Origin of the sequence: Paenibacillus sp. Mc5Re-14 (assembly GCF_001049835.1) — a bacterium.
In the GTDB taxonomy this organism is placed as follows: domain Bacteria; phylum Bacillota; class Bacilli; order Paenibacillales; family Paenibacillaceae; genus Paenibacillus; species Paenibacillus polymyxa_C.
Window position 1 is genome coordinate 958,929 of the sequence record NZ_CVPD01000001.1, and the last position, 57,671, is coordinate 1,016,599.

Genomic DNA, 57,671 nt, shown 5'->3' on the forward strand with positions numbered 1-57,671 from the left:
CTTGGCGATTTTATCGAATAAAGCCGATATTTCCTCATCTGTTGCATTCGATTCTTCTGTGTTTCCCCATGCGTTTTTCAATGCAGAAATCAGATCTGTTTGCTCATCTGTTTCTGCAGATACGGAGCCGGATAGAAGCTCGGAACTCAGGACGTTTTGCAAATCACTCAGTAAGGATCTTTTTTCATCTACCGTAAGCTCTTTTTCAGATGTAGTGGTGTCATCCTCTTGATTGGTAGTCGCCTGAATATTCCATGCAAATGGGGGCATAATTCCACCCATCGCCTGCATCATTGGAGGCAGACCACTGCCATCAACTTCAGGTCGGAATGAGTCATCTCCAGGCGGCGCAGGGCGATTATTTTGGATGGATTCTGCTATCTTATCGAATAAATTGGATACTTCCTCATCTGTTGCTGTCGAAAGATCCATCCCGGATAACAAGTCGCTGACTGCAGCCAAAGGATTTTTCGTACTGTTGTTGATTTCATTCGTTTCAGATAAAGCACTTGAAGACGTTAAGTAATTTTGTAAATCTGACAACAACGCTTTCTGTTCATCCGTAGTCAGCGCCACAGTATCCTGGTCGTACTTGTAGTCATAACTGTAGTTTTCCGTAGGAAGTGGAGCCTGCATACCCCCGGCATATTCCATAAATTCCGCACTTAATTCGAGTGAATCGTTAGATTTCTTGTGTGTGGTATGCTCCGTGTTATTTAGTCCATTCTCATTTGACTTCAGCGTATTCGAATTATCGTAGGAAGTCGAAGTCTTGATGAGATGCCTGTTAATGGATAGTGACAAAGTAGATCCCCTCTCAATGTACATAGTGTTTTTAGCTGCCCACCTCTCTTTCATCGGTAGCAAAACTGAAGGCAGCCTGAGGGAATGCTGAATGATAACTGAATGAATACGGACTGACCCATACGTACTCTTTTTCTTTTTTCCTAGACCATAGTCAAGGAAAGACCCCTCCGCAGGACGGGGAACTGAACCCTACTCCAGACAGGAGCAAGTAAAGGGATAATTTGTTACTCTTAGCAGAGAATAAATGAACGTATATTGAAAATTGAAGGTAGGGAAAGGTGTATGATCCGTATTAGTCATTTGGTTCATGAAAGACTTATGTTCCTATTCAAATTTTTGTACTCACCTGCATATGTAGGTAGCGTAACACCCAGTTCCAGATTTTTAGCTAAAAATATGATAGAATCCATTCCATGGAGTGAAGTTCATGCCGTGGCTGAGCTCGGGGCTGGAACAGGCGCAATTACCCAATACATTCCGTCTACGACAAAAATTCATCCCAAAGTTCTGCTCTTTGAGAAGGACCCGACCATGCAGCAGAGTTTAAAAAGAAGATTCCCGAATTATCTGTGCTATTCCGACTCGCGTGAGCTTCAGCTTGCTATGAAAAATGCCCAAATTGAACAGCTCGACTGTATAATCAGCGGGCTGCCATTCTTCAACTTTCCACAAGCGATGCGAGATCAAATCGTAGAACAAATTCATCTATCACTTAGGGATGGAGGAATGTTTGTTGCCTTTCAATACTCTAAACAGATGAAGCAGCAGTTAGGTGAATGGTTTGATATTGAAGAAATCAAGTTTGTACCTATGAATGTTCCACCCGCATTCGTCTATGTATGCCGAAAGAAAGCTTAAGAAAGGAGTATGGGAATGGATGTTGAATATTTAATTTCCATTATCGAACAATATGGCTATGCAGCATTATTCTTCTCTCTATGGCTCGGAATTGTGGGACTGCCCATTCCAGACGAAGTTATAGTGATGACTGGCGGGGCCGTAACAAGCATGGGGATACTTCATCCGTTACCTGCTTTTTTAATTGTATATCTTGGGGTTGTATCAGGCCTATCCTTAGGTTATGTGTTGGGCAGAAGCTTGGGTACACCCATTTTGGATCGTTTGCGCCGAAAGAAAAAAATGGACAAGTATATTACTTTTTCAGAGAATTTAGTACATAAGTATGGAAACTTCACGATATGCATCAGCTACTTGCTGCCAATCGTTCGCCACATTGTCCCTTATATTGTGGGGATCAATAAAATGAGCTTCAAACGCTATGCCCTCTTCTCTTATTCAACGGGCTTGATTTGGACGCTAATCTTCTTCCTGCTCGGACGTCTCTTTGGTGACCATGTACAAGCAGCAGGAGAATTGATTCATCGTTATGGCTTGCAGGTGGCATTGCTTCTCATCATGCTGACAATTATATTTTTTATAATGAAATTTGTGTGGGGGAAGAAAACAACGGAGGAGTAAAGGTTGAGTCTATTCGGCATGTTCATAAATTTAAAAGTTACCTGTCGTGCCACTACGCAGACGGATGGTGCTTCCCATCGCCACCGCCCCCGGATTTCTGAAATCGACAAAATACATCTCGAACATACCAAATATATTTATAGGGATTCAAAGATGCTGTGCAATTTTTAAATGAGTTACGTAACACCTATACTGGTTAAGAACTCATAATGATTTTCAACTTTTAAAATATATCTTATGAAAAAACAAAAAAGCGCCTAGAACAGGCGTTTTCATTTTTGTCCTTTTTAGCAATAGTATCCATATGATATACTATAAACTAACAACAGAATGGCTTAGATGGGCGGTCGGCTAGTCTCCTACAAAGGAGGTGATGCCTGTGGAGGTTAAAGATACGCTGATGTTGATGATTCAATTTGCAACGTTGGTGATCTTGATTATTTCCTTCAACAAAAAGAAATAGACCGCCCTCTGGAAAAGGTTAGCGGTCTATTTTACTAATCCAACCCTACAGCCACCGCCCTTATAAGCGGCTGTTGTAAAAGAGTGAGGATGTTAGAGCATCCTTACTCTTTTTTAAGTATATACCTATTGGCTATAGTTTATCACAAGAAAAACCATATTGACAATATGGAAAACCTTTTATGGGCAGCTTTCACCCTGAGCTATTTTTTTAAGTGAAGTAGCTTAACCAGCTTGTCATGAATAGCCGTATTCGGGTAATTTCCACTAAATTGGGAGGAACCCGGACCCATTGCAGTTAGCGCTACATCAACGGATGTATGTCCTCCTGTGGTCCAGTCGATATAAAACTTCTCATCAGAACCTTTTACGGTAAAAGGGCCGTCCTCTTTGGAGACACCTTCACCGGATTCATCTTCCGCATCTTCGCCTTCAATGGCCAAACCGCCTGTTTCATGGTCTGCCGTCACTAACACCAAAGTATCTGGATGCGCTTTGGCATAGTCCTTAGCTACTTTGACAGCCTTATCCAGCTGCTGCCCAGCTTTAATGGTTAATTCACCTTCATTGTCATGCGCCATCTCATCAGTTCCTTCTTCCTCTACCATCAGGAAAAAGCCTTTTTTGTTTTTGGATAGAACATCAATCGCTTTCGCTGTCATATCCGGTAAAGAAACCGTTGGGTTGTAAGAATTGCCTAGTTTGTTGTGAGCTTGGAACATTTCTTCATTGGCGAATAGACCTAGCAGTTTAGAGCCTTTGGCTGCTTTCATTTCAGCCTGATTTGTCACATAGCTATAGCCCAACTTCTTCGCTTGTTCCACCAAATTTCCTTGAGTTCCCTTACTAGCTTCCTCAGGATCTTCTGCCGGTGCATCTGGATGTTTGCCTGGTGTTCCTGCAGGGTACCAGAAATCCTCACCCCCGCCCAGAATCACATCCAGCTTGCTTTTCTCAAGATACTGCTTGGCAATCTCGCTTTGCGCGGAGCGCTTCTCAACATGCGCACCAAAGGCAGCGCCCGTCGCATCTGTCACTTGGCTTGTCGTCACCACTCCTGTAGACATGCCTGCTTTTTTAGCCAGTTCCATAATGGTTGTCACTGGTTTTTTATTCAAATCCATTCCGATCGCGCCGTTATACGTTTTCACACCTGTTGCAATGGCAGTCGCAGCAGCGGCAGAGTCTGTAACTAGGTTGTCCCCTGAACTCGTGCTAACCAGACCCGTTATAGGCATCTTGTCCATTTCAAGCAATCCCGATTTTCCAACCGTTGCTAAGCGAATCGCGTTGCGACTGGCTTCCCCCATACCATCACCGATAAAAAGAATGACGTTTTTAGGAGTATCCGCTTTAGCTGATACAGCCTTCTGTGCCTTGGACTCTGCAACAGTGGACTTCGTAGAAGTCGCGGCTGCAAAAGCTGTAGGGATATCAGCAGATAATAAGGGTACAGTCAAAACGGTCACAGCACTTAACGCAAGGATACTCTTTTTCATGGAAGGCTTTTTCACAAGGTCACACTCCAATAAATTTAATATTCATATATGATAATTTCATCATATATTGGTTTTGTAAAAAATCGTAAAGCACTAGGTTTCCCGAATGTAAAAAATTGAAGTGGTCAGCTATGTTTTTATAATAAAAAAAGAAGACATCGACTCATGGTATACCAAGAGTTGATGCCTTCTGTTGTTTATACTACATCGCGGCGATATTTTTGCCGATGGGCATGGTGTAGTACAGCGGTTTTTGCTGTCCGTTTTGCTGATAGACTACAAGCAGCAATGTGCGGCCTTCGGCTGTTAATGGGCTACCACCACTCAGGATATGATCCAGACTGAACGGCAGCACATCCAGCACAGCGTGCTTTTGCAGTTCCTTTTCACCCAGGTTCAAAGAAGCAAAGGCTGGGATCATCTCGCGGTATGGCTGCGTCTGTTGACTAGCCACATCCGTCTCACCCGTATTCTCCTTGCTCACATCTGCCGCCGCAGGGGACAGCAGCGCATCCGGGTGCTGAAGAGCCATTTTCATATAGCTGGACCAATCGTCCTTCTCCAAAGTATGCTCCCACCAGATTTTGCGCGGCTTATATTTATGGTTGAGGAAATAATCAAGCTTCATCAGCCCAAGCACCATATCCATTCGCTTGGTTCCCCGCGATTCCAAAAAGGACTGGAGGCGCGTAAACAAGTCTTCGAGCTGATGTCCAATTTTTTGCCATCCCTGTCCTTCCCAGTAGTCTCCGAATTCCTGAAAGAAATCAAAGGCGGACGAGAATTCACGCTCAATCAGGTAGTTCACCGTATGGTCCATACGATGAGAGTTCCAGTATTTTTCCAATACATCTTCCAAGCGTTTGAGTCGTACGATGTCGGCAAAAGAAAGGACGTCATTGCTCAACATTTCATACGGCGCAACATCCATATACGTATAGTTATACTTATCGGCATCAATGCGCAAACCAGTACCACGCAGCATTTTGAGGAAGCCAAGCTGAAGCTCTTCCGGTCCAAGCGCAAAAACGTCATTAAACGTTTTACGGAATGTGTTGTAGTCCTCCAATGGCAATCCGGCGATCAGATCCAGATGCTGGTCGATTTTCCCGCTTTGCTTGACCTTTGTAACAGTGCGGGAAAGCTTGGTGAAGTTCTGGCGGCGCTTAACCAGTTCATTGGTGGGATCATTCGTTGACTGGACACCGATCTCAAAGCGAAATACCCCCGGTGGCGCGTTCTCCGCCAAATAATCCAATACCTCGGGACGCATAATATCTGCCGTAATCTCAAACTGGAAGACACAGCCACGGTGATTTTCAATCAAAAACTTGAACATTTCCAGCGCATAATCGCGTTTAATATTAAAGGTTCGGTCCACAAATTTAATCAATTTAGCCCCATTGTCAATCAGATACAGAATATCCGACTTGGTGCGCTCGATATCGTAATAACGCACCCCGACCTCAATGCTGGACAGACAAAATTGGCAACTGAACGGACAGCCCCGGCTCGTTTCAAAATAGACAACCCGTTTCCCGAGTTCTGGGATATCCTCTGCAAAACGATATGGCGACGGCAGCTCGTTCAAGTCCGCTTTTGGACGACCCGGCATGATAATGACCTCTTCTCCCTTACGGTAAGCCAGTCCATATACAAAATGGAACTTGCGATCCCCTTCCAGCTCTTGCAGCAGTTGATGGAAAGTTTCCTCTCCCTCACCAACAACGATAAAATCCACATTCGCCAAGCGCTTCATCCAGTGCTCTGTATCGTAAGATACCTCCGGGCCACCCAAAACAATCTTGACCTCGGGCATAATCTTTTTTAACACATCAATGACTTTAATCGTCTCTTCAATGTTCCAAATATAACAGGAAAAACCGATGACATCTGCCCCTCGTTGAAACAGATCGGATACGATGTTCATCACCGGGTCCTTAATCGTATACTCCGCCAGCTCGATATCAAAATCCTTTTCACTGTAGGCTTTGAGGCATCGGATGGCCAGCGAGGTATGAATATATTTTGCGTTTAACGTTGATAAAATGACTTTCATAGGTCACAACCTTCTATAAGTTTGCATGGACTCTTACATCCTTAGTATAGCTATTCAAAATCCTCGTACACATCATCTGCAAAAATCTCATCCTCGCTCACCATTCCGCCGGTATTCCCCTGATTTTGAAAGAAATCAAGAAACGGCTTGCCATACTTGCGGAACTTCACTTCACCAACACCCTTGATCCGCAGCATGTCTGCCTCGGATTGCGGACTCGCTACGCTCATCTCTCGCAGCGTGGCATCATTGAAGATGATATAAGACGGTACATGCTCCTGAGCGGCCAGATCACGGCGGATCAAGCGCAATTGCTCGAACACAGTTTCGTTGACTGCGGCAGGATAGGCATCGCGTCCCTTTCGTCCACGTGATCCCGCTCCACCTGCAAAAGCAGTGGCATGCCGCACCACACGCTGCATAACTTCGCGCTGGCCTCTCAGCACTTCAGCAGCAAGCTGCTGCAAGCGTACGACCGGATATTGCCCCTCGGATAGCATCAGATAGCCTTCCGAAACAAGAACATTGATAATTTCAGCAATTTCTTTTTCCGTTCGGTTGCCCATCACACCATAGGTTGGCAGGCTGTCAAAACCATACTGCAGCACCTTTTTGTTGCGCGAGCCTTTCAACACCGAGGCTACCATTGAAACCCCATACCGTTCCCGCATACGATGAATGCACGAAAAAATCTTTTGCGCATCTATGGTCATATCCACCAGTTCCCGCTCATCTGTACATGAACTGCATATGCCGCAGGCTTCATGCTCCTGCGCTTCTCCGAAATACTCCAGCTGTGCTGAACGTAGGCAGCGAGTCGTGTAACAATAGTCAACCATCTGTTGGAGCTTACGGTAGTCGTTGCGCTTGCGGTCTTCATCCTGTGGATTTTGCTCAATCAGGAACTTCTGGGTCACAATATCTTGCGGTCCGAACAGCAAAATACATTGACTTGGGTCGCCATCACGTCCTGCGCGTCCTGCTTCTTGTACATACGCCTCCATATTTTTAGGCATATTGTAATGAATGACATAACGTACGTTTGATTTATCTATCCCCATACCGAAGGCATTGGTTGCGACAATAACACGGATATCGTCGTAAAGAAACCCTTCCTGGCTGTCTGCACGTTCCTGATCAGTCATTCCTGCATGATAACGTCCTGCTGCCATGCCAGCATCGCGCAGGCGTTGATATAAATCATCCACGTCCTTACGTGTCGCCGCATAAATTATGCCCGATTCACCCTCATGTTCACGGGCATAATTTAGCAAAAAGCTACGTTTGTCCTCCCCACGCAGCACACTGAATGCCAAATTCGGCCTTCCAAGACCGGTAACGAACGTTTCCGGTGAACGCAGACGAAGCAGGCGTACGATATCATCCATAACCTGCGGTGTAGCCGTTGCCGTAAACGCAGCTACGATTGGACGTTCATACAGCCCGTCCACGAATGGAGCCACAGCCAGATAGCTGGTACGAAAATCATGACCCCACTGGGATACACAGTGAGCCTCATCTACCGCAACGCAGGAAATCGGTAACTGAGCCATCTCATCACGGAACCAATCCAGTTCCAGTCGTTCAGGGGCGACATACAGCAACTTCAAATCTCCGTTCCGTGCGGCGCGGATACGGTCGTTGACTTCTCGACCGCTCAACGTGCTATTAATGTAGGCAGCTGCAATCCCCATCGTGGTCAGCGCATCCACCTGGTCTTTCATTAACGAAATCAGTGGTGACACAACAATGGTCAGTCCCTCATGCAACAACGCGGGAATCTGGTAGCATATCGATTTTCCGCCACCTGTTGGCATGATGCCCAACGTGTCGTTGCCTTCCAGCATACTGGCCACAATTTTCTTTTGTCCCTCCCGGAAATCGGGATAGCCATAAAATTTTTGCAGCAAGTCCTGCGCCCGTTCCAATGTTGGTGCTTGTACACTCATAGTTTCAAAACTCCTCATATTTCTAGCGTCCTCGACGCATATCGGCTTTTCTTTCGTTACCTTTAGTTTACCGGGGTTAAGGGTAATGTTCAACCGCTGGAAGTCTGTCAATCGGCTTTTAGTCTCTTATGGCATTCGCCGTTTTCTCATGATATAGTGGACACGGTGCCGCAAATGGTCCATAACTATGAAGAGATACGGCTCCAAGAAGGAGAAAGAACCCATGAATAATCGGAAACCTCAAAGGAAAAATCATACAAAATCAACCTCAAACTCAAGCCATTCCAGGCGCAACCACAAACCCGCCGGAAAATCTGGCTCCTATAGACCGGAAGCTCAACGGAAAACCCATACTTTGGATAAAGCACCTGCCAAAACATACATCGTTCAGGAGCCTGCCGAGCTATTGAGCTTTTTAGTTGAGCATGTGACTGGCATGGGCCGTAATTCCATTAAATCAGCATTGGCGCGTGGACAAGTTTCCGTCAATGGTATTCCTCGTACTGTGCATAATTTTCCGCTGGAGCAAGGACAGACTGTCGCGCTCTCCAAGGAAAAGGTAGCTCCTGTGGTGCCGCTAACCGGGCTGCGTATTTTGCATGAGGACGAAGCTATTATCGTTATCCATAAAGATGCCGGGTTGCTTTCTGTCGCTTCTGCGCAGGAGCAGGAAGTCACAGCATATCGCCAGCTTACAGCCCACGTACGACGCGAGCATCCGTACAACCGTATTTTTGTACTGCATCGTTTGGATCGTGATACATCAGGAGTGATGATGTTTGCGAAAAGCGAAGCCATACAGCAGGAAATGCAACAAGCGTGGAAGGAAGTTGTGTATGAACGAACATACATTGCTCTCGTAGAAGGACAGGTTAAAAAAGAAACGGGCACAATCACCTCATGGCTGAAAGAAAGCAAGACGCTAAAAATGTACTCCAGTCCTTATCCGAATGACGGACAGCACGCAGTCACTCATTACAAGCGGCTTCAGGCCAATCGGCATTTTTCTTTGCTGGAAGTACGTTTGGAGACCGGACGCAAAAATCAAATTCGCGTGCATATGGAGGATATCGGTCATCCGATTGTTGGGGATAAAAAATACGGCTCTAAGTCCAAGTCGATTGGCCGCCTTGGTCTGCATGCAAAGGTATTGTCGTTTATACATCCCGTCACCGGAGTATTGCTGCGTTTTGAATCCGACATTCCTAAAACCTTTTTGAATCCGTTTAGAGAGTAGACTGCAGTAAAGCACACGAAGAAGAGTGTAATAATACAAAAGGAAATTAGGGGGTTGTAAAAAACAGCCCCCTTTTTTTGTTGGTTAAGCGGTATACCTCCGAACACCATCAGCCATTTTCATCAATTCATCCCATATATATATGGGTGAATTACACACTGGACATTCTACCCAACCGTTTAAGTAGGGTAGCTGGGCAAGAAGTAATTTCTCATCTATTTTTTGAGCATATTCGTGTAGCCACTGTATATTTACACCTCTATGGTCCAATGAACGGGGGCGAATCGGATAGGGGATTAGATCGCCTGAACTGACAGGGTCTTTATCATAGACAACCAGAGTGTCACCCTGTTCATCAGGCCAAATATAGAGCGGGGTACCGCAATGGGGACAATCCAGCATATATTCGTCACCTGTATCAAAGGTTTGTAGCATATAGGCTACGCAATGATACCCCTCAAAGGCGGCAGCCGCAGCAAGAACATAGCGCTTGCCGACATCTTCTTCATGTTCTTTCGCATAGAGCACCATTTCTTCCGTCAATTCTGCAAGGCGAACGATGGCACTTCGATATTGCGCGTAGATATATTCTGCCAGGCTAGAATCCACTTCCACCTGATCCCTTGCAAATTCCAATGGGATTTTGGTATGTAAGGGATTATTATTCTTCGCTTCAAATATTCCGCAAATGTTATATATATCTGCCCGAATTCCTATATCAGAACTCTTTAGCGCAATGTCTACTAGGTAAGGTACAGCCGCAAATGTACAAGTATACAACGTATTTTGGTGATACAATTCCTCCCAATACAAGGTGTCAGCTATTTCGCCATCATATCCGGCTTGGAGCTGTTTTAACATTTCTGGGACGTATTGAGAAGAACCGTAGGGGCCTTGGAGCAGAGTCCAGACCGGATCGGACAAAGCCAGCATCTTGATACTCCTTTCACCGTTTTCTTACAGTAACATGAGATAGATTTATAAAATGAGTTTGCTATCAAAAATTCATTTAACATCATAATTCTTAGCTTGTTACGTTTATTTCATTATACGCATATCAGTAGCTGAAGTTGCTTTTCTCATTTTATGCAATGTACAAAGTCACTATTTTTGAGGGTCTATAATCATATTCGGTTAAGATTTGGGCATTATGAAGATAAGATACATTAAATTCAGGAATTACGAACCTAAAATTTTCTATTACATTACGAATCCACTGTCAATTTCGTTCCTTTCCTGTATACATAGTCCACATTATAAGCCCTGTTACTTAAAAATTGCTGAGTAAGAAATAAAGTATATTAACGTTAAATTCCCATACATGTAAAATGGAGAGTGTCTTAAGTGACGCTGCCTGTTTTTAATGATGCCAAACGGGTAAGACATACATATTCAAGTCTTTATTTTGGTCCGTTACAGAACGGATTGTATGAATCGGTATATGAAGAGGCATGTTGGGAATATTACGTATGAATACTGCGACTATAAGGGGAAATAGCCTATGACCATAACACCGGAACAGCGGATTACCCTGCACGGATTTAACAATTTGACCAAATCATTGAGCTTTAATATGTACGATATTTGTTACACCAAAACGAAAGAGGAACGCGAGGCGTATATTGAATATATTGATGAACAATATAACTCGGATCGACTGACAGCTATTTTAAAAAATGTATCCGATATTATCGGCGCCCATGTACTCAATGTTGCTCAGCAGGATTATGTCCCTCAAGGAGCAAGCGTGACAGTGCTTATATCAGAAGGGCCGATTGTGGAGGTACCGAATGAATCATATGCAGAGTCACCAGGCCCCCTACCTGAGTCTGTCGTGATACAACTGGATAAAAGCCATATTACGGTTCACACCTACCCTGAATATCATCCAGACGAGGGGATTAGCACGTTTCGTGCAGATATTGATGTTTCTACCTGTGGGGAAATCTCTCCGCTCAAGGCACTTCACTATCTGACTCATTCTTTTGACACTGACATTATGACGATTGATTACCGGGTACGCGGCTTTACACGTGATACGAATGGTCATAAGCTTTTTATCGACCATGACATTGCTTCGATTCAAAACTATATTCCCGACGAAGTGCGCAATCAGTATGACATGATCGACGTGAATGTGTATCAGGAAAATATTTTCCATACCAAATGCAAGCTAAAACAATTTGATTTGGACAACTATCTGTTCGGCTACACAAAGGAAAGTTTGAGTGAAAAAGAACAACAGAATATATCAACAAGACTCAAAATCGAAATGGATGAAATTTACTACGGCAAAAATATAACGTAAACAAAAAATGGATCATTTCGTTGTACAAAGGACGATTGCTTGGACTGGAATTCAGCCGGGCTTTCGTCCTTTTTGGATACAAAATCATGGATTTTACTCAGCTTGATCTGTACAAGTGGAAGAATGTTCACTATGATAGGGGATGAAACCACTAATTTAAACTATCAGCTCAGATGTTAGACTTGCTCCCGAATGTAAGCGCAATCAATTGATCTCACCATTTTGTTATGAAAGACAAAGGAGGAATTTGTATGCAAGGCGGTATTGGCGGTAAAAATATTATTTTACGACTGGAAATTTCCACCGAGCACATCCAGTTTGGTCAATTGATTACGTTGGTAAACGAACATGGCGGAGATGTCATTGCCATTGACGTCATCCGCACCTCTGAGAAGGCCACTGTGAGAGATATTACAGTCACCATTGCTGATCCAGCAGAAATTGACCGAATGATCGCCCGGATTAAAAAAGCACAAGGTGTAAAGGTACTGTCCATCTCTGATCGCACCTTCCTCTTACATCTCGGGGGCAAGATTGAAATGCAGCCCAAGGTCCCGATTCAAAACCGTGACGACTTATCCCGGGTATACACTCCTGATGTGGCGCGCGTATGTATGGCCATTCATGAGGAGCAGGACAAAGCTTTCCGGTTAACGATCAAGCGCAATACTGTCGCTGTCGTCTCTGACGGAAGCGCTGTCCTCGGACTCGGCAACATCGGTCCATATGCAGCCATGCCGGTAATGGAAGGCAAAGCCATGCTGTTCAAGCAGCTTGGGTCCGTCGATGCCTTCCCGATCTGCCTGGATACGCAGGACACGGAAGAAATCATTAAAGCCATTAAGCAACTGGCCCCAGCCTTTGGCGGTATTAATCTAGAGGATATTTCATCGCCACGATGCTTTGAAATTGAACAGCGGTTACGTGACGAGCTGGACATACCTGTTTTTCATGATGATCAGCATGGCACAGCTGTCGTGTTGTACGCAGGGCTGATTAATGCGCTCAAGGTGGTCGGTAAAGCTCTGTCTGACGTCAAAATTGTCGTCTGCGGTATCGGGGCTGCAGGTGTGGCCTGTACCAAAATTTTGCTATCTGCAGGGGCAGTGAACATTATTGGTGTAGACCGGAACGGTGCGCTTACAGCTGATGAAACCTATGAGCATCCGATGTGGAACTGGTATGCGCAGCATACCAACCCCGAACGGCTGTCCGGCACGCTATCTGAGGTTCTGAAGGACGCGGACGTGTTTATCGGTCTGTCGGCAGGCGGAATATTGCAACGAGAAGACGTGAAGCGCATGAAAGAAGCTCCTGTCCTGTTCACCATGGCAAACCCGGTCCCCGAAATTAACCCAGAGGATGTCGAGGACATTGCAGGGGTCATCGCTACCGGACGTTCAGACTATCCTAACCAGATTAACAATGTACTTTGCTTCCCCGGCATATTCCGAGCAGCACTGGACTGTCGCGCACGCGAAATTAACGAAGAGATGAAGCTGGCAGCCGCAGAAGCTATCGCAAGCACAATCCGTCCCGATGAATTAAACAAACTGTATATTATCCCGGGTGTATTTAACGAGGGCGCCGTACAACAGGTGCGTAAAAAGGTGATTCAAGCCGCGATTGCGAGCGGTACGGCCAGAAGAGTGCCTAGAGATTTCAGATAAAAGAAAAGGATTGCTCCCGTAAAGCGGGTGCAATCCTTTGGTATAGAAGGATAGGGCTGTATTTCGGTATCCTTCACAGTGGTTATGATTTCCATTTAGAAAACAATTGACTGGCACGCTGGGCAAACTCCTCCAGGTTGATGCTGGAGTTGTCCAGCTTGTAATACCATTTTTTGATCGTCTCCAAAATCCATGAAGGAACCTTAACCTCGGAGAAACCGGAATAGAACGTATGATACGCCCACACCAAATGCTCCCAACGCTTGTCATCGCCTTCTTTTACATATTCAGATACATCTAGCACCTTGGCGCGTCCATCTTGCATGAGTACATTTTTGAGATGAATATCACGAGGATTCAGCCCCCTGGACCGAACAAATTCCCTCGCCTTTTCCACGTCCTCAATGACCTGCTCCGGCACCGGAATTCCTTGCAGCAGGCAATCCAGCAGCGTAATACCAGATTCGTAACTAATGACAATATACTTATCGCCTTTTCCGTAATAATGAGGAAAATAATCAGAACCTTGCAAACGCTCATATACATCGGCCTCTGCATCTTTTTTTTCGATCGCCATGTCTGAATACACCTTAAACGCGTAGCCTGGCAACGTATCGAGCGTAAATACGGCCGCATCTGTCCCAATGCCGATACAGCGAACGCCTTGGGTGGCTGTTTTAATGCTAACTGGGTCATTATCCTCCGTACTATATACGGTCACTTGACTTATGATGTCGTCTGCCTGCCTCCATTGTTCTACCATGCGCGATCCCTCCTTCTCTGTTCTACCCATTTCAAATGAAGTTAGATCTATAACAGATAAATAGTATTACGGACCAGCTTTTGAAATAGCTTCAAAATAGGTTGGATTCTTTTGGGTGACACGAATATGTACCGCGTCTAACGTGCGTCGGGCAGGAGCAGCTTTCTTAGCCCTGCATAGCTTGCCGCAGTTTCATAGGCTCCCGACACATCAGATTCCGGAATAGCATTCCTGTGATTGAACCAAATTACCCGCCAATTTGCAGCTATAGCTCCCGCCACATCATTACGCCAGGAATCCCCAATGTAGCAGCAATGCTCTGCTAAAGTGCCTGTCCGTTCGTTGACTATTTCGAAAATGCGCGGATCAGGCTTGGCATAACCAACAGTCCCAGACACAAAAATATGCTCTGCCGCAACATGATTTTCCAGTGTCATAGCTTTAATTTTGCTCATCTGATGTTCTTCAAGACCATTCGTAATCAAACCGACCAAATAGCCAGCCGAGCTCAATTCATCGATTAATGAGGTAGCCCCTCAAAAGACTCAATTCGGTACTGTCGATCCAAGTATTCTTGTTGGACATGCACTGCCTGCTCAGGGGTAATAGCTACCCCGAATTCTTGTAGAGCCAGAATAAAACGACCTTCCCTCATATCATCCAGTTCATCCTGCCCTGCTTTCCCCTCCAATAGTCCTCCTTTAGCCGATAGTAAATCGCTGTAATAGCGAATACGGTGGTAGACTTCCTCATATGGAAAACGCTCACTTAGTCCTAATACTGTACGCAATGCATCACGTGTAGGGTGCAAATGATCGTACATCGTATCATCTACATCAAAAAAAACAGCCTTCTTTTGCAAGTTCATATGCCCACTTCTTTCTGTTAAATCTTTGGATGACACTCTCTATACCTTGTCCTGATATTATACCCGTTGACCTATTACGTTGCACCCTGACCTTCCCAACCCGTATCTCTCATTCACCCTTCTCAGGTGATAACATACACTGAAAAGACTGCATTTTCGCAAACTCACTTTACTTCACTACTGCGCTAACATAGGTATCTTGTCCTGGTTTGAACGAAAGCGTTTTATTTTGACAGCACACGGGTAAAAGGTCACATTTTTGAAAAAATTCGTCATACAGGTTTACATTTCGTGTAAAATCACGTACCTTTTAGGGATGAACGCTTTACAGATGTACTTGGATAAGGGAGGTATACACAATGGATTCCGGTTCTAACTTAGCCTACGGATCAGCCACACCTTTGATTGAGGCACTTATAGAGTTTGAACAGGAGCTTGAAGCGAACCGGCATTCTCTGAGTTTTGATTTGGGATTGATTATGGAACAGGGCCGCGCTCCACGATATATGGCTACACCGCCTGATGTTATTCCTTTTGCCCACGCTGGAGTGGACGGGATACATTATGGCTTTTTAACCGATTTTGGCCTTGAAAAGGACCTTTCACAGGCTCCGATCGTATGCGTTTCTCCCGTCGATTGGACGGGGGTATGGGTGGTTGCCCGCCATTTGCAGGATTTTCTAAGCGTTGTTTATACAGAAAACAGTTCATTAAAACGATACTATGCCAGTGGAGCTGACTATTCTGGACATGCCGGTCAGCGTCCTCCGCAAGCTGTGGATGAACGTACTGCATTTGTACGCGAATACTTTCGGGAGCGCTTTGGCATTCTGCCGATTCAAGATATGGCCGCCTACATCGACAGCTTGCGAACAGAGCGTAAGCAAAATGAAGTTGCTTCTACACTGAATGGCTTGGGTATTCAGGCATCTTCTTCTATGAAGCGTAGCTCTTCTATTGAGAGCGACTTCTTGAACGTAACGGAGCCGTTCCTCTGGGAACAACAAGGTGAAGCTGTACGTGAGTTGTTCCGCAGCGGTTCGCATGAAGCCAGACTGGCCTTTATTCGAGATGCTCAGACACGGCATCTGTTCACCCATTCAGCCCTTCGTGCTTTTGTAACAGGGCAGCTTAAGTTGATGGGCTTGTCTGAGGCCGCAACATACCTAGAAGAGTCCTACTATACCGTTATTCCGGATACGATGGAATCTCGATAAACTCCATAGATTCCCCCAATTTAACCGCCTCTGAAAAGGCGGCTTTTTGTGCTACAATAAATGAAAACAACAGGGTCGAACGACCTGAGGCGCATGAAAGAGAGCGAGCATGAATAATCATTCCTATCCTACTCCTGAAATCATTGAGGTTTGTCTGCTAGCAGGCAAACTGATGATGCAAAATGGAGCCGAGACCTATCGTGTTGAAGACACGATGTCCCGCATTGCTTCGGCCTATGGCATATCCCAGTCCCATAGCTATGTAACACCCACTGGAATTTTTTTTGCCATTAATGATTCGGAACCTGCCAAGCTTATCCGGATCGTAGAGCGGACTACAGATTTGCACAAGGTGACCGAGGTGAACTCCATTTCACGTAAAATCAGCGCAGGCACTTTGTCACCCAGCGCAGCCGTAAAAGAGCTTTCGGAAATTGAACGTGGTCCCCTCCGCTATTCCAATCGTGTACAGCTGATCGCTGCAGCGTTGGCCAGCGGTTGCTTTATGATCATGTTTGGTGGAGTGTGGCGAGATTTCCCCGGAGCTGTGTTGTGCGGCGGTATCGGATTTGCAGCCTTACAATATTTTCACAGGCTCGTTAAGGTTAAGTTTTTCTCAGAATTTTCTGCATCTTTTCTAATCGGCTTGCTGGCGGCTCTGTTAGTGATCGTCGGCGGGGGCAGATGATGGATAAAATTATCATTGGCTCCGTCATGCCATTGGTGCCGGGCTTGTTAATTACAAATGCCCTTCGAGATTTAATGTCCGGGCACCTTGTCTCAGGGCTTTCCAAAGGTGCAGATGCTTGCTTGACGTCTTTTGCCATTGGAGCTGGTGTTGCAGTTATCATTTCTTATATGTAATTTGGAGGAGATTCAAGCTTATGCTTGCACAATTATTCACAAGCTTTATTGCCACCGCTGCTTTCGGCATACTGTTCCATGCCCCCCGACGCTCGCTGCTGCAATGTGGTTTTGTCGGTATGCTGGGCTGGCTTGTCTATTATTCAACCACGGATAGCATGGGACCTGTGAGCGCCAGCCTTTTAGCCACGATCCTTATCGGCATCGTCAGTCAAGGTTTTGCTAGACTGTACAAAATGCCTGTGATTATTTTCAGCGTGGCAGGCATGATTCCCCTGGTGCCAGGAGGAATGGCTTATAATGCCATGCGCCAGTTCGTACAACAACATTATCCTCAGGCACTGGAGCTGGCCATGAGCACACTGATGATCGCAGGAGCGATAGCAGTCGGTTTGGTAATCTCTGAGGTGCTTAACCAAATCTTTCACAACATACGTTTTAAACCTCAGCGTTAAAAACGGAGAAATAACAAAGTAAAAAAAGGCTGCCTCTAAAATCGCTACACTGACAGTGTATGAGACGATGTTGGAGGCAGCCTTTTTCTGTAGCTCAATATTAATCTAATCTACTCGCTTACCCAATATAGCCAGATCGCGCTCTATGCTGTCCAGCACGGCAACACGTGGATAATACCCCCACTGCTCAAAGCCAAACTTCCGCAGCAGCGCAATACTCGGTTCATTATGACCAAACACAAACCCCAACAATGTTGTAATTCCTAGTCTAGGACATTCATTTAGCAAGTGCTGTACCAGACGGCTTCCAGTGCCGGTTCCACGAGAATCCTCATGGACATAAATGCTAATTTCTGCTGTACCGTTATAAGCTGGTCGGCCATAAAAGGACTGAAGACTGGCCCATCCAGCAATTGTCCCCTTTTGTCTTAGTACCCACAAAGGGCGGTGGTTTTCCTGATGAGCTTCAAACCATGGAATGCGGCTCTCCACTGTCACCGGCTCCAGATCTGCTGTGACCATTCGTCCTGCAATCGTAGAATTATAAATATCCACAATATCGGGAAGATCCTCCCTGCATGCAATTTCAATGGAAAAAGATTGGTCGTTATTCATTATCGTAGCTGCCCCCCCTATTGTGGTGATTTATTTATTGTACAGGACAAGCGCCCGAACAGCCATATCGAGTTGTTTTGCGGATTAGTCCCAAAGGGTCTTATAATAGAGCTTGAAGATAAGCCAACACTACGTTAACCGATTTAACGACATGAGACGGGAGGTATGCTTCGGAGTTAAAAGAATCTGAAGCAGCTTAATATGAATATCGGAACTCAAATTTTGATTTTGGAAGTGTCTATGGGACCTTTTTTTGGTAATTCGATCATTCATCCTGTACTGCTCAAGGACGAGGATGGACTTACATTGATAGACTCGGGCATGCTCGGCCAATTGGAGCCTCTGCGCAAGGCTATTTCAGATGTGGGTGAGGATATAAGCCGTCTGAAAAGAATTATTATAACGCATCAGGATATTGACCATATCGGAAATGTTCAAGCACTGCTGGACTTGCTACCGAACACTGCCCTGCTGGCCCATAAGGATGACATTCCATATATGACAGGAGAACGACCATTTATAAAGCTGACGCCGGAACGCATCAATCTGATGGAGCCTGCGCTCAAGCAACAAGCAGAGGATATGATTCGCCGCCTGCCAGATTTGCGCTTTGCTCATATTCTTGAGGACGGTGAGCATCTGCCTTATGGTGGAGGCATACAGATTATTCATACACCCGGTCACACGCCCGGACACATCAGCTTGTATGTGCCTGCACAGAAGCTACTGTTGGCAGCAGATGAACTGCTAGTAATCGAAGGTGAGCTGGTCGGTCCCGCTGAGTCGGCTACGCCGGATATGCCGTTGGCTCTGAAGAGTCTCGATAAACTGACTGTATTGGATGTGGATAAGGTACTCTGTTACCATGGTGGTTACTATGATCAGAATGTACAGGCACGTCTGCAAGCATTAAGTCAGTCAAGAGAATAAGCTATATAAAGATATAAATTATGATGTAATAAGAGCTATAATGAATAAATGGACAGAAAGGAATGAGACTCAATGAATGATAAAATTACCAGATTGTATGATGAACTGAAGTCACAAGCTTGGGATGGCCTGCTTGTGACCGATCCCAAACATATTTACTACCTGACGGGCTTTGCCAGTGATCCACATGAGCGGTTTCTAGGGCTCGTGCTGCTTCGTGACCAAGAACCTGAACTGATTGTACCAGCCCTGGATGCAGAAGCCGCTCAAGCTGCTTCTTCGGTGACGCGTATATCCACCCACACTGATACGGACAATCCATATGATCTGTTACGCCAACGCACAGGAACCGGAGTGAAAGCATTCGCACTAGAAAAGGAACACGTCTCCGTCCTCCGTTACGAACAACTACATACTGCCATTAGCGCTGCTCAATATGTGGACCTGGGTCCGGTGCTTCAAGAAATGCGTGTGAGAAAAACTCCTGAGGAAGTACAACGTTTGAAACATGCAGCTCGTTTGGTGGAAGATGCTCTTCGTCACGGCCTAACCCATGTTCGCGAAGGGGTGACAGAAGTCGAGCTGGTAGCCGAAATCGAATACCAGATGAAAAAACTCGGTGCAGATGGCCCATCCTTTGACACGACAGTGTTGTCTGGACCCAAAACGGCCTTGCCTCATGGTGTTCCGGGGACCCGCAAGCTGCAACACGGCGATCTACTCATGTTTGATATGGGTGTATATTCCGATGGTTATGCTTCGGATATTACACGTACTTTTGCCTTTGGCAAGCTATCGACTGAGCTGGAAACGATATATAATACGGTTCTCCGCTCAAACGAAGCCGGAATTGCCGCCATTCGCCCGGGAGTTTCCTGCGCATCCGTAGACCAGGCAGCTCGAGCCGTTGTTGAAGCCGCTGGATATGGCCCTGCTTTTAACCATCGGGTTGGACATGGTCTTGGTATGAGTGTTCATGAATATCCATCTGTACACGGAGGCAATAACGATCTGCTTCATGAAGGCTTCGTGTTCACGATCGAACCCGGCATCTACGTTCCAGGTCTTGGGGGCGTGCGGATTGAAGATGACGTTCTGGTTACCTCTGAGGGTGTAGAAGTACTGACCTCATTTCCAAAGGAACTGACCGTACTGGGGTAATCTATCGTTATTCTTTGTAATTTATATGTTAAAAGTATGAAAAAAAGAGGGGCAACCCCAAGCCAATCATGGCTTGAGGTTTTGCCCCTCCTCTTCTATCAAGCGGAAATTACGTGCGATGTATAAAATCGGTGTACCGGCCGCAGTCAGTACAAATTTTAAGATGTAAGTGGTGAACAGCAGCTCGATCCATATCCCCCACGCATAGCCGTAAAAGGCAATACTACAGAAAATGAGGGTGTCTATAAACGAGCTAATCATCGTGCTGCCATTGCCGCGAATCCAGAGCTGATGACGCTCCGGGAAAAACTTACGAATCCAGGCATATAGACGCACGTCCAGCAATTGACTGACCGCATAGGCTGTCAAGCTGGCAAGCGCAAGCCTTGGCAACAATCCGAAGAGCTGTTGCATCGGTGTCTGGGCAAAATCCGTTGCAGTAGGCTCAAATAACAGCACCATCTGCATCGTGATCGTCGTCATAATCAGAGTGAAAAAGCCGAACCACACAGCTTTTCGCGCCTCTTTAGGCCCATATTTTTCATTTAGTAAGTCGCTGGCCATATACATAGAAACATACATTGTATTTCCCAATGTCGTGGTAATGCCGAGCAGATCAATGGTTTTGGTTACCTGAATGTTGGCTAATACAGTAGCAACGCCAATCCAGGCGTACAGCCCCTTTTTACCAAACAACCGATAACATAACAAAAAGAACATAAAATTGACGAGGACAAATGCTGCCCCCCATAACAGATTAAACATGAAATCCTCCTAGTTTTGATAGCGCGGGATGGTTGCGAACCGCGGTTCATCCGAATAAGCCGGAAAAACATTATTTTAATGTATCATAGATTAGGATTTGTGAACAGCTATAATTTACACTGCCATCAGCCCAAAATAAAGAGCCGACCTTAGGGTCGGCTCTGAGTATGGAGATACACACTGTACGTGTTGCATATGCAATAGGTGCGATATGAGACTGCAGTGTACACCATTCGTCTATCTTTTACTTAAGAGTGTGCCGCTACATCCAGATCCGTGCCATGGTTGTTGAACACGTCTTGATCGTTCTCCTTGAGTACTTTGCCAGAGATAAGGCCTGCGGTAATAGAATCATTAACATTCAACGCGGTACGGCCCATATCAATTAACGGTTCAACCGAAATGAGCAATCCTGCCAAGGCCACGGGAAGGTTCAGGGTAGAGAGCACGATCAGGGAAGCGAAAGTAGCACCCCCGCCTACACCTGCCACGCCGAACGAGCTGACCGTAACAACCAGAATAAGAGTGAGGATAAAATCCCAGCTTGTAGGATCTATGCCCACCGTTGGAGCAATCATGACCGCCAGCATGGCCGGATAAATACCCGCACAGCCGTTTTGCCCAATGGTTGCTCCCAAGGTCGCGGACAGATTCGCGATGCCGTCGGAAACACCAAGCTTTTTCGTTTGTGTTTCAACATTTAATGGAATAGTCGCTGCACTGGAACGAGACGTAAAAGCAAAAACCAGTGTAGGCAATACCTTTTTCACATATGTCACTGGATTATAGCCGAACAAGGCCAGCAAAATAAGATGAATAACGAACATGACCAATAAAGCCACATAAGAAGCGAGTACAAACTTGATCAGCTTCAAGATTTCATCCGGATTTGTCGTAGCTACAACTTTCGTGATCAGTGCTAAAATACCGTAAGGCGTCAATCTCAGCACCAGCGTTACAATCCGCATCACTACAGCGTACACTGCGTCGATCACTTTGCGGAAAGTTTGCGCCTGCTCTGGTTTTTTACGATCCAATCCGAGTACTGCCACCCCGATAAAGGCTGAGAAAATAACCACCGCCAACGTCGATGTACGGCGTGCCCCTGTCATATCTTCAAAAGGATTCGAAGGAATAAATTCCAGCACCTGCTGCGGAATAGTCATATCCTGGACTGTTCCCAGTCGTTCTTCCATCTTCAGGCCTTGCGCTTGCTCCTTTTCACCACTTTGAATCTCGATTGCTTTTAGATCAAAAGACAGGCTGGTTACAATACTTACAGAAGCAGCAATCGCCGTTGTAATCAGTAGTACTGCAATAATGGACACGCTTATTTTGCCAAGGTTCTGTCTTCCCTTCAAATTCATAATAGCCGAAATAATCGACACCATGATCAGTGGAATCACGACCATTTGCAGCAAACGGACATAACCATTACCTGCAAGGTTGAACCAATCGACCGATTTGGTAATGACCTCTGAGCCGGCCCCATAAGCGTACTGAAGAATAGCCCCGTAGATCAGTCCGAAGCCGAGTCCGGTAAATACTCTTTTTGTAAAAGAGATGCGCTTTTTCTGCATCCAGACCAATACGCCGAGCAGTGCAAGCAGCACGATGACATTCAAAATAATAAAGAAGGTATCCATATATCATTTCCTCCAAACTTAAACGTAAGATGTTTTCTAAAGTGACCCTTCAATTCGAAGATTACTATATCACAAAGCCAACTATTTTTGTAGGTTTTATTGAAATAAAAATAATAAAGATGCTTCAGCTTTAGACTTTATGTAAACGCCAAACAGCAAGCCTTCTTAAAATGAAGGCTTGCTGTTTGTTATTCTGAACACAACGATTTGTATTCAGCTTATGCATAGATTTTTTCAACGGTTAGACAATCACTGTGTATAGCAGTTCTTGTTCCTTAACCACTTTATGCTGATTTCCAGCGGGCTCCAACTCGCTAAACTGGTCTACATTCGTAACAATAACAGGCGTAATCGTTTCGTAACCAGCCTTGCGGATTTCCACCAGGTCAAACTCCAGTATAAGATCGCCTACCTTCACGCGATCTCCTGCTTTAAGATGAGGCGAAAAATGAAGTCCTTTTAGTTTAACAGTGTCCATCCCTACGTGAATGAGCATTTCAAGTCCTGAATCACTCACCAAGCCTACAGCATGTCCGCTTTTGGAAATAGAGAACACTGTGCCGTCAACTGGGGAAACAACCCGACCTTCGGAGGGTTCAATAGCCCATCCTCTACCCATAATTTCTTGGGAAAATGCAGGATCATTAACTTCACTGAGCGATTTAACTTCACCCATAATTGGGCTGAATACCGGGATTGTCTCACCTTTCGGAAGTGAGCTCACCGCAGATTGTGCTACTCCCTTAGTAGAAATGCCACCGGCAGCATCTGCTACTTGTGGTGCCTCTTCGTTCTTTTCATCTGTAAAACCGATCACATAGGTAACAATCGTAGCAACCACAAATGCAATAATGAGACCAAGAATTGCATACAAGAAAGTCGGTCCAATAAACATAGCCAGACCAGGCAAACCAACGAGTCCCCCAACGACGTACGCTTTTGTGCCAAACAAACTCATGAAGCCCCCGCCGACAGCTCCGCCAATCAACGCTGCCGTAAACGGTTTTTTAAACCGCATATTAACACCATACATTGCAGGCTCGGTTACACCCATAATAGCTGTCAAGCTCGTGGAGAAGGCCACTGTTTTGACTTTGGCATTTTTGGATTTCAAGAATACGCCGAGTGTAGCACCAGCCTGAGCCAAGTTAGCTGCTCCCATAATTGGAATCATGTAGTCATAACCCAGCGTTGCAATCGATCCGATCATAATCGGAACCAACGCATAGTGCATACCAGTCATAATGATCAGGGAGAAGGTACCGCCGAGCAGCAGACCTGCAAGTGCACCTGTATTTTCAAACAACCAAGAGATACCACCAGACAGGCCGTTACCAATAATAGAGCCGAGCGGCCCTACAGCAACCAAAGTCAAAGGTACAATAATCAATAAAGTCAGTGTTGGGACAACAAGCAACTTCAGTGATGCATGAGTATACTTATCAATGAATTTTTCAACATAGGACGCCAGCCAGATCGCGATAACAATTGGAATAACGGTCGAGGAATACGTGGCCGCTGTCACCGGAAGGCCAATAAAGCTAACCTTCACATTCGAAGCCAGTAATGCTGTAATGTCTGGATGTAAAATAGAAGCACCAATCGCCGCACCAATAAACATATTACTGCCGAGTTTTCTAGCAGCACTGACAGCCAGAATAATAGGCAGGAAGTAGAACGCACCATCACCTATTGCCGCTAAAATTGTATAGGTTTGACTCTTGTCAGACATCCAGTGCATAGCTACCAATAGGGCAATAATCCCTTTGATCATACCCGCACCGGTGATCGCCGGCAAAATAGGTGTAAACATACCCGCAATAAAGTCGAACAGTTGGCTGATCGGGTTTTGTTTTTTCTTGGATGCAGTGCTTGCGCCTGTTTCACTTTGCGGTGCCTTGGACATGTTGTTCACCAACGATTTATATACATTAGCTACATCATTACCGATAATAACCTGAAACTGGCCGCCACTTTCCATGACTCCCATGACACCATCCGTTTTTTGCAACTGCTCTTTTTGAGCTTTCTTATCATCATGAAGATTGAAACGCAAGCGCGTCATACAGTGAATGACCTGCTCTACATTTTCTTCTCCACCGACCAATGATAGTATCTCTTTGGATAATTGATTTCGATCCATGAGGTGTTCCTCTTTTCTTTTTAAGGTATAAAGTGTGAAAATTAGGAATAAAAAAAACCTGAATACAGAAAGCAGACAGCTTTATAAAAGCCAATCTTCTTTCAGCATTCAGGTTTTGCCTTCTGGTTTAGAAGTAGCAATCCTAAATCCCTGATCATCCATAAAATCATTGATTTTTAATGATGCGTTCGATATGAATGGTGAGATACAGCATCTCATCCTGGGACAAGCTTCGACCATAGATCTTAGTCGTATAATCTCTTATTTTTTCCGCACAAGCATAAGCGTTCTTATATTGTACCTTAACCATATCATGAAGGGAATTATCTGTATTTTGTACAGGAGTCCCATTCATAACCCGTTGGGCAAAAAATTTGAGATGTGTAATAAAGCGGTAATAGCTTAACGACTCTTCATCCAGCTCCATTACAAAAAAGCGGCTTACAATGTTTATGATATCCTTGACGATATTAGTCAGGGTTATCGTTTCACGCATTTCACTGTTAAGCTGTGCATTCACCAAATGTAAGGCAATAAACGCCCCTTCATCATCTGGAAGTGTAACCCCCAGCTTGTCCTGAATCATGTATAATGCTTTGGTTCCAATCGCGAATTCCTTGCGGTACATTCGTTTGATTTCCCAGTAAAGTGCATTCTTGATGTCCATACCCAAACGATAACGCTCTATGGCAAAATGGATATGATCTGTCAGCGAAATATAGATGCTGTCATGCAACTCTACACCAAGTATCGTTTTGGCATATTGGATGATTTCATCAGAAATTTCAACATACTCAATAGGGATATCAGACATCAGGGTCATCAATTTACGGGAAACCTCGGTACTTTCAAGCTTGAAAATTTTCTCGATTTTCCCCTCTTCAATCTCATCGCCTGTGTTTTTTTTAAAAGCAATTCCTCTTCCCATAATGACTAATTCTTTCTGCTGTTCATCAATGACCGTTACGACGTTATTATTCAGCACCTTTGCTATCTTCATTCCATCACCTTAAGCCGCTTGGAGTAGTAAAAAAAGGCAACACCAAAACTGACACAAAGTGCCTGTTTATGGTTTTGCCCGATATGCTCAGTAACAATCCATGATTGTGCAGTTTTGAATAACTGTCATCATAGTATCATATAAACACTGAGCTGACAAGATTTTTTGTAAACACTTTCATGATGTAATTAAGTGCTGTCGCTGCACCTTAACTGTTAGAGCTCTTTTCCACATTCAAATCCGAAGAAGCACTGATGCGGGATCGGATGCAATTTTTGATCGCTCCTCTTTTTCGTCCACAAAGCCCATAAAATACGTAATTACGCCAGCCGTAACGAACGAAATCAGCATGCTCAAAATGGCGTAAACAAATGTAGCGTCGGAAAACAGTGGTAAGCTAAGCAAGCCAGATAAGGCTGTAAAAGCAGTCAATTTCACTTCAAACAGACACATACACGCCCCGCCAACAGCCCCGCCGACCAGTCCCGCGATAAGCGGTTTTTTGAAGCGCACATTAACGCCGTATAATGCCGGTTCAATGATTCCAAACATAGCCAATATGCCTGTGGAAGCAGCTAGTGTTTTGACTTTGGCATTTTTGGATTTAACACATACACCAAAGGCCGCGCCTGCCTGAGCCATAACTGCTGCCCCAACAACAGGAGTAATAGAATCATAGCCATTCGTAGCTATGGATTCTATTATGTTCATCGACATCATATATTGCATGCCCGTAAAATGGAGCACAGGTATCGTCCCGCCAAACAGCAGACCCGCAAATACTTCCGCATCGTCAAACAGTGAAGCAAGACCATCTGACAAGTTATGAGCCAGGGTCGTCCACAGCGGACCAAAAACAAACAGTAATAAAGGCACAATAATGATAAGCGTCAATGTCGGAACGACCAATAGTTGAATAGAATAGCGGTCGAACCTACTCAATCCCTTTTCAATCTTTGATGCAAGCCAGACAACAATAAGGATCAGTATAAAAGAAGCAACATACTGTGGCTCCACCACGGGTAAATCGTCTGAGTTCATTTTTAGGCTGGATTGCAGCAGTTCTATAATGCCAGGATGAAATGAGCAGGCCGCAATTGCCGCCGCAATAAATAAATTGCTACCAAGCTTTCTTGCCGCATTTACCGCTATCATAACGGGCAAAAAATAATATACGACCCCACCAATGTACCCTAAAACAGTGGAAACTTGAGTATCAGAAAAAAAATCTAAGAACAATAAAACAGGCGCAATCACCTGAATGATTCCTCCACCAATTAGCAATGGCAAGCACGGAGTGAATACACCTGAGATAAAATCAAACAGGCGGCTGAACGGATTCCCTCCTCTATTCGCTTTATCTTTGTCTCTAGTCGGTTCCTGTTTATCTTCTCCTTCTACCTCCGAGTTTATTTTCTTAGAAAGTAATTCACGATCCATAACTGCCTTTACCCCTTTTATATGTATATTGAAGACCACATCGAACGTACTAAAGCTAGCTTAGAAGAAGCTTGTAAAAAGTAGCATTCCTTATACTACTTATATTCCTTCTTTTTTACAATAGTTATAAAAACACGGGTAAAGCCTTTTAATTTCTTACTCCTGATAATTTACATCAAACTTACATCTAAACACCTAAGACCATAGTTATATATTTTTTGTTTGTTTTTGGGCAAATATGACTATTCAACCGTCTGTTAATTATGTAAAATAGGTCTAACCTACTTTTTAGTAAATCATGGATTACTTCCCTTTCTCATTCTTGTCCCTTGAATACAGCTGAAATATACATAGAATCCGAACATTTTCAGTCTTTTCTTCAAGCAAAGAAAGGAAACAAGTAGATCATGGCTGTCTAGTATCTCATTGGACAAGCGGCCTACATCAAGCAGGGCAATCCGTCTGTTTTATTACCATCATGTGAGAGGAGAATTTTCATGAAGCTTTTTAATCGTTCCCTAGGCGCAAAATTGCGGATTATGTTTTTGCTGATTCAACTCTTTGCGTCCCTTTTGTTCAGCATCAGTTTTTATGCAGTTTCTATGAGTATCATTAATAGCAGTGTCATGCCTCAAGTAGACCAATTGCTAGAAACTGGAGCTAAAAATGTGTATCAGGATCTCAATATTTCCTTAGCCGTTCAAGCTCAGCAAGGAAGCGGTTCTGGCTCCAGCTCTGCTATACAGATGGAATCTTATCTTCAGGACAAGGTCGACACCCTCAAATTAGAATCAGCATATATTGCGGTGCTGAAGGATGATGGTAAGGCCGAAGTTGTCGCACGAAACGTAAAATCAGCATATAAGGTCAAGGATACTCTCGTTCCTGTCGAGGATATTAAAGAAGCAAAACAAGGCGAGATGAATATCAGTGGCATTTACAGCGACTCGCACGGAGTACACAAAACCGCCTTCTTTGCCATATCAGGCAGTAATCTGATTCTTGGCGTGAACGAAGATGTTGGATTCGTACAGGAAAAATCCCAACAAATACTATGGATTTGCATAGGTATTACACTGACAACACTTATACTGGGCGGAGTTATTTCTACCCTTGTCATACGTAAAGTTGTACAGCCCATTGCCGAATTGGTTCGTCATAGCGAAAAAATTGCCCAAGGTGATCTTTCACAAGACACGAAGGTTCATGGAGTTAATGAAATCGCTCAACTTGCCCGCAGCTTCCAATCTATGTCTCATAACTTGAAAGAAATGATTGGCCATGTGCTTACTACATCAGGTGCAGTTGTTAAAGGGTCGGACGAGCTGCTTCGTCGGACTGAGGCTATGAGTGTAAAAGTGCAGGACTCTACAGCTGCCGCTGAAGAAGTAGCCAAGGGCAGCAACAGCATCGCTTCTGCTGCTGCTGAAAATGCGCAGGCTATGGAGGAGATTGCTCAAGGTGTTCAGCATATCGCTTCCTCTGCCAATGATGTATCTGATCAAATCAGTGAAGCGACGAAAGAAACGGTTAACGGTAATACGCTTGCTCAAAAAGCTGTAGCTCAAATGTCACAGGTAGGACATGCCGCTGATGAGTCGCTTCGATACATACATAGTATGAATGAACGCTCAGAAGCTATTGGTAGCATCGTTTCTGCAATTTTCGATATTACAAAGCAGATTCAAATGTTGTCCCTGAATGCCTCCATTGAGGCTGCCCGTGCGGGCGAGCATGGACGGGGCTTCGCTGTAGTTGCCGGGGAAGTTCGCAAGCTCGCAGAGCAATCCAAAGAAGCAACACAGGAAATTTCGGACTACTTGGTTACCATTCAGGAAGTATCGCAGCAATCTGTGGACTCTGTGACCCAGGTTAGCCGTGAGATTCACTCGGGAACAGAAATGGTTCAGCAGGCGAGTTTCGCTTTTAACCAGCTAAGTGAGCTCATGCAAAAGATCAACGCTACGATTCAAACCGTATCCGCAGCAACAGAGCAAGTATCCGCCAGCTCGGAGGAAGTATCTGCTTCCGTGGAAGAAACAGCTCTCATTGCTGCCAATGCACAGCATATGATTCAGGAGATCGGTTTAAATGCCGATGAGCAACTGAATGAAATGGAAAGCCACAGTGAGGTTGTTCGTCAATTAAGCCAACAAGCAACTGAGCTGCAAAAGGCGGTCCAAAAATTTAAAATTAAGTAAGCTGAGCTGCTAAAAAAGGTATCTCTCAGTCACAAAAATGACTGTAGAGATACCTCTTTATTTTTTAAAAGCGATTTAAAGGATCTTCCATGAAGAAGTTTATGAATCCATCCCCAGAATGCGATAAACTTGCTCCATATCTAAATGAGCGCGTACCACCTCTGCGACACGGTCAAACTCTTGTTCCTTGGCTTCACGTACAGTAAAAGTGCTATCTAAAGCTGCCAAGCCCTTGGCTTGTCGCAATCCATCCAACCAGGACCGGCGAAAACGGTCATTATCAAACACACCATGCAAGTAGGTTCCCCATACCTTACCGTCAATCGTGCCCCAACCTTCCTCAAAGGCGGCCCCTTCCCCACGCTGAATCTGGAATAATGTTTTCATATTCGTTGAGTCTGGAGTCCTGTCTATAGATACATGTGGTTCCGTGACATACTCCGTAACACCCATATGTATTTCATAACCTTCAATGATTGGCTTGGCGGCAGAACCTGAATCAGGTGCAGCGCTTAGCAAAAGCGGGCAATGATTAGACAGGGTTCCTTGAACACGCACGGTTTGCTTTTCCTTTAAGAAGGTCGTGGATAGAGCTAGCCATCCTAATCCATCTGCCTGCTGCGGCAACCCAGATTCGACGGCATCGGGGTCAAATAGCGCTGTGCCCAGCATCTGATAGCCCCCACAAATACCAACCAGTTGCGTGCGTCCCGTCTTCATGGCCTCTCGAATGTCTTCCTCCAGCCCTCTTTCACGCAATTCCAGCAGGTCTCCGATGGTGTCTTTGGTTCCCGGTAAGATAATAGCGTCCGGTACGCCCAATTGTCTGGCCTCTGTGACATAACGTACGCTCACGTCAGGCTCTGCAGCCAAAGCATCCGTGTCCGTAAAATTGGAAATACGCGGATATCGTATCACTGCAATATCCAATTCTTTATCTTTTGCTGACCGCTTAGGCATCTTGTCTAGTACGACCGAATCCTCTGCTTCAATACGAATGTCCGGTAAATAGGGCAATACACCGAGTACAGGAATACCTGTCCGTTCTTCCAGCCAGTCTAATCCCGGTTGAAGCAGGGACAAATCGCCTCTGAATTTGTTAATGATAAATCCACGGATACGCTGTACTTCATGGGGGTCCAGCAATTCGATAGTCCCTACCAGAGAGGCAAAGACACCGCCCCGGTCGATATCCGAAACCAGCAATACTGGAGCATCCGCCCAGCCTGCAAGGTTCATATTTACAATATCGCGGTCCTTTAAATTAATCTCTGCCGGGCTGCCCGCCCCTTCCATAAGCACAATATCATAGGTATCACGCAGCCGATTCAGCGCATCCATAACGGTATGCTTAGCTTGTGGCAAAAAATCCTTTCGGTAATCAGAGGCGCTCATATAGGCATAAGGTACACCGTGTACAACAATTTGTGAGTGCATGTCCTTGACCGGCTTAATCAGAATTGGATTCATATCGGTCGTCGCCTCAATACCACAAGCTTCGGCCTGCACACCCTGAGCACGTCCAATTTCCTTGCCGTCCTCAGTAACATAAGAGTTTAACGCCATATTTTGTGACTTAAACGGTGCGGGACGATAGCCATCCTGCAGAAAGATCCGGCACAGCGCAGTCGTTACTACGCTTTTGCCCACATCCGACGCTGTTCCTTGAAGCATCAATATAGCTGCCGGGTTCGTGCGGGACGGTTCGAAAGTTGACAATTGCCTCTTCCCCTTTAACGAATTCATTTCAAATTGGGTCACAACCCGTACAAAATGACAATAAACAGCATCAAAACCGTCTCCAGCAATTCGTTCAAAGCTCCGTATATATCCCCCGTAAGTCCCCCAAGGCGGCGGTTAATACGGTTTGCAACAAAGGTTCCAGCTCCGTAGGCCAAAAGCGGAAGCAATGCAAATCCTAGCCAGATTGGAAAAGACCCAGAATACGAAAGATGCATCTGTAAGTATGCCCCTGCTAACGATAGGCCCCCTGCTTCCTCTGTTACTGTAGCTAAACCTGCAAAGATATATTGCCCTGCAGCAGCGCATAGCGTCACTAATACTGCCCAGAATACGGCCAGTCCGACACGTTTACCGTTCATATCAGCAAAACGCGCCGCCAGCCCATCATCGTTACGGGCTTTAGGCCAGCGCCTCATCGCATGTACCATAAACCAACGGCTCCAAACCATCGGAAGTATCAGCAAGCCGGACGCATTTCGCTCAACCAGCACGGTATACAACAAAGAAGCCTTGAGCATGAGTAGCAGCACACAAGCAATAACACCCATTGCTCCTACACGGCTATCCTTCATAATTTCCAGCATCCGTTCACGGGACCTGTAGCTAAACAAGGCATCAGCCGCATCCATCCACCCGTCCAGATGCAGTCCGCCCGTCAACCACACCCAGACAGCAAGGGTAAGAATCGCACATGGCACTGGTGGCAGCACCATAGCCGTAAGCGCCGCAAAGCTCCAAACGATAACGGCAATAACCAATCCAACCAACGGATAATAGCTTGTACTGCGTTTCAGCAACTCCGGGGAAAAATCCAGCTCCGCCTTGACCGGTAGACGGGATAAAAATTGAAAAGCCGCAGCAACAGCCTGACGTTCACTGCTCATAGCTTATATTCCAACTGTTTAAGTTCTACGGGGATACCCGCCGTTACTAAAAAAACTTCATCACAAAGACGGGCAATCCGCTGATTCATAATCCCGCTCAAATCCCGGTACAGCCTTCCAAGCGGATATTCTGGTACAATACCGTCACCGACCTCATTGGTTACGATGACGAGCGATCCCGGATACTGCTCCACAGCTGTTGCCAGTTCATCCATGGCGGCTCTGGCGGCAGTTTCACCGTCCTCGCCTGCGGCCAGCAGTACGTTCGACAGCCACAGGGTCAGGCAGTCGACCAGCACCATAGACGCAGGCTGCGACGCTTGAGCGTTGCCAAGTTGTCGCAGCAGCTCCGGCAGCGCCTGCGCTTCCTCCAGCGTCTGCCAGTCATACCCGGCAGAATCGCGCTGGAGTCGATGAAGGGCGATGCGCTCCTTCATTTCCACATCATAGGCTTGCGCCGTTGCAATGTAGCAGGCACGCGGTGCGCGCGCCATGCATAATCGCTCGGCAAAGCCGCTTTTTCCGCTGCGTGCCCCGCCGGTCACGAGCGCCTTCATCGCTGCGCGGCTCCCTGACCGTCCGATACGCCTGCATCGGCAAAGGTCGCCATTTCGCGCATAATCCGGCACGCCGCATCAATCAGGTGCAAGCTCAGCGCACCGCCCGTGCCCTCACCGAGCCGCATGTCCAGATGGAGCATGGGCTCCAGCTTGAGCTGGCGGAGCACCGCCGCATGTCCGCGCTCGTCCGAGGCGTGCGAAGCAAGCATGTACGCCGCGCTTGCAGGCGCAAGCGCGCGTGCAGCGAGAGCAGCCGCGCCGGAAATAAAGCCGTCCAGCACCACTGGACAGCGATGTGCGGCTGCGCCGAGGATGACGCCTGCCAGGGCGGCAATCTCCAGACCGCCGACCTTGGTCAGCACGTCAAGCGCGTCATTGGCATCCGGCTGATTCACCTCCAATGCGCGGCAGACAACGGCTATTTTACGGGTAAGTCCCGCCGAATCTACACCTGTCCCCCGGCCTACGATAACTTCCGGCTCAAGCCCGGTGAGCGCACACACGACCGCAGCGCTGGCTGTCGTATTCCCGATGCCCAGCTCTCCGGTAACGAATAGCCGTGTGCCACCTTTAACCGCTTCTGCTACAGCTTCAGCTCCGGCCAAAACTGCTTGTTCCGCTTCCGTACGCAGCATGGCTGGCCCTTTAGCCATATTCGAAGTGCCCATGCGCACCTTACGATTCACCAAACTCGGGTGAGAGACATCCGCATTCACGCCAACATCTACTACCTGGACATCAGCGCCCGCATGACGTGCCAGCACATTAATTGCTGCGCCGCCTGACAGCATGTTATACAGCATTTGCTGCGTAACCTCAGCTGGAAAGGCGCTAACTCCCTCTTCACACACACCATGATCCGCAGCCATGACCATCACCGTTTTACGATCAAATTCAGGCTTATCCACGCCAGTAATTCCTGCTAACTGGATGGCCAAACTCTCCAGCTTTCCAAGACTTCCAGGTGGCTTCGTTAATTGGTCCAAATGTGCTGAAGCTGCCGAAGCCACCACTCCATCCGGCTGGGCAATGCTATCGATCAGCTGACGCAGCTTGTCGTTCATATCTTCCACTCCCTGCTCTTTTTTTAGTATGTTCCCAATCTCCTATTGGTCTGCTGTAGACGCAGCGCTTCTGCGCAGCAAGAGCTGCGGCACACCGCTATCGGGATGCGGAAGCATCACAGGCTCAACACCATATACACGACGAATCCGGTCCTCTGTTAGCAAATCCGATGAAGTACCCAATCCTTCAACCATTCCATCCTTAAGTACAAGCAAATTATCGCAAAACTGTGCCGCCAAATTAAGATCATGCAGGACAGCAATGATTGTCACGCCCGTTTCTTGGCGCCATTCTGCCAGCAACTCCATAAATTCAAGCTGATAGCGCAAATCCAGATAAGTCGTAGGTTCGTCCAGCAGCAATACCTGTGGCTCCTGTACCATCACCTTTGCTAATGCTACACGCTGTCGCTGTCCCCCACTCAAGCGGTCCAATGTTCTGTCGGCCAGTGAAGTTAGACTCAATCGCGCTAGGACCCGATTCGTAATCGCCTCCACATCAACTCCCTTTTCCCTGCCTAGCCAGTCCTGATGAGGAAACCGTCCCATTTCTATAACTTCCCTGACGGTGTATCCCACTGGAGGAATTCCCTCCTGCTGGAGTACGGCTACAAGTTGGGAAAGCTCTTTTCTGCTGTAGCTACCGACCTTTTTACCATAGATATGAACACTTCCAGAAGTCGGCTGATCTACGCCAGAAAGCAGATGCAGCAACGTCGATTTTCCACTCCCATTCGGACCAATGATCCCCCACCAAGCTCCTTCGTCTACGTTCCAGCTAATATTCTTCAACACATGGAACTCTCCATAAGCACGGGTCAGGCCTGCTACCTCTAGCGCCCGATCATACACCTTCTGTGATTCACTTTGTTTGGTCACAACAGATCCCCCCTGCGTAGCTTCTTGTTCCGGTACAGGAGATACGCGAAGAACGGTGCCCCAACAAAGGCCGTCATAACGCCCAGAGGAATTTCTGTTGGGGCCAACAACGTGCGAGCCGCCGTATCTGCCCAAGCCATAAAAATAGCTCCACCCAGTGCAGATAACGGAACAATCATCCGGTAATCGGGACCTGCCATCAGACGAATGATATGAGGCACAACAAGTCCAACAAAGCCAATGACTCCACATACCGAGACAGCGGCAGCTGTCAGCAAGGTAGATATGATCAGGACAGATAGCTTCGTCGCATCTACATGAACCCCCATATGAGCCGCTTGACGTTCTCCCAAAGCCAGAATATTCAGCACCCGTGCCCGGTTCCATAGAAACACCAGCCCAACGATCACGTAAGGTAAAAGAATTCCCGTATATGACCAACCGCGCAGACTGAGACTTCCCAGCGTCCAGTACAATATTTCATTGACTGTTTCCTTCGACATGGCTGCCAGAAAAGAAACAATGGCTCCCCCAAAAAATTGCATCACCACACCTGATAAAATGAGGCTTTGGGTCGGAATTTTCCCACCTTCACGCGCCAACGTCAACACCATCCACAGCGTCAGCATGCCGGTTATAAATGCAACTAGCGGAAGCGTCCATATACCCACAAATGAAAATTGAAGCCCCCAATAAATCAGTACTGCTGCTCCGACCGAAGCTCCCGAGGATACCCCAAGGGTATACGGATCAGCCAAGGGATTACGCAACACACCCTGAAATCCGGCTCCCGCCAGCGCCAGCGCTGCTCCAACCAACATTCCCAGTAACACCCGTGGCAATCTGACCTTCAAAATGATCTGCTCTGAGGATGTATTCCAATCCGGTGTAAACGTATCACCTAACCACGGTAGGTGGTTGATCAAAATACCTGTGATCTGGCTGACCGGAAGACTGACCGAGCCGATGCCAAGACAGAGTAGCAGCGTCAGCAGCAGCAAGACAAGACCTGTCCCCCCAAAACCGATCAGTCTACGGTTCATTTGAAAATTTCAGGGTACACGCCCTTAGCCACTTCCTTGAGCCCTTCCGTTACGCGTGGCCCCGGACGACTGATCAAATTATCATCCACGGCAAATACACGATGGTTACGAACAGCCGATATTTGATCCCATCCACTACGAGCTTTAATGATATCGCCGAGGGTCTGGCCTGTTTTGTCGTCCTTCACACTTTTGCTGTACAAAATCACGTCAGGGTTTGCAGCTATAATATTTTCCTCACTGATTTGGTACCACCCCTTCTGCGTAGCACCTACATTTTCACCACCTGCTAATGTTATCAGCTCGTCCATAAACTCGCCTTTACCCACTGTCCAGCCTGGTGAAAACTCGACGTATACCCGCAGCTTCTGCCCTTTGCCGATATTTTTAACTCCTTCTTTCACTTCTGCTACATCTGCTCTCATCTTGTCAGTCACCGCTCTCGCTTCTTTCTGATGATCGGTGATTTTCCCATACAATTCGATGTTAGCTATGACATCTTCAACTGTTTTCGGTTCTGTTTTAAAAATCATAATTCCCATGTCACGCAGCTTAGTCGTAGCCTGTTCACTAAGTGAAATCCCTGCAAAAACAACTTCCGGGTTCGCAGCAATGATCGCCTCTTCGTTCGGTTTCATAATACCGCCCATTTTAGGCTTTTTCGTAGCTGCCTCCGGGTAATCAGAGTAGTCGGATACACCAACAATTTCCTTATCCAGTCCGATAGCGAACAGCGCCTCGGTTTCTGCCGGGGAGACGGAAACGATCTTATCCGGTGCTTTTTTAAATGTAAATTCCTGTCCTGTTGCATCCTTAAGCGTTAGCGGGTAAACCGTTTTGCCCGGTGGTACTTGTGCGGTTACGGTCTGTCCCGGCTGCTGTGAAGAAGCTTGGCCCTCTTTGTTTTCTGCATTTTTTCCATTCGCGCCACATGCACTCAGCCCAACTGCCAATATCAGCGCCAATAGACCTGTAGTCCATACCTTTATTTTTTTTCCTGCCATGATTTGCACCCCTTCATACATAAATCGTTAAGAGCGTTACTTGAACTTCATCCGATATTTTCTCATTCCAGCCTTCTTTTCCTATCAAAAACCCCCGCATCCTCATATCAGGACACAGGGGTCACGTTAGCACAGATCGTGCGCAGGCGGGCAGCTTCTTTCCGCATGGACAGTCACTGCGAACACGTCATCCTTTCCTCGAAGGATTATGGTGACAGGCGGACGGGCAGGTATCCTGACTTATGGAAGATGCATGTCCTGATATTCTTTCATATGCCTGGCGGCACATAAAACAGGGCTAATAGGCATGTTTCCATTTACAGTGGCGGGACCGTGTCGGACTCACACCGACTTCCCTTTTAACAACGCAATAAAGGAAAGCAAGTTCCTCACATAGCGCCGACCTCGTCTGCTGGATATTTGATGTAGTGGTAGTCAAGCCGTTCTTTTACTTGATGATTATAGGTTAAAAAGAGTTAGCTTACAACCCAAACAGTCGCTTTATTCGCCTTGTTTAACCTAATGAGAAAGCAATCTTGCTATACAATTGTGCGGTCCTGTCAACCTTAACTGAATCCTAAATGCTTCTCCCGGCTTCGGATTCAGACTCCAAAAATCATGGCCAGGCATAAGCATACAAGCCAACTGACGAATTACACCACCATGCGTGACAATCAAAACAGAGGGCGGCGCAGCATTCGACTCCATTGGCTGAACCTCCAAAGCAATGCGCCACGCAAACAGAGAGTCTAGGAATTCACGCAGACGATTCACAAAATGAATCCAAGGCTCTCCTCCAGGTGGGGTGAATTGTTGCGGCTCATCAATCCAAGCGCGATACAACGCCACATCCTTAAGCATGTCATACGTTTTTCCATCCCACTCACCAAAGTGAAGTTCTCGCAGACGTGGTTCCATGATAGGAGGCATAGCAGAGAGGGAACATTCAGACGTCAATGCTGACTCCGGCAAAATGATCTGCAAGGTCTGGCGACATCGCATCAAGTCGCTGCAATAGATTCGAGCAAAGGAATGTCCCTGCAATTTTTTCTGTAAAGTCTTTAACTCCTGCTCTGCTCCGGGCAGCAAACCCAAGTCGGCATGTCCCAGATATCGACGTTCCTTATTCCATAAGGTCGTGCCATGACGAACTAGTACGAGCTCCATGTCCCACTGCAGATCTTCTTTAGCATCATTCGGCTTACTAACCTGTTGTGAGTTCGGACTTGGTGCACTTTCTCGCACTCTTTTTCCTTCTGTATCTTGTTTCAAAATCGTGTCACTCCTCACTGCATCCATCCCAAGGCAAAACACCCTGCAGCTCCCATCAAACATAACCCTACAAACATAGTGGATACGGCGAACATCAGCCGGACCGTATGCCGGATATCCTTCGACTCCAGCGGTCGTATCCCTTCGCCCATATATGCCCGAAAGGAGCGTATGCCGTGATACACATTATAGCCACCGAGACGAATCCCTAGGGCACCTGCCACCGCTGATTCGGGAAATCCGCTATTTGGGCTTGGATGCAGACGGGCATCCCGCTTGATTGTCCGCCAGCTTCTTGCAGCATCCAGCCGATATAACCACGACGCTATCACTAGCATAACTGCTGTCATGCGAGCCGGAATGTAGTTAGCTACATCATCCAGCCGTGCTGAGGCCCAGCCTAAATGCAGGTACTTTTCATTTTTGTAGCCAACCATTGAATCGAGCGTGTTTACGGCACGATATGCCAGTGCCAAGGGTGCTCCCCCGATCAGGGCATAAAAAAGCGGGGAAATAATGGCGTCCACGATATTTTCAGCGACCGTTTCGACGGTACCGCGCACAATTTCGGGCTCGTCAAGCTGCTGCGTATCCCTTCCGACAATCATGCCTAGCTCCCGACGTGCCCCAGTCAGGTCATTCGCCTGCAACGCTCGGTATACTGCCATCCCTGCGTCCTTTAGACCTTTGGAAGCAATCGTAGTTGCAATCAGAACAATTTCTACGACGACAGACAACCACGGGTGAATCCAGGCAAGCACACGCAACAGCCCCCAGGCAAGCACAAAGGAACCCCCAGCCACAATAAATGGAAGCAGTATGCCCGCACGTTTCAGTCCTCGGTCACTGCGGACCTTACGGCGAACCGCTTTTTCCAATGCTGAAATGGCATGTCCCATCCCGATGACTGGATGCGGCAACCATCTCGGATCACCGATTAACCTGTCCAGCAGATAGGCTGCCATGATAACCAAGCTAACGATCACGCCGCTCCTCCTCCAGCACTTCACTCAGTGCAGACAGCAGCATATTGTTGGCTTCGGCGTCCTTAACCGCAATTCGAAAATGGCTCGCTGACAGTCCAGGATACATGGCACAGCTACGTATAAGAATCCCACGTTGTCCAAGCGCCTGCTGAATAGCCGATGCACTCCACGTTCCCGGCGCCCTTGCTAGCACGTAATTGGCTTCGCCGGGAATGACACCACAGCCCCATTCCGCCAAGGCAGTCAGTAAGCGACTGCGCTCCGTAGCAATCAGTTCCTGTGTGCGGCGCTCATAAGCTTGCCCACTTCTCAGACACGCCTCTCCAGCCAGCAACGCCAGTCCATTAACGCTCCAGGTCACCTGTTTGGCCGTCATTTGCCGGATATAGTCCGGATGAGCAATCGCATAGCCCAATCGTAAGCCAGGAATGGCATAAAATTTGGTCATCGATCGGATCAAAATCACATGAGGATAGCGATCCAGCACAGGCAATAATGAGATTTGCCGTTCCAGTGGGATAAAATCAATAAAGGCTTCATCCACCACCAACACGGTACCCGTTCTGCCAGCCGTCTCTGCCAGTTCGTATAGCTCCTGCTCACCATATTGCACACCGTTTGGATTATTCGGCTGCCCAAGGAACAATACATCTACCTGCTCCATGAGCCGAAGGATGTCCTCCACGTCTGCCTTCCATTGAAGCGAAGCCTTCCCGTATACCCGATGGATCTCGGCTCCGAATTTGCCAGCCAGCTCGGCATATTCCGAAAAACACGGCTCCACTGTCCCCACACGCTTGGGAGCCAGGCCCAATAGCAAGAGCGCCATGCTTTCAGCCGCGCCGTTACCGATACTCAGCGACTCGGGTGGAACCTGCAGCCGCCGTGCCAGCATATTTTTAAAATGGCGGTGTCCAGGGTCTGGATAGCGAATCACTGTGTCAAATGAGCTTTGCAGTGCCTCAAGCACCTCCGGTGGCGGACCGAGCGGATTAATATTCGCACTAAAATCCACAAAATCCGCCGCAGCTCCACCAAATGTCGCGGCAGCCGTCTCCCTGTCCCCGCCATGACCGTAAACCTCTATCATTGCCTCTCATCCTTTCCGGCCGTTTCCAATCATTTAGATCCATTATGAGGCTGCTTTTTGCGTCCCGTCAATGCAAATGAGCTTTTGTACATGGCTCACTTGGGTTACAATAGAGGGAGGCACACATAAATTACACAGTTTATATACGGAGGAATGGACATGCTGTTCATCGACAACCAGGGCATACACGATCCAGCTATTAATCTTGCTATTGAGGAATACGCGCTAAAGCATCTACCGCTGGACGACAGCTATCTGCTGTTTTACATTAATCAGCCTTCTATTATTATAGGCAAGCATCAAAACACCGTTGAAGAAATCAACGCTGAGTTTGTGAGAGACAACAATATTCAAGTCGTTCGTCGCCTGTCCGGCGGCGGGGCTGTATATCATGATCTCGGTAATTTAAATTTCAGTTTCATTACCAAGGATAACGGGGAGTCCTTTCATAATTTCCTCAAATTTACGCAACCTGTGATTGACGCCCTCCGCCAAATGGGAGTAGAAGCCGAAATGACTGGACGCAACGATCTGCAAGTCGGAGAACGTAAAATTTCAGGAAACGCTCAATTTGCTACACGTGGACGTATGTTCAGCCATGGTACATTGATGTTCAATTTGAATCTGGACAATGTGGCTGCATCACTGCACGCCAATCCCGAAAAATTCAAATCCAAAAGCACAAAATCCGTCCGTAGTCGCGTGGCTAACATCAGCGAACTGATGGACCGTGAGATGACCATAGAACAATTTCGCGAGGAACTGCTGCGGTCCATCTTTAGCTCAGAATTGGATCAGGTGCCTCAATATAAGCTCACCGATGCGGATTGGGCTAAAATCCATGAAATTTCCAAAGAGCGCTATCAATCGTGGGATTGGAACTACGGTCTTTCCCCCGAGAGCAATATCAAGCACACACGTAAGTTCCCGGTCGGTATTATAGATATCCGCATGGATCTGAAGGAAGGCTACATCCGTGATATTAAAATTTACGGGGATTTCTTCGGTGTAGGTGATGTCGCTGATATTGAAAATATCCTGCGCGGCAAGCGTTATGATGAAGGGGAGGTCCGTCAAGCCTTATCCTCTCTCGATTTGAAGCATTACTTTGGTAATATTGAGCTGGACGACTTTGTTGGACTTGTATTTTTGGAAGACTAAACGTTACTTTTTTCCATGGTTTCAAGCCAATACTTGAGTGGTTATAAGGGGACAGGCTCTTATGGGCGTCGTCCCTTTTTCAATGCAATATTGTCATTTTGAATATTATAAGATACAATTTTAATATTGCCCCATGATAGAGATAAAGGAGAGAATACCGATATGTATAAATTAATTGCCATTGATATTGATGATACTCTCATTAATGACCAGAAAGAAGTTACTCCAGCGACACAACAAGCATTGGAAGCTGCTGTAGCTAAAGGTGTGGTGGTTACTCTCGCTACTGGACGAGCTTATGCCTCCGCGCACAAAATTGCACGCCAGACGGGGTTGAATGTACCGATCATTACGTACCAAGGAGCTTTGGTTAAAAACCTGCTCGACGAAAACGTGCTGTATGAGCGTTATGTTCCACTCGTGGCTGCACGTCGTCTGTACGAATTTTGCGTGGAACGCAATCTGCATCTGCAAACATATATAGATGACAAATTGTACACACGTGAAGATAATCAGAAAATTAAAGATTACACCGAGCTGAACAACACGGAATATTTTGTAGAGCCTGTGTTCAGTAAAGTTATAGAGCAATCGGCCCCTAAATTGCTGATCATTGACGAGCCGGAAGTATTGGATGAATTAATTCCCGAACTGCGCGAACTGCTTGGCAACGAGGTGCATATTACAAAATCCAAACCTCATTTCCTGGAAATTATGCATCATGAAGGCACTAAAGGCCACGCCCTTGCCTTCCTTGCAAACCATTTTGGCTGTGATCTGTCGGAGACCATTGCGATCGGCGACTCGTGGAATGACCATGAAATGCTGGAATGTGCTGGTCTCGGCATAGCGATGGAGAATGCGATTCCTGATTTGAAAAAGCTGGCTGATTACATTACTCGCAGCAATAATGAAGACGGTGTTAAGCACGCCATCGACAAATTCGTACTCAATGTTGAATAAGCAAAAAGTGACTATTTCCGTAATACTTATATAAAGTATTTCAACAACAAAGCCTCCAAACGTCGCATGTTCATTAACATACGGCAGTTTGGAGGCTCTTTTTGTCAGATCATATCATAACTGACCGCTTCAAAGTATCAGGCAGCAGAGCGAAATTTACGTCTGTTCACCAGACGGATAATTCCGTTATTCATGCACATCAACCCGGTCACAATGAGCAGCACTCCTGCCAGCATCCACCAGCTTACATGTTCTCCATACAAAAAAGCACCCAGGCCTACAGCAATCGGTGGTGAAATGTAGAGCCATGTGGTCGGAAACAATGGATTCGTACGCGCCATAAGCCAGTAAAATAGTGTCTGCGCAATCATGGAACCAAACACGATCAAATAAAATAGAGAGCCTATGGCAGGCAGCAGATTCCATCCCCCAGAATTCCAAGACTCTGTAAAAGCCGACAGTACTAGCAGCATCCAACCACCATGAAACATTTGTGCTGCATTCAAGGCAATCGGGTTCGTATCACGAAACGCGTCCATGACTCGCTTGGAATACAAAGCTCCTCCCGAATAGCACAGCTCACCCAGCAAAATGGCCATACAACCAGCCAGCCACAGACCGCTGATTTGAACCGCCAAGCCGGGCAATACCACCAGCACGACCCCGAGAAAGCTGATCATGCAACCCATGAGCGTAATTCTCGTCGTTTTTTGCCGCAATATTGCAGACTGCATTAGCACAATCATCATCGGTCCGGTGGCCGACAAAATAGCACCGATTCCCGAACTGACATATTGCTCCGCCCAATACAGTGTTGAGAATGTGCCGAAGGTCGTTCCCGTCCCAATTAGCAGCATTTCCTTTCGCCATAATAACGACCATCGAACCTTTCCTGACAGCCTCATCGCAATAAACAAGATCGCCCCTGCTGCCATAAAACGTGCGCCTGCCGATAAGAACGGCGGAAGTCCGGCTTCCACTCCCACTTTGATAGCCAAAAATGTGGTGCCAAAAATAAGACACATAACTGTAAAGGCGATACCAATCATGACACTTCTCTCTCCCTTCTGTTACTCACAAGCATACAAGGAGACAGACAGAACAGATGGGCAACCACAGAACAGTTGTATACGTTTTGGAAGTGCTGTATAGTACAATACACACAAAGGAGCGTGGACCGCATGGGCAAGGATAACAGCGAATTATTGTTTTCAACGGAACAGATCTCGACAGATCCGGGCTTAAAGCTGTATGAGCAGGTCGTCCATTACATAAATGTGCGGATGGAGCGCGGGGACTGGCCAGCAGACGCTAAATTGCCGTCTGTGCGAAGTCTGGCTCAGGAATTGGGTGTGCACCGGTTAACCGTATTCCGGGCATATCAGGAGTTAAAGCAACAAGGGCGTATCTATGTAAAGGATAAATCGGGATATTACGCTCATGCTTCCCATGCAGCAGAATTGGGGCCATTTACTACCTATTCGGAGCGTTCATCCACAAGACGGATCTTCCATTCAGAATCCACTTACATGGCAGACGATCCGTCTGTTTCTGTCTGGAGGGGGATGGATGGACTCACCCAGGTTCATGCCATGAACGCGGACTTCCAATTTTCCAAGGCCCTGATTGATCCCTCTCTTCTACCCAACCGATATTGGAGAGAATTAATGATGCAGGTGTTTGAAAAGCATCCGAAAATCGCGGCTACCTATTCTGCTGTACAAGGAGATGCTGAGCTTCGTGATGCCATGGCACAGCATTTTAGCACAGATAAGCATTTCGCAGTATCAACGGACGAAGTACTGATTACCTCCGGCGCACAGCAAGCCATTGACTTGGTTTCCCGTTCTCTGATTCGTACAGGAGATCGTGTATTAATCGAACGTCCAGCCTATGGCCCGGCCATGGAAATATTCCGCAGACAAGGCGCCCGCCTGACTGTAACGGATATACAGCCGGAAGGTTATGATATGGATCAGATTGAATGGTGCCTGAAAACGGAAAAACCGCGTCTCTTCTATATAAATCCGACATTTCACAATCCGACCGGCTTTACCATCCCCGATGAGCAGCGCAAACGTCTGCCCGAACTGGCCGAGCGCTACGGCTGTCTTATTGTCGAGGATGACAGCACCTATGATATCAGCTTTGGGCAAAAGCCGCCTTCCCCCATTTTCGCCTATGATATCTCAGGAAGCGTCGTCTATATTCGCAGCTACAGCAAATATGTGGCACCTGGTCTGCGAATCGCAGCCGTGACTTGTCGGCCTCAGCTCATGGACAGTCTGCTGAGCGTCAAAGCGCTAGTGGACAATGGATCACCACTGCTGAATCAAAAGCTGTTTTTACAATATTTTCAATCCTCACGTATGCAGCAGCATATTAAAAAGCTATGTATCGCACTCCAGATTCGTAAGGAAACGATGGAAGCCAGTCTCCGCGATTCCGGCTGGACATGGACCAGCCCGGCGGGAGGACTCAACCTGTGGCTCCAGCTACCTTCTACGATAAAACCTAATGAGCTGCTTGCCAAAAGTATACAAGAGTCCGTTTCCTTTGTCCCAGGCAATGTATTTGATCCTATCGGTGCAGAGGGTAAAACGCATATACGGCTGTCCTATTCATACGCCAATGAACTGCAAATCAAAGAAGGGCTCTCCACACTTCTACGCATCAGCCGAATGATGTAAATCGTTATTCTAACGGCAAACTCATGCCTGTGTGTGCCAAACTGATCCCTTCCAGCAGCCCGTAGTTGTATGTGATATCCACATCATGGGACATATGTGTAAACACCGTGCTTCCAGGCTTCAGTCTTCCTACTAGCTCCTGAGCCTCCAGCATGTCATATACCGAGCGGGTGGCATACTCCGCTTCCTCATGGTAAAAACTCGTCCCCAGCACGAGTAAATTCAGATTATGTAAAGGCAAAATTTCCGCCTCATTCAGTCCAATCGAATCTGAACAGTAGGCCCATGAGAAGCCGTCTTTTTCCAACCGATAAGCGTAAGCATATCCGTTCTTTCCGTGATTCACGCGCCATCCCCGGATGTTCCATCCGCCAAGCTGGACTCCCTGATCTACTGGAATAAGATCCAGGTTTCCAGGGAGCCAGGAAAATTGACGCAGGATCGTATCAATCACTTCCTGTGGAGCGTACAAACGCCCTCTGTTCCCCGTCCAGCGACAGGCATCCGCCCATTCTGGCAATCCTCCAATATGATCAAAATGTGCATGTGTCACGAGGATCGTAGGGATAAAACGCAGGCTGCGCAATTCTAACTGTCTACGCCAGTCGGGGCCACAATCAATCATAAAATCCTCTGTCTCGCTTTTGATCAGCACAGACGATCTCAACCTTACATTCGTTCCTGTCGTGCGTGCCTCTGTGCACACGAGACAATCACAATACACACGCGGAACCCCCATTGCATCCCCCGTGCCAAGAAAAATAAGACGATTCATGATTTAACTCCTATCTATCTGGGTGTTTTTACTACTATTATAACGAACATATCAAGTCTGCGTAAATCACCCCAGCGACCAACGACAAAAGGAGCATGTCAAAAGCCGTAAAACAGGCCAGACACCCCCCTTATATGTGAACGTTTTATTTTCAAATGATGATAGGCATCGGGTCTTCCTTCAGGCGATTTTCCACCATCCAGCTGGACTCTTCATTATATAGATAGGCCCGATGCACCAACACTCGCACCTGCTGACCAGGTTCCAGCGTAGACTTCTCCAATGAACGGTATGTCATGAGACGCTGGTCCCCGACCTGTACTTCAACCATCCATTCACTCCCGCGAAAATGTAAATGCTTCACAATGCCTTCCTCGGTCGCCGACAGCAACGCAAATTCCTCACTAGGTCCGACATCAATGTACTCCGGACGAATCAAGGCACGTGTTCCCACTCCGGCAGCTTCCTCGAAGCCTCTGAGACTACCCGCCTGTTCAATCACCGTGGATTCCCCAATAAAAGAAGCCACGAACGGGGTCCCCGGTTTTTTATAGATATCCCAAGGCGTTCCCTTCTGCTCCAGTCGACCTTGATTAATCACCATAATTTCATCGGCTACTTCGATCGCCTCATCCTGATCATGGGTGACGAAAATGGAGGTAATACCCACCCTCTCAATCAACTCTCGCAACCAGGTACGCAACTCCTGACGAATCTTGGCGTCAATAGCCGCAAATGGTTCATCCAGCAGTAGTAGTTGAGGCTCCGGTGCCAAAGCACGCGCGAAAGCAACCCGTTGTCGCTGTCCACCTGACAATTGATGCGGATAACGATGCTCAAAGCCTTTGAGCCCCGTGAGTTTGACCAGCTCAGTGACCCTTTCCTTGATGCGGGCTTTGGAGCTTTTTTTCACTTTCAAACCAAAGGCAATATTGTCGTACACGCTCATATGCTTGAACAAAGCATAGTTTTGAAATACAAATCCGATTCCACGCTCCTGTGGTGCCAGCTCGTTTACCCTTTTTCCATGAAAGTGGATCTCTCCTGCATCCGGTTGCTCCAGCCCTGCCAAAATACGAAGAATGGAGGTTTTCCCCCCGCCGCTTGGACCGAGCAAACCAATAAGATGGCCCGTCTGAATATCAAAAGATACGTCCTTTACCGCATGAAAATTACCGAAATGCTTGTTTAACCCTCTTACTTCCACATGCATATCCGTACACTTCCTTTCCGCTTCTGGACCAGTTCAGGAACAGCAGCAGCCTTGCTTACCGCAAAGCACGCACCTCATTCGAAAGCATTCAATTATTCCAATAAACTTACTTTGTTTTTCTTATGTGATACTTTATCAAAGGAAAGTAATTTTCGTCAACTCTATATATTATCTTGAGAATGAAAAGGGTAAAGTAATACATAGAAGGGAGATGGATTTATGTTGCATACTTTTGAATTATCCACTACACGGCGAGATGAAATGCGTGATATTACACGCGAAGTTGCGGCACTCATTGAAAAAAGCGGGGTGCAGCAAGGAACAGCTCTGATTTATTGTCCACACACGACTGCCGGCATCGCCATTAATGAAAATGCCGACCCAGACGTCAAACATGATGTCATTTTAAGTCTGGATGAGGTTTATCCCTGGGAACATCCCCAATATCGCCATATGGAGGGAAATACGGCGTCCCACCTTAAATCCATTACAACAGGCCCCTCACAAACGGTTATCATTCATGATGGAAAGCTGTTGCTTGGACGATGGCAGGGACTTTATTTTTGTGAATTCGACGGCCCACGCAGACGTCAATACCATGTAAAAATTATGAAGGGCTGACGGAGGCATGCAAAAAAAACAGACGATGATGTTCCCCCGCTGGATACACCATCGTCTGTTAAATTCTTAGTCGCTTTCGCAAAGTACCGTAATGATAAGTCACCGTCATGAAGTGCAAACACCCAAAAAAGCGCCCTACATGTTCATGGCTGAAGCGTGTGAATGCAGGTACGCTCATAGTTGTCTGCACAGCAGCTTTACATGTGCTAAAGCAGCGGGCCTGATCTCTTCAAATGTTAAACCGTCCTGAATATAAAATGACACGAAGCCATGCATGGATAAAAACAGACTTTTCGGTACTCTTGAGCATTCTTCCTCCGAATGTCCCTGACCACTTAATTCCTGGCGAATCATAGACGCAAATAATTCCACACAACGGTTTTGCTCTGTACGACAGTATGCAAATAGTTCTTCATCATGCATCATGAACATAATTTCGTACTGATATGGATTTTCCAAGCCAAAACGGATATATTCCAACATCAGGTACTCCAATCTGCTCAAGCCATCATCAGGCGTGCCTGTTGCTGCTTGCAGTAGAATCCCACGCAATGTATTGAAATCTTCAATCACAATGGCATAGAACAGTTCAGCCTTCTCTTTAAAATGATAGTATAACGAACCATGACTGTAACCCAGATGCTGGCCAATGCTGCGCATTGAAATCGCACGGTAGCCCTTGGTGATAAACAAGTGCCTGGCCGCTTCCAGAATCCGCCCTCTTGACAACTCCTGTTCTACTGCTCTTCTAGCCATATTATTTATTCCCCTTCAATAAAGTAAAGCTGCTCTCCCTCCGACACAAGCGATTGTCCTTGTGTCAAGTCGGTTATCCAGTTGCAGAAGGATTCCGCATCACCAGCCAGCGGCAGACAGGTTAAGGTAACTTTATCCGTAAACATCGTTTCTCCAGTACGGATACTGCGATTACGTAATTCATTTTCCACTTTGCCCAACCAGGTATAATCCAATTCTACAAAAACTTCACGATGCAACACACGCGTAATCGCATCCCCTGCTTCAATAGCTGCAACAGCACCATCTGAGTATGCACGAATCAGTCCGCCTGCTCCCAGCAAAATTCCACCAAAGTATCGAGTAACCACAATAGCGACATTTTTCAGCTTCTGATTGCGGATTACCTCCAAAATAGGCTTACCAGCCGTCCCACTCGGTTCTCCGTCATCGGATTGCTTTTGGATTTCATCTCTTTCCCCAATCATATAAGCCGAACAATTATGGGTAGCGTTCCAATGCTCTTTTTTGATGCGTTCTATGAAAGCAACTGCTTCTTCCTCAGTTTGAACAGGCTGAATATGGCCGATAAAACGGGATTTTCGGATTACAATTTCCTTGTTGCCGGCACCGCGTACGGTTCGGTATTGTTCCAACATACACGTATAACCTTCCTTACTTCATTTTACAAGAAAGCAGTTCCCCGCTTCTGGCAGCTGGTGAACTGCTTTCCTGTACTTAATTCATGCTATACACTATAACGCTTCTGACCGAAAACCCTGTTTCGAATCAGAGATTATAGCTCCCTTATTCAGACAATCTTGCTTCAAGCTCAGCTTTTTCTTTTTCGAAGCCCGGTTTGCCAAGCAGCGCAAACATGTTCTTTTTGTAAGCTTCTACGCCGGGTTGATCGAACGGATTTACGCCCAACAGGTAGCCGCTGATGCCGCAAGCCTTTTCGAAGAAATAAGCAAGGTAGCCAAAGGAGTAAGGGCTCAAGTCAGGAATATTTACAATCAGGTTCGGTACTTGTCCGTCTGTGTGAGCCAGCAATGTACCTTGGAATGCTTTTTTGTTTACAAAATCCACCGTTTTGCCTGCCAGGAAATTCAGTCCATCCAGATCATCCTCATCTGCTTCGATGGTGATGTGACTAGGTACATTTTCTACTTGGATTACCGTTTCGAAAATGTTACGGCTACCTTCCTGAATGAATTGTCCCATAGAGTGCAGGTCTGTCGAGAAGTCAACAGAAGCAGGATAAATGCCTTTATAATCCTTACCTTCGCTTTCTCCGTACAGCTGTTTCCACCACTCAGATACGAAATGCAAAGACGGCTCATAGTTTACGAGAATTTCAATTGCTTTACCTTTACGGTACAAAGCGTTACGAACGGCTGCATATTGGTATGCCTCGTTCTCAGCTACATTCGGGTTGCTGTATTCTTTGGAAGCGTCCGCCGCACCTTGCATCATTTCTTCGATGTTGATGCCTGCTGTAGCAATCGGCAACAAGCCTACTGCTGTCAGCACGGAGTAACGGCCACCCACATCATCAGGAATAATGAAGGATTCATAGCCTTCCTCGTTAGCGAGCTTTTTCAAAGCGCCACGTTCTTTGTCCGTTGTCGCGTAAATACGTTTGCGTGCTTCTTCTTTACCGTATTTTTTCTCCAGAGCCGCACGGAATACGCGGAAAGCGATAGCTGGCTCTGTTGTCGTACCTGATTTGGAGATGACATTCACAGAGAAGTCTTTTCCTTCAATCAGTTCCAACAGATGATTCACATATGTAGAGCTGATGTTGTTGCCTGCAAAATAGATAGCGGGACCCTTGCGTTGATCTTTAGGCAGCGCATTGTAGAAAGAATGCGACAGCATTTCGATCGCAGCACGTGCTCCAAGGTAAGAACCACCAATACCGATTACAATCAATACCTCGGAATCGCTTTGAATTTTAGCAGCAGCCTTTTGGATGCGTGCAAATTCTTCTTTATCATAATTGGTAGGCAGGTCAATCCAACCCAAGAAATCGGAACCTACACCTGTTTGGTTGTGCAGTTGCTCATGAGCCAACTTGATAGGCTCTGCAAAATAATCAATTTCGTGCTGACCCACAAAGGAGAGCGCTTTTGTGTAATCAAAAATAACTTTTTTAGACATGTTTGGAACCTCCTGTTTGGTATTACTAAGACCATGAATACGAACATAAGGACTTAGGAATAGGATACTTTAATTTGCTGAGCCTGACAAGCTTGTGTTACCTGTATGTCCTGTGCCTTGACAGACCCTGCTGTAGATAGGGTAGCATGCCCATGCTACAATGAACTGAGATCAATCTGTTTCAATATTCAATTCAAGCCGAACTCGCATCTGCATCGGACGGCAACTTCCAACAAGAAAGGTGATTAGCAATGAAAAACATCGGATTTATCGGACTGGGCACCATGGGCGCCCCGATGGCATCCAATCTGCTAAAGCAGGGATTCGGAGTCACAGTTTATAATCGTACCGCTTCGCGCTGCGAACCCTTGATAGAGCAAGGCGCACGTACAGCTTCAACCCCTCGCGAAGCGGCCGAAGGGCAGCACCTGGTCATTACCATGGTCAGCGATGATCAATCAATACGTGACGTCTATTACGGTCAGGACGGTGTGTTTGCTGGTCTTACGGCTGGCATGACCGTGATGGACAACAGCACGATTTCACCTGAGTTAGTTAAACAACTGGCCGCTGAGGCGGACAAGCTGGGCTGCTCCTTCATTGACGCACCTGTAACAGGCAGCAAGCCTGCCGCTGTTGATGGAACACTCGTGTTCATGGTCGGCGGTCACGCAGAAGCGATTGCGGCACAATCAGATGTTTTTGATACCTTGGGCAAAAAAGTGCTCCATATGGGACCAAACGGTAGCGGGGCCGTAGCCAAGCTTGCTCACAATACGATGGTCGGTATAAATAACCTCGCTCTGGCTGAAGGCTTTGCTATTGCGGCTAAATCCGGCATTCCAGCAGACAGCTTCCTAGAATTGGTACAGCTCGGATCGGCAGGTAGCAAGGCCGCTGACCTGAAAGGGCGCAAAATCATCGAGCATGATTTTAGCAACCAGTTCTCACTTGCTCTGATGCTCAAGGATTTGAAGCTCGCTGCCTCACTAACAGACAGCCTGTCCATCCCTACGCCTATGTTGTCCATTGCCAAAAGCTTGTTTCAAGCCGGACAAACACAAGGCTACGGCGATGAGGATCTATCTGCCGTCGTAAAGACATACGAAGCATGGATTGGCCGCACCATTGGTGGTCAGCCTCTTGAGTAAGCTGGACTTTTCTTTGTAACCATGCTGCTGTGCATTTGTACTTATGACACAGCTTTAGGGTAAGAACACTTGGCTTGTAGCTTGAGTGCTCTTACCCTTTTCAGTTAATTATTCCGGATAAGAACAGCAATAATCCGTTACACTTCGTACTTCCAGCTTGAAGGAAGACTTTGCAGGCACATGAAAGGTTGATGTACCTTGTATTTCCAGCCATTCCTCGGTACCTGGAAGCAACACTCTCAGGTCCCCTGCCAAAATCTCCATGATCTCACGGGAATCCGTCCCGAACTCGTACGTTCCCGGCAACATAATCCCCAGTGTTACCTTACTGCCGTCACCCAAGATAACTGTACGACTTGTAACCTGACCATCGTAATAAACATTTGCTTTTTTAATTACGCTTACTCCATCGAACTGTGTCATTCGTTATCCCCTCATCTGCTCTCAATGGTGAATGAATATGGTGCATCATAACATAATTTGGATTCCAGTTTCAGTATGAAAATACACACTGTATCTGCGTACTCTATAGACTGATAATCCAAAAGTCATTTTTTCGAAAATACAAATGTATGAAACAAACAGCCGTAAGCCTTACTCAGGTTACGACTGTTTGTAATACATGGATTGCCACGATCAGGTAGGTCGTTTGTCAGCAATACACGATCATTGCTTTATGGACAAACTCTTCCTAATTGCTGATGCTCCAGTGTTTTATTTCAACAAAGCTTTTACACGGCTTACAACGTTCTCTACTGTAAAGCCGTATTCCTTAATTACGCGGTCACCAGGAGCGGATGCGCCAAATGTGCTGATACCGAGAATGTCGCCTTGGTCGCCAACATATTTTTCCCATCCCAGTGGATACGCCATTTCTACAGCCAAACGAGCTTTAACTTCAGGCAGCAGAACGGAATCTTTGTAAGCTTTGTCTTGTTTTTCGAACAGATCCCAGCTTGGGAAGCTGATAACGCGTACTTGAATACCTTGTTCTGCCAGTGCTTCCTGTGCTTTAACAGCCAATTGTACTTCAGAGCCTGTAGCCAGAATTTGAGCAACCGGTTTGCCGTCTGCTGCATCTGCAACCACATAAGCACCGCGTTTGATACCTTCGCGTGCATGCTCAGCAGTAGCAGCCAGGATTGGCAGGTTTTGACGAGTCAATACCAGTGCAACCGGGTTTTTCTTGTTTTCCAGCGTGTAAGCCCAAGCAGCAGAAGTTTCATTACCGTCAGCCGGACGAATGACCGTCAGGTTCGGAATAATACGCAGAGAAGCCAATTGTTCAATCGGCTCATGAGTTGGACCATCTTCACCAACAGCAATACTGTCGTGAGTCAGAACGTAGGTTACAGGCAATCCCATCAGAGCTGCCAGACGAACGGCCGGACGCAGATAATCTGTAAATACGAAGAATGTACCGCCAAATACTTTTACACCTTGGTGCAACGCCATACCGTTCATCGCAGCAGCCATACCGAACTCGCGAATACCGAAGTAAATATTACGGCCAGCGTAGTCTTCTGGCGTAAAGTTCGTCAGGTTGTTCAAGTGTGTCATTGTGGAGCTTTCCAGGTCAGCAGATCCGCCTGTCAGGAAAGGAACGTTTGGAGCCAATCCGTTCAATGCATTACCAGAAGCTACACGAGTTGAAACTGCTTTGTCTTCTGTGGAGTATTTCGGAAGATCACGATCCCAACCTTCTGGAAGATCGCCGTTTACAGCTGTTTCGAACTGAGCTGCCAAATCAGGGTGAGCCGCTTTGTATTTCGCAAATTGTTCATCCCATGCTTTATTAGCAGCGATACCACGCTCTTTTACTTTAGCAAAGTGCTCGCGAACCTCTTGTGGTACATGGAAATCCTCTTCGTATACCCATTTGTAGAATTCTTTAGTCAGTTTAGCTTCTTCTGCTCCCAGCGGGGAACCATGAGTACCGCCGTGTCCGCCTTTACCTTGTTTGTTCGGGCTTCCGTAACCGATGACTGTTTTTACTTCAATCAACGTAGGACGAGTCGAGTCAGCTTGTGCTTCTTCAATTGCTTTTTGGATCGCTGGAAGATCATTACCATCTTCTACGCGCAGCACTTGCCAGTTGTAAGCTTCAAAGCGTTTGGCAACACTCTCGGAAGAGGACAGATTAAGCTTGCCATCCAGTGTAATATCATTGGAATCAAACAATACGATCAGCTTACCCAGTTGAAGGCGACCAGCCAGCGAAGCAGCTTCGTGGGAAATACCTTCCATTAGATCGCCATCGCCACAAATAGCATATGTGAAGTGATCCACAACTTTAAATTCGTCTTTATTATATGTTGCACCCAGTTGTGCTTCTGCCATAGCCATACCTACGGACATTGCTAAACCTTGTCCCAGAGGTCCAGTTGTAGCATCTACACCAGCAGTGTGTCCAAACTCAGGGTGACCCGGTGTAAGGCTGCCCCATTGACGGAATTGCTTCAGCTCTTCCATAGGCAGATCATATCCGCTCAGGTGCAGAAGGCTGTATAGCAACATAGAACCGTGTCCTGCAGACAGTACAAAACGGTCACGGTTCACCCATGTTGGGCGATCTGGGTTATGGTTCATTGTTTTAGCAAAAAGTTGGTAGCCCATTGGCGCGGAGCCCATCGGCATACCAGGGTGTCCTGAATTTGCTTTCTCGATGGCATCAATTGCCAACGTACGAATTGTTGTGATGGACAAATTGTCGATAGTGGAGTTTTCATCCTTTTGAATCGCTTGATTCTGGTCAGTCATGGTTTGCCTCCTCATATTGTATGAAGTATGTCAATTGCATTCGGTCATACTCTTCAAAATCACCGTCTCATATAGAAACAGAGACTATTGAAGTGAGTGAATCTGCTTGAATGTTTCAATATGACTTATACACTCATAAGTATTGTACCATTTGCCGTGGAAGTTTGCCAGATCGTTTGTAAAGATGATTGTCGAAATGGTCGAAATATAGTACAGCCCTCATATCAATATACCCGTTATGTATTAACATCATTTAAAAAATAATGAAATCGCAAAAAAATTTATATAGGGCCCAGATATAATACAATTACCCCACACAAAAAAACAAAGCCCATTATGCACTGGGCTTTGTTTAATCCGAAAGGTATACTCGCAAGTTTTCATCAATTTGAAATTTTTAAGTTCAATTAAAAACGACCGTTTTGTTCTCATGAACCAGTATACGATCCTCAGTATGCCACTTCACGGCTCTTGCCAACACGACCCGTTCAATAGTACGACCGATCCGTTTTAGCTCATTTACATCATCTCCGTGGCTTACCCGCTGTACGTCCTGCTCAATGATCGGACCACCGTCCAATTCCTCGGTTACATAATGCGCAGTAGCACCAATAATTTTCACACCACGATTATAAGCTTGGGCATACGGCTTACCACCCACGAATGCAGGTAGAAAGGAATGATGGATATTGATAATCCGGTTGCGATAATGCTCAATAAACTTAGGCGAAATAATCTGCATATACCTGGCCAAAATGATCACATCAATCTCTTCGCCAATGACCTCTAGCTGACGGCGCTCTGCCTCTGGCTTCGTATCGGCTGTCACCGGGATATGGTGATATGGAATGCCAAAGGATTCCACATACTCCTTCATATCCGGATGATTACTAACCACCAATGCAATATCCGCCTCCAGATCGCCTGCCTGCCATTGCCACAGCAGTTCTACCAGACAGTGATCTTCTTTAGAAACGAAAATAGCCAATTTTTTCTTACGGCTGACCGCAGAAATCGTCCACTCCATACGGAATTGCTCGGCAACAGCGACAAAGTCCTGCTTCAGTTGCGACTGAGCTGCACTCAAATTCGGCAAATCAAATTCAATCCGCATAAAAAACATACCGCCGGACGGGTCCATTGTATATTGGTCAGATTGAACGATATTGGCCCCATGCTCGTACAAAAAGCGGGACACAGTCGCTACAATACCTGGACCATCTGGACAAGATACAAGCATGCGCGCACGGTTTTCATGTGTAGATACAGTGCTGTTTGACTGATGTTTTACGTGAAGTTCCATGTGGCTATTAGTCCCCCTTATCTTATACCGTCACTGGCAGATGACTACCGGCAAACCAGGCAATCAACCGTTGATTAATGTGTTCTTCGCTCATCTCTGGAAACAGTCCTGCTTCCGTTATCATGTCATACAGACGCTCCAGCGGCTCACGTGGGTCTGCTTTTCTTGCTTTGGCATCATTTTTCAGCAGAGTCCAGGTGTCCAGTACAAATTTACGGACATCCACATCCTGTTTTTTGAAAAACGAATGCAGCTGCTCCACCTGACCCAAAAACTCATCTCCAAAGCGTTCCTTTACATTACCACGAAGCAAAGCAATCTCAACTTCATACATTGGTCGTTGAGTTTTGGCTTCTTTTCCAATCCACGGCGTTTCCAAAATAAACGGACGTCCTTGAAGTGCTTCATGATGTACCACATTATGAATAGTCTGATAACCAATCCAGCCTGATCCAATCGGAGTATGGCGGTCTTTATGAGCGCCAACCGGGTTTTTGCTGTCATTTATGTGAACAACTTGGATGCGATTCAAGCCGACAATACGGTCAAACTGCTCCAGTACACCGTCCAAATCATTGACAATGTCATAACCCGCATCATGAATGTGACAGGTGTCCATACAAACCGTCAGACGCTCGTTGCGCTCTACTTTTTCTATAATGGAGGCAATTTCCTCAAAGCTACGACCCATTTCTGTGCCTTTGCCTGCCATCGTTTCAAGTGCAATGTTGACATCTGTCTCCTTCACACCGTTCAGTACCTCGTTTAAACCATCGGCAATACGCCCAATTCCGTACTCTGCATCTTTATCTGTAAAAGCCCCCGGATGCAGCACGATATTTTTCACACCAATCGCATGTGTGCGCCGAATTTCCTCCTGAAGAAAGCTGACCGCAAGCTCATAGGTATTTTCTTTGTAGGAGCCGAGATTGATGATATACGGAGCATGCACCACGATATCTTCCATTCCCTTTTCCGCCATTAGCTGCTTGCCTTCCTCTAAATACATGGACTCCATCGGCTTACGGCGCGTGTTTTGCGGTGCCCCCGTGTATATCATAAACGAGCTGGACCCGTAAGAAGACGCTTCTTTTGTAGCGCTGAGCAGACCCTTGTCCGAGAAAGACACATGAGAACCAATTTTCAGCATGATTTTGATTCATCCCCCTATCCTGTTATGCTTGTCTTATTTTAATTTATTCATTTTAACGTGATTATTGAAATCAAACAACATAGCGTTTATGGCAACTTTTTTAGATGACTCCCTAAGGGAACCTACAGACATAGTCCACATCTGAATATGTGTTATTGAAATGTAGGTAGATTAAAGCATGAATGGACCTTCTTTAGCGTACACCAGATACATTCAATATGAAGCTTTTGTATCAAAAAGGGTTATATTTTATAACAGAAACATTTTTTGAATTGGAAGGAGAATAACTCCATGAATATCATCGTATGCGGAGGAACTGGATTGGTGGGGAGTGCACTGGTCAAAAGTCTGCTAGATGACGGATATACCGTGAAAGTCATTACACGCAAGCCGCTGGTTGGACATGAAGCGAGCCCTCGCTTGCAGTATATGAGCTGGAACGAATTAAAACAAAAACCTGAATTACTGGAAAGTACAGATGCGGTCGTTAATTTAGCAGGTGAGACGCTGAATCAGCGCTGGACGGACAAGTCCAAACAAAGAATTCTTCAATCACGACTGCTGTCCGTTGCCCGGTTGGCTCAAGCGTTGAATGCTCTGCAAAAAAAACCGAAAGTTATCATTCAGGCTTCGGCTGTTGCCGCCTATGGTACTTCCCTGACCGAAACATTTGACGAAAAAAGTCCGCGTCGTTCGGAGGATTATCTGTCTCAGGTAGTTGAGCAGTGGGAGGAAGCAGCCAACGCCTACCCTACCGATGCCCGTTTAATTAATTTACGCATCAGCCTAGTGCTGGATAGAAAAAAAGGAGCATTTCCACTCATGAAGATGCCTTACGTCTTCGGATTCGGTGGAAAAATAGGTAGCGGCCATCAATGGATAAGTTGGATTCATATTGCCGATATCGTTCGTCTGATCTC

At 46.4% G+C, this 57,671-nt stretch carries 49 protein-coding genes, 2 pseudogenes and 1 riboswitch (2 of these 52 cut by a window edge); of the genes and pseudogenes, 18 read left to right on the forward strand and 33 right to left on the reverse strand.

The window, feature by feature from the left end:
* Positions 1-804: the 5' portion of a hypothetical protein gene (locus tag BN1546_RS04495; protein ID WP_090736139.1), read on the reverse strand. It extends 33 nt beyond the left edge of the window; 804 of the gene's 837 nt are visible here — the first part of the coding sequence; the start codon lies at positions 802-804; its stop codon lies beyond the left edge, outside the window.
* 285 nt (positions 805-1,089) lie between these two features.
* Here BN1546_RS04495 and BN1546_RS04500 point away from each other — a divergent pair, with 285 nt between their 5' ends.
* From BN1546_RS04500 to BN1546_RS28445, 3 genes are all read left to right on the forward strand, one after another.
* Entirely contained in the window at positions 1,090-1,665 is a 576-nt protein-coding gene (locus tag BN1546_RS04500) for a class I SAM-dependent methyltransferase (protein WP_013370020.1), read from the forward strand.
* A 15-nt stretch (positions 1,666-1,680) separates the two neighbouring features.
* Positions 1,681-2,286, forward strand: a complete 606-nt coding sequence (locus BN1546_RS04505; RefSeq protein WP_013370019.1) for a DedA family protein — start codon at positions 1,681-1,683, stop codon at positions 2,284-2,286.
* Positions 2,287-2,659: 373 nt separating this feature from the next.
* Positions 2,660-2,749, forward strand: coding sequence for a putative holin-like toxin (locus BN1546_RS28445; RefSeq protein ID WP_007429455.1), 90 nt, complete (start codon positions 2,660-2,662; stop codon positions 2,747-2,749).
* A 202-nt stretch (positions 2,750-2,951) separates the two neighbouring features.
* Here the strand turns inward: BN1546_RS28445 and BN1546_RS04510 are convergent, their stop codons facing one another.
* From BN1546_RS04510 to recQ, 3 genes are all read right to left on the reverse strand, one after another.
* Positions 2,952-4,262, reverse strand: a complete 1,311-nt coding sequence (locus BN1546_RS04510; RefSeq protein ID WP_090736143.1) for an alkaline phosphatase — start codon at positions 4,260-4,262, stop codon at positions 2,952-2,954.
* Positions 4,263-4,449: 187 nt separating this feature from the next.
* The gene (locus BN1546_RS04515) at positions 4,450-6,306 is read right to left on the reverse strand and encodes a B12-binding domain-containing radical SAM protein (RefSeq protein WP_090736145.1); all 1,857 of its coding nucleotides are present in this window, start codon (positions 6,304-6,306) and stop codon (positions 4,450-4,452) included.
* A gap of 50 nt (positions 6,307-6,356) precedes the next feature.
* Positions 6,357-8,255 carry a DNA helicase RecQ gene (gene recQ, locus BN1546_RS04520; RefSeq protein WP_090736146.1) on the reverse strand — a complete coding sequence of 633 codons (1,899 nt, stop codon included), beginning with the start codon at positions 8,253-8,255 and terminating at the stop codon, positions 6,357-6,359.
* Positions 8,256-8,478: 223 nt separating this feature from the next.
* On the opposite strand from recQ, the gene BN1546_RS04525 reads away from it, so the two are divergent.
* Positions 8,479-9,492 (forward strand): RluA family pseudouridine synthase, encoded by a 1,014-nt coding sequence (locus BN1546_RS04525; protein WP_090736147.1) that lies wholly within the window; start codon positions 8,479-8,481, stop codon positions 9,490-9,492.
* An 84-nt stretch (positions 9,493-9,576) separates the two neighbouring features.
* On the opposite strand, the gene BN1546_RS04530 is transcribed toward BN1546_RS04525, so the two are convergent.
* Positions 9,577-10,425 (reverse strand): RING finger protein, encoded by an 849-nt coding sequence (locus tag BN1546_RS04530; RefSeq protein ID WP_090736148.1) that lies wholly within the window; start codon positions 10,423-10,425, stop codon positions 9,577-9,579.
* Between the two features lie 568 nt (positions 10,426-10,993).
* Here BN1546_RS04530 and speD point away from each other — a divergent pair.
* Both speD and BN1546_RS04540 read left to right on the forward strand, forming a co-directional pair.
* Positions 10,994-11,800, forward strand: a complete 807-nt coding sequence (speD, locus tag BN1546_RS04535; RefSeq protein WP_058829208.1) for an adenosylmethionine decarboxylase — start codon at positions 10,994-10,996, stop codon at positions 11,798-11,800.
* Between the two features lie 251 nt (positions 11,801-12,051).
* The gene (locus BN1546_RS04540; RefSeq protein ID WP_013370011.1) at positions 12,052-13,470 is read left to right on the forward strand and encodes an NAD-dependent malic enzyme; all 1,419 of its coding nucleotides are present in this window, start codon (positions 12,052-12,054) and stop codon (positions 13,468-13,470) included.
* Between the two features lie 82 nt (positions 13,471-13,552).
* Here BN1546_RS04540 and BN1546_RS04545 read toward each other — a convergent pair whose 3' ends face one another.
* Both BN1546_RS04545 and BN1546_RS04550 read right to left on the reverse strand, forming a co-directional pair.
* Positions 13,553-14,233: a protein kinase family protein gene (locus tag BN1546_RS04545; RefSeq protein WP_013370010.1), complete on the reverse strand. Its 681-nt coding sequence runs from the start codon at positions 14,231-14,233 to the stop codon at positions 13,553-13,555.
* Positions 14,234-14,370: 137 nt separating this feature from the next.
* A pseudogene (locus tag BN1546_RS04550) lies at positions 14,371-15,101 on the reverse strand (HAD family hydrolase).
* A 359-nt stretch (positions 15,102-15,460) separates the two neighbouring features.
* Between BN1546_RS04550 and BN1546_RS04555 the strand changes: the two are divergent.
* The 3 genes and pseudogenes from BN1546_RS04555 (at position 15,461) to BN1546_RS04565 (ending at position 17,637) form a co-directional block, all read left to right on the forward strand.
* Positions 15,461-16,318, forward strand: coding sequence for a hypothetical protein (locus BN1546_RS04555; RefSeq protein ID WP_090736152.1), 858 nt, complete (start codon positions 15,461-15,463; stop codon positions 16,316-16,318).
* A gap of 109 nt (positions 16,319-16,427) precedes the next feature.
* Positions 16,428-17,182 (forward strand): annotated as a pseudogene (locus BN1546_RS04560) (threonine/serine exporter family protein).
* A 20-nt stretch (positions 17,183-17,202) separates the two neighbouring features.
* Positions 17,203-17,637 (forward strand): threonine/serine exporter family protein, encoded by a 435-nt coding sequence (locus tag BN1546_RS04565; RefSeq protein ID WP_013370005.1) that lies wholly within the window; start codon positions 17,203-17,205, stop codon positions 17,635-17,637.
* A gap of 105 nt (positions 17,638-17,742) precedes the next feature.
* On the opposite strand, the gene BN1546_RS04570 is transcribed toward BN1546_RS04565, so the two are convergent.
* Positions 17,743-18,252 carry a GNAT family N-acetyltransferase gene (locus BN1546_RS04570; protein WP_090736155.1) on the reverse strand — a complete coding sequence of 170 codons (510 nt, stop codon included), beginning with the start codon at positions 18,250-18,252 and terminating at the stop codon, positions 17,743-17,745.
* A gap of 201 nt (positions 18,253-18,453) precedes the next feature.
* Here BN1546_RS04570 and BN1546_RS04575 point away from each other — a divergent pair, with 201 nt between their 5' ends.
* Together BN1546_RS04575 and BN1546_RS04580 are read left to right on the forward strand one after the other, a co-directional pair.
* On the forward strand, positions 18,454-19,182 hold the full coding sequence (locus BN1546_RS04575) for an MBL fold metallo-hydrolase (RefSeq protein WP_090736158.1): 729 nt from the start codon (positions 18,454-18,456) through the stop codon (positions 19,180-19,182).
* Between the two features lie 72 nt (positions 19,183-19,254).
* Positions 19,255-20,343 carry a M24 family metallopeptidase gene (locus BN1546_RS04580; RefSeq protein ID WP_090736160.1) on the forward strand — a complete coding sequence of 363 codons (1,089 nt, stop codon included), beginning with the start codon at positions 19,255-19,257 and terminating at the stop codon, positions 20,341-20,343.
* Positions 20,344-20,409: 66 nt separating this feature from the next.
* Here BN1546_RS04580 and BN1546_RS04585 read toward each other — a convergent pair whose 3' ends face one another.
* The 5 genes from BN1546_RS04585 to BN1546_RS04605 form a co-directional block, all read right to left on the reverse strand.
* The gene (locus BN1546_RS04585) at positions 20,410-21,108 is read right to left on the reverse strand and encodes a queuosine precursor transporter (protein ID WP_040101837.1); all 699 of its coding nucleotides are present in this window, start codon (positions 21,106-21,108) and stop codon (positions 20,410-20,412) included.
* A 248-nt stretch (positions 21,109-21,356) separates the two neighbouring features.
* Entirely contained in the window at positions 21,357-22,754 is a 1,398-nt protein-coding gene (locus BN1546_RS04590) for an L-cystine transporter (RefSeq protein ID WP_013370000.1), read from the reverse strand.
* A 241-nt stretch (positions 22,755-22,995) separates the two neighbouring features.
* Positions 22,996-24,897, reverse strand: coding sequence for a beta-glucoside-specific PTS transporter subunit IIABC (locus BN1546_RS04595; protein ID WP_090736162.1), 1,902 nt, complete (start codon positions 24,895-24,897; stop codon positions 22,996-22,998).
* Positions 24,898-25,063: 166 nt separating this feature from the next.
* Positions 25,064-25,897, reverse strand: a complete 834-nt coding sequence (gene licT, locus BN1546_RS04600; RefSeq protein WP_090736164.1) for a BglG family transcription antiterminator LicT — start codon at positions 25,895-25,897, stop codon at positions 25,064-25,066.
* A 234-nt stretch (positions 25,898-26,131) separates the two neighbouring features.
* A complete protein-coding gene (locus tag BN1546_RS04605; RefSeq protein ID WP_255305264.1) occupies positions 26,132-27,337 on the reverse strand; it encodes a PTS transporter subunit EIIC in 1,206 nt (401 codons plus the stop codon).
* Positions 27,338-27,834: 497 nt separating this feature from the next.
* Here BN1546_RS04605 and BN1546_RS04610 point away from each other — a divergent pair, with 497 nt between their 5' ends.
* A complete protein-coding gene (locus BN1546_RS04610) occupies positions 27,835-29,538 on the forward strand; it encodes a methyl-accepting chemotaxis protein (protein WP_058829198.1) in 1,704 nt (567 codons plus the stop codon).
* A 99-nt stretch (positions 29,539-29,637) separates the two neighbouring features.
* Here the strand turns inward: BN1546_RS04610 and BN1546_RS04615 are convergent, their stop codons facing one another.
* The 10 genes from BN1546_RS04615 to cobD form a co-directional block, all read right to left on the reverse strand.
* Complete coding sequence (locus BN1546_RS04615) at positions 29,638-31,257, reverse strand: cobyric acid synthase (RefSeq protein WP_058829197.1); 1,620 nt, start codon at positions 31,255-31,257, stop codon at positions 29,638-29,640.
* A 38-nt stretch (positions 31,258-31,295) separates the two neighbouring features.
* A complete protein-coding gene (gene cobS / locus BN1546_RS04620; protein WP_058829196.1) occupies positions 31,296-32,165 on the reverse strand; it encodes an adenosylcobinamide-GDP ribazoletransferase in 870 nt (289 codons plus the stop codon).
* Positions 32,162-32,722, reverse strand: a complete 561-nt coding sequence (gene cobU / locus BN1546_RS04625) for a bifunctional adenosylcobinamide kinase/adenosylcobinamide-phosphate guanylyltransferase (RefSeq protein ID WP_090736167.1) — start codon at positions 32,720-32,722, stop codon at positions 32,162-32,164. Before cobU ends, cobS begins: the two co-directional genes overlap by 4 nt.
* On the reverse strand, positions 32,719-33,789 hold the full coding sequence (cobT, locus tag BN1546_RS04630) for a nicotinate-nucleotide--dimethylbenzimidazole phosphoribosyltransferase (protein ID WP_090736170.1): 1,071 nt from the start codon (positions 33,787-33,789) through the stop codon (positions 32,719-32,721). Before cobT ends, cobU begins: the two co-directional genes overlap by 4 nt.
* A 42-nt stretch (positions 33,790-33,831) precedes the next feature.
* Positions 33,832-34,668: an ABC transporter ATP-binding protein gene (locus BN1546_RS04635; protein WP_090736174.1), complete on the reverse strand. Its 837-nt coding sequence runs from the start codon at positions 34,666-34,668 to the stop codon at positions 33,832-33,834.
* A complete protein-coding gene (locus BN1546_RS04640; RefSeq protein WP_058829192.1) occupies positions 34,665-35,711 on the reverse strand; it encodes a FecCD family ABC transporter permease in 1,047 nt (348 codons plus the stop codon). The genes BN1546_RS04635 and BN1546_RS04640 overlap by 4 nt, the downstream gene beginning before the upstream one ends.
* Positions 35,708-36,715: an ABC transporter substrate-binding protein gene (locus tag BN1546_RS04645; protein WP_040101844.1), complete on the reverse strand. Its 1,008-nt coding sequence runs from the start codon at positions 36,713-36,715 to the stop codon at positions 35,708-35,710. Before BN1546_RS04645 ends, BN1546_RS04640 begins: the two co-directional genes overlap by 4 nt.
* A gap of 207 nt (positions 36,716-36,922) precedes the next feature.
* Positions 36,923-37,134, reverse strand: a riboswitch (cobalamin riboswitch).
* 100 nt (positions 37,135-37,234) lie between these two features.
* Positions 37,235-37,987 carry a histidine phosphatase family protein gene (locus BN1546_RS04650; RefSeq protein WP_090736176.1) on the reverse strand — a complete coding sequence of 251 codons (753 nt, stop codon included), beginning with the start codon at positions 37,985-37,987 and terminating at the stop codon, positions 37,235-37,237.
* Positions 37,988-38,001: 14 nt separating this feature from the next.
* Complete coding sequence (gene cbiB, locus BN1546_RS04655) at positions 38,002-38,973, reverse strand: adenosylcobinamide-phosphate synthase CbiB (protein ID WP_090736178.1); 972 nt, start codon at positions 38,971-38,973, stop codon at positions 38,002-38,004.
* Positions 38,963-40,063, reverse strand: coding sequence for a threonine-phosphate decarboxylase CobD (cobD, locus tag BN1546_RS04660; protein WP_090736180.1), 1,101 nt, complete (start codon positions 40,061-40,063; stop codon positions 38,963-38,965). The genes cbiB and cobD overlap by 11 nt, the downstream gene beginning before the upstream one ends.
* A 159-nt stretch (positions 40,064-40,222) precedes the next feature.
* Between cobD and BN1546_RS04665 the strand changes: the two genes are divergently transcribed.
* Together BN1546_RS04665 and BN1546_RS04670 are read left to right on the forward strand one after the other, a co-directional pair.
* A complete protein-coding gene (locus BN1546_RS04665; RefSeq protein ID WP_090736182.1) occupies positions 40,223-41,224 on the forward strand; it encodes a lipoate--protein ligase in 1,002 nt (333 codons plus the stop codon).
* Positions 41,225-41,386: 162 nt separating this feature from the next.
* The gene (locus BN1546_RS04670; RefSeq protein ID WP_090736184.1) at positions 41,387-42,187 is read left to right on the forward strand and encodes a Cof-type HAD-IIB family hydrolase; all 801 of its coding nucleotides are present in this window, start codon (positions 41,387-41,389) and stop codon (positions 42,185-42,187) included.
* Positions 42,188-42,324: 137 nt separating this feature from the next.
* Here the strand turns inward: BN1546_RS04670 and BN1546_RS04675 are convergent, their stop codons facing one another.
* Positions 42,325-43,236 carry a DMT family transporter gene (locus BN1546_RS04675; protein ID WP_090736186.1) on the reverse strand — a complete coding sequence of 304 codons (912 nt, stop codon included), beginning with the start codon at positions 43,234-43,236 and terminating at the stop codon, positions 42,325-42,327.
* Positions 43,237-43,368: 132 nt separating this feature from the next.
* Here BN1546_RS04675 and BN1546_RS04680 point away from each other — a divergent pair, with 132 nt between their 5' ends.
* Positions 43,369-44,877 carry an aminotransferase-like domain-containing protein gene (locus BN1546_RS04680; protein ID WP_090736189.1) on the forward strand — a complete coding sequence of 503 codons (1,509 nt, stop codon included), beginning with the start codon at positions 43,369-43,371 and terminating at the stop codon, positions 44,875-44,877.
* Between the two features lie 4 nt (positions 44,878-44,881).
* On the opposite strand, the gene BN1546_RS04685 is transcribed toward BN1546_RS04680, so the two are convergent.
* Together BN1546_RS04685 and BN1546_RS04690 are read right to left on the reverse strand one after the other, a co-directional pair.
* Positions 44,882-45,652 carry an MBL fold metallo-hydrolase gene (locus BN1546_RS04685; protein WP_025677791.1) on the reverse strand — a complete coding sequence of 257 codons (771 nt, stop codon included), beginning with the start codon at positions 45,650-45,652 and terminating at the stop codon, positions 44,882-44,884.
* 151 nt (positions 45,653-45,803) lie between these two features.
* Positions 45,804-46,865 carry a sulfate/molybdate ABC transporter ATP-binding protein gene (locus BN1546_RS04690; RefSeq protein WP_090736192.1) on the reverse strand — a complete coding sequence of 354 codons (1,062 nt, stop codon included), beginning with the start codon at positions 46,863-46,865 and terminating at the stop codon, positions 45,804-45,806.
* Positions 46,866-47,084: 219 nt separating this feature from the next.
* Between BN1546_RS04690 and BN1546_RS04695 the strand changes: the two genes are divergently transcribed.
* On the forward strand, positions 47,085-47,486 hold the full coding sequence (locus tag BN1546_RS04695; protein ID WP_090736195.1) for a secondary thiamine-phosphate synthase enzyme YjbQ: 402 nt from the start codon (positions 47,085-47,087) through the stop codon (positions 47,484-47,486).
* A 174-nt stretch (positions 47,487-47,660) separates the two neighbouring features.
* Here the strand turns inward: BN1546_RS04695 and BN1546_RS04700 are convergent, their stop codons facing one another.
* From BN1546_RS04700 to BN1546_RS04710, 3 genes are all read right to left on the reverse strand, one after another.
* Positions 47,661-48,242 (reverse strand): TetR/AcrR family transcriptional regulator, encoded by a 582-nt coding sequence (locus tag BN1546_RS04700; RefSeq protein ID WP_013369977.1) that lies wholly within the window; start codon positions 48,240-48,242, stop codon positions 47,661-47,663.
* Between the two features lie 5 nt (positions 48,243-48,247).
* Entirely contained in the window at positions 48,248-48,880 is a 633-nt protein-coding gene (locus BN1546_RS04705; protein WP_013369976.1) for a YigZ family protein, read from the reverse strand.
* 148 nt (positions 48,881-49,028) lie between these two features.
* Complete coding sequence (locus BN1546_RS04710) at positions 49,029-50,384, reverse strand: glucose-6-phosphate isomerase (RefSeq protein ID WP_013369975.1); 1,356 nt, start codon at positions 50,382-50,384, stop codon at positions 49,029-49,031.
* Between the two features lie 251 nt (positions 50,385-50,635).
* Here BN1546_RS04710 and BN1546_RS04715 point away from each other — a divergent pair, with 251 nt between their 5' ends.
* Positions 50,636-51,535: an NAD(P)-dependent oxidoreductase gene (locus tag BN1546_RS04715; RefSeq protein WP_013369974.1), complete on the forward strand. Its 900-nt coding sequence runs from the start codon at positions 50,636-50,638 to the stop codon at positions 51,533-51,535.
* Positions 51,536-51,643: 108 nt separating this feature from the next.
* Here the strand turns inward: BN1546_RS04715 and BN1546_RS04720 are convergent, their stop codons facing one another.
* The 4 genes from BN1546_RS04720 to BN1546_RS04735 all read right to left on the reverse strand — a co-directional run bounded on the left by BN1546_RS04720 (position 51,644) and on the right by BN1546_RS04735 (position 56,748).
* On the reverse strand, positions 51,644-51,958 hold the full coding sequence (locus tag BN1546_RS04720) for a pyrimidine/purine nucleoside phosphorylase (protein WP_013369973.1): 315 nt from the start codon (positions 51,956-51,958) through the stop codon (positions 51,644-51,646).
* 291 nt (positions 51,959-52,249) lie between these two features.
* The gene (gene tkt, locus BN1546_RS04725) at positions 52,250-54,295 is read right to left on the reverse strand and encodes a transketolase (protein WP_013369972.1); all 2,046 of its coding nucleotides are present in this window, start codon (positions 54,293-54,295) and stop codon (positions 52,250-52,252) included.
* Between the two features lie 403 nt (positions 54,296-54,698).
* On the reverse strand, positions 54,699-55,598 hold the full coding sequence (purU, locus tag BN1546_RS04730) for a formyltetrahydrofolate deformylase (RefSeq protein ID WP_090736197.1): 900 nt from the start codon (positions 55,596-55,598) through the stop codon (positions 54,699-54,701).
* Positions 55,599-55,620: 22 nt separating this feature from the next.
* Positions 55,621-56,748, reverse strand: a complete 1,128-nt coding sequence (locus BN1546_RS04735; protein ID WP_090736200.1) for a deoxyribonuclease IV — start codon at positions 56,746-56,748, stop codon at positions 55,621-55,623.
* Positions 56,749-57,042: 294 nt separating this feature from the next.
* On the opposite strand from BN1546_RS04735, the gene BN1546_RS04740 reads away from it, so the two are divergent.
* Positions 57,043-57,671, forward strand: partial view of a TIGR01777 family oxidoreductase gene (locus BN1546_RS04740; protein WP_040101851.1) — the 5' portion only. Its footprint extends 280 nt past the window's final position; the window shows 629 of its 909 coding nt (coding positions 1-629); the start codon lies at positions 57,043-57,045; its stop codon lies off the right edge, out of view.

Bases quoted from the DNA above. Each gene is read 5' to 3' on its own strand.
- cobT (WP_090736170.1), bottom strand. From the start codon at position 33,789: ATGAACGACAAGCTGCGTCAGCTGATCGATAGCATTGCCCAGCCGGAT.
- BN1546_RS04545 (WP_013370010.1), bottom strand. From the start codon at position 14,233: ATGGTAGAACAATGGAGGCAGGCAGACGACATCATAAGTCAAGTGACC.
- BN1546_RS04570 (WP_090736155.1), bottom strand. From the start codon at position 18,252: ATGAATAACGACCAATCTTTTTCCATTGAAATTGCATGCAGGGAGGAT.
- BN1546_RS04500 (WP_013370020.1), top strand. From the start codon at position 1,090: ATGATCCGTATTAGTCATTTGGTTCATGAAAGACTTATGTTCCTATTC.
- BN1546_RS04525 (WP_090736147.1), top strand. From the start codon at position 8,479: ATGAATAATCGGAAACCTCAAAGGAAAAATCATACAAAATCAACCTCA.
- BN1546_RS04555 (WP_090736152.1), top strand. From the start codon at position 15,461: ATGGATTCCGGTTCTAACTTAGCCTACGGATCAGCCACACCTTTGATT.
- BN1546_RS04680 (WP_090736189.1), top strand. From the start codon at position 43,369: ATGGGCAAGGATAACAGCGAATTATTGTTTTCAACGGAACAGATCTCG.
- BN1546_RS04595 (WP_090736162.1), bottom strand. From the start codon at position 24,897: ATGGATCGAAATCAATTATCCAAAGAGATACTATCATTGGTCGGTGGA.
- BN1546_RS04700 (WP_013369977.1), bottom strand. From the start codon at position 48,242: ATGGCTAGAAGAGCAGTAGAACAGGAGTTGTCAAGAGGGCGGATTCTG.
- BN1546_RS04540 (WP_013370011.1), top strand. From the start codon at position 12,052: ATGCAAGGCGGTATTGGCGGTAAAAATATTATTTTACGACTGGAAATT.
- BN1546_RS04665 (WP_090736182.1), top strand. From the start codon at position 40,223: ATGCTGTTCATCGACAACCAGGGCATACACGATCCAGCTATTAATCTT.
- BN1546_RS04710 (WP_013369975.1), bottom strand. From the start codon at position 50,384: ATGTCTAAAAAAGTTATTTTTGATTACACAAAAGCGCTCTCCTTTGTG.
- BN1546_RS04640 (WP_058829192.1), bottom strand. From the start codon at position 35,711: ATGAACCGTAGACTGATCGGTTTTGGGGGGACAGGTCTTGTCTTGCTG.
- BN1546_RS04590 (WP_013370000.1), bottom strand. From the start codon at position 22,754: ATGGATACCTTCTTTATTATTTTGAATGTCATCGTGCTGCTTGCACTG.
- cobD (WP_090736180.1), bottom strand. From the start codon at position 40,063: ATGATAGAGGTTTACGGTCATGGCGGGGACAGGGAGACGGCTGCCGCG.
- BN1546_RS04675 (WP_090736186.1), bottom strand. From the start codon at position 43,236: ATGATTGGTATCGCCTTTACAGTTATGTGTCTTATTTTTGGCACCACA.
- BN1546_RS04605 (WP_255305264.1), bottom strand. From the start codon at position 27,337: ATGGATCGTGAATTACTTTCTAAGAAAATAAACTCGGAGGTAGAAGGA.
- BN1546_RS04695 (WP_090736195.1), top strand. From the start codon at position 47,085: ATGTTGCATACTTTTGAATTATCCACTACACGGCGAGATGAAATGCGT.
- BN1546_RS04575 (WP_090736158.1), top strand. From the start codon at position 18,454: ATGAATATCGGAACTCAAATTTTGATTTTGGAAGTGTCTATGGGACCT.
- BN1546_RS04530 (WP_090736148.1), bottom strand. From the start codon at position 10,425: ATGCTGGCTTTGTCCGATCCGGTCTGGACTCTGCTCCAAGGCCCCTAC.
- licT (WP_090736164.1), bottom strand. From the start codon at position 25,897: ATGAAGATAGCAAAGGTGCTGAATAATAACGTCGTAACGGTCATTGAT.
- tkt (WP_013369972.1), bottom strand. From the start codon at position 54,295: ATGACTGACCAGAATCAAGCGATTCAAAAGGATGAAAACTCCACTATC.
- BN1546_RS04685 (WP_025677791.1), bottom strand. From the start codon at position 45,652: ATGAATCGTCTTATTTTTCTTGGCACGGGGGATGCAATGGGGGTTCCG.
- recQ (WP_090736146.1), bottom strand. From the start codon at position 8,255: ATGAGTGTACAAGCACCAACATTGGAACGGGCGCAGGACTTGCTGCAA.
- BN1546_RS04670 (WP_090736184.1), top strand. From the start codon at position 41,387: ATGTATAAATTAATTGCCATTGATATTGATGATACTCTCATTAATGAC.
- BN1546_RS04735 (WP_090736200.1), bottom strand. From the start codon at position 56,748: ATGCTGAAAATTGGTTCTCATGTGTCTTTCTCGGACAAGGGTCTGCTC.
- BN1546_RS04585 (WP_040101837.1), bottom strand. From the start codon at position 21,108: ATGTTTAATCTGTTATGGGGGGCAGCATTTGTCCTCGTCAATTTTATG.
- BN1546_RS04715 (WP_013369974.1), top strand. From the start codon at position 50,636: ATGAAAAACATCGGATTTATCGGACTGGGCACCATGGGCGCCCCGATG.
- BN1546_RS04610 (WP_058829198.1), top strand. From the start codon at position 27,835: ATGAAGCTTTTTAATCGTTCCCTAGGCGCAAAATTGCGGATTATGTTT.
- BN1546_RS04505 (WP_013370019.1), top strand. From the start codon at position 1,681: ATGGATGTTGAATATTTAATTTCCATTATCGAACAATATGGCTATGCA.
- purU (WP_090736197.1), bottom strand. From the start codon at position 55,598: ATGGAACTTCACGTAAAACATCAGTCAAACAGCACTGTATCTACACAT.
- BN1546_RS28445 (WP_007429455.1), top strand. From the start codon at position 2,660: ATGCCTGTGGAGGTTAAAGATACGCTGATGTTGATGATTCAATTTGCA.
- BN1546_RS04565 (WP_013370005.1), top strand. From the start codon at position 17,203: ATGCTTGCACAATTATTCACAAGCTTTATTGCCACCGCTGCTTTCGGC.
- speD (WP_058829208.1), top strand. From the start codon at position 10,994: ATGACCATAACACCGGAACAGCGGATTACCCTGCACGGATTTAACAAT.
- BN1546_RS04720 (WP_013369973.1), bottom strand. From the start codon at position 51,958: ATGACACAGTTCGATGGAGTAAGCGTAATTAAAAAAGCAAATGTTTAT.
- BN1546_RS04705 (WP_013369976.1), bottom strand. From the start codon at position 48,880: ATGTTGGAACAATACCGAACCGTACGCGGTGCCGGCAACAAGGAAATT.
- cobU (WP_090736167.1), bottom strand. From the start codon at position 32,722: ATGAAGGCGCTCGTGACCGGCGGGGCACGCAGCGGAAAAAGCGGCTTT.
- BN1546_RS04690 (WP_090736192.1), bottom strand. From the start codon at position 46,865: ATGCATGTGGAAGTAAGAGGGTTAAACAAGCATTTCGGTAATTTTCAT.
- BN1546_RS04580 (WP_090736160.1), top strand. From the start codon at position 19,255: ATGAATGATAAAATTACCAGATTGTATGATGAACTGAAGTCACAAGCT.
- cobS (WP_058829196.1), bottom strand. From the start codon at position 32,165: ATGAGCAGTGAACGTCAGGCTGTTGCTGCGGCTTTTCAATTTTTATCC.
- BN1546_RS04515 (WP_090736145.1), bottom strand. From the start codon at position 6,306: ATGAAAGTCATTTTATCAACGTTAAACGCAAAATATATTCATACCTCG.
- BN1546_RS04645 (WP_040101844.1), bottom strand. From the start codon at position 36,715: ATGGCAGGAAAAAAAATAAAGGTATGGACTACAGGTCTATTGGCGCTG.